Source organism: Brachybacterium sp. NBEC-018 (genome assembly GCF_024860185.1).
GTDB lineage: Bacteria > Actinomycetota > Actinomycetes > Actinomycetales > Dermabacteraceae > Brachybacterium > Brachybacterium rhamnosum.
The window spans coordinates 1,805,633-1,858,123 of the sequence record NZ_CP100650.1 but is presented as its reverse complement, the minus strand read 5'-3'; the positions used below and the strand labels follow the sequence as shown (position 1 = coordinate 1,858,123).

Annotated in this window: 60 protein-coding genes (2 of these 60 only partly in view); 36 read left to right on the top strand and 24 right to left on the bottom strand. The window is 72.8% G+C overall.

What is annotated here, in order from left to right; genetic code table 11:
* Positions 1-145, bottom strand: the beginning of a protein-coding gene (locus tag NLU66_RS08435; RefSeq protein WP_259362452.1) for an HNH endonuclease signature motif containing protein. The gene continues 1,553 nt to the left of window position 1, outside the view; 145 of the gene's 1,698 nt are visible here — the first part of the coding sequence; its start codon is at positions 143-145; the stop codon falls past the left edge of the window.
* A gap of 1,067 nt (positions 146-1,212) precedes the next feature.
* Here NLU66_RS08435 and NLU66_RS08430 point away from each other — a divergent pair.
* From NLU66_RS08430 to NLU66_RS08405, 6 genes are all read left to right on the top strand, one after another.
* Positions 1,213-2,394: a Gfo/Idh/MocA family protein gene (locus NLU66_RS08430; RefSeq protein ID WP_259362451.1), complete on the top strand. Its 1,182-nt coding sequence runs from the start codon at positions 1,213-1,215 to the stop codon at positions 2,392-2,394.
* A 46-nt stretch (positions 2,395-2,440) separates the two neighbouring features.
* Positions 2,441-3,289, top strand: coding sequence for a sugar phosphate isomerase/epimerase family protein (locus tag NLU66_RS08425; protein WP_259362450.1), 849 nt, complete (start codon positions 2,441-2,443; stop codon positions 3,287-3,289).
* 349 nt (positions 3,290-3,638) lie between these two features.
* A complete protein-coding gene (gene betT / locus NLU66_RS08420) occupies positions 3,639-5,846 on the top strand; it encodes a choline BCCT transporter BetT (RefSeq protein WP_259362449.1) in 2,208 nt (735 codons plus the stop codon).
* Positions 5,843-7,327 carry an aldehyde dehydrogenase family protein gene (locus NLU66_RS08415; protein ID WP_259362448.1) on the top strand — a complete coding sequence of 495 codons (1,485 nt, stop codon included), beginning with the start codon at positions 5,843-5,845 and terminating at the stop codon, positions 7,325-7,327. Before betT ends, NLU66_RS08415 begins: the two co-directional genes overlap by 4 nt.
* A gap of 29 nt (positions 7,328-7,356) precedes the next feature.
* Positions 7,357-8,949, top strand: a complete 1,593-nt coding sequence (locus NLU66_RS08410; protein WP_259362447.1) for a GMC family oxidoreductase — start codon at positions 7,357-7,359, stop codon at positions 8,947-8,949.
* A gap of 285 nt (positions 8,950-9,234) precedes the next feature.
* Entirely contained in the window at positions 9,235-10,077 is an 843-nt protein-coding gene (locus tag NLU66_RS08405; RefSeq protein ID WP_259362446.1) for a SurA N-terminal domain-containing protein, read from the top strand.
* Between the two features lie 49 nt (positions 10,078-10,126).
* Here the strand turns inward: NLU66_RS08405 and NLU66_RS08400 are convergent, their stop codons facing one another.
* Entirely contained in the window at positions 10,127-11,791 is a 1,665-nt protein-coding gene (locus NLU66_RS08400; protein ID WP_259362445.1) for an ABC-F family ATP-binding cassette domain-containing protein, read from the bottom strand.
* Positions 11,792-11,968: 177 nt separating this feature from the next.
* Here NLU66_RS08400 and NLU66_RS08395 point away from each other — a divergent pair, with 177 nt between their 5' ends.
* Entirely contained in the window at positions 11,969-12,562 is a 594-nt protein-coding gene (locus tag NLU66_RS08395) for a DinB family protein (protein ID WP_259362444.1), read from the top strand.
* 24 nt (positions 12,563-12,586) lie between these two features.
* Here NLU66_RS08395 and NLU66_RS08390 read toward each other — a convergent pair whose 3' ends face one another.
* Positions 12,587-13,264, bottom strand: a complete 678-nt coding sequence (locus tag NLU66_RS08390) for a dihydrofolate reductase family protein (protein ID WP_259362443.1) — start codon at positions 13,262-13,264, stop codon at positions 12,587-12,589.
* Positions 13,265-13,403: 139 nt separating this feature from the next.
* Here NLU66_RS08390 and NLU66_RS08385 point away from each other — a divergent pair, with 139 nt between their 5' ends.
* Positions 13,404-14,066, top strand: coding sequence for a hypothetical protein (locus tag NLU66_RS08385; RefSeq protein WP_259362442.1), 663 nt, complete (start codon positions 13,404-13,406; stop codon positions 14,064-14,066).
* Positions 14,067-14,090: 24 nt separating this feature from the next.
* On the opposite strand, the gene NLU66_RS08380 is transcribed toward NLU66_RS08385, so the two are convergent.
* Entirely contained in the window at positions 14,091-15,242 is a 1,152-nt protein-coding gene (locus NLU66_RS08380) for a DNA alkylation repair protein (protein ID WP_259362441.1), read from the bottom strand.
* Positions 15,243-15,319: 77 nt separating this feature from the next.
* Between NLU66_RS08380 and NLU66_RS08375 the strand changes: the two genes are divergently transcribed.
* From NLU66_RS08375 to arfB, 4 genes are all read left to right on the top strand, one after another.
* Complete coding sequence (locus tag NLU66_RS08375; RefSeq protein ID WP_259362440.1) at positions 15,320-16,228, top strand: DUF3152 domain-containing protein; 909 nt, start codon at positions 15,320-15,322, stop codon at positions 16,226-16,228.
* 73 nt (positions 16,229-16,301) lie between these two features.
* Complete coding sequence (locus NLU66_RS08370; protein WP_259362439.1) at positions 16,302-16,898, top strand: 1-acyl-sn-glycerol-3-phosphate acyltransferase; 597 nt, start codon at positions 16,302-16,304, stop codon at positions 16,896-16,898.
* 46 nt (positions 16,899-16,944) lie between these two features.
* Complete coding sequence (locus NLU66_RS08365) at positions 16,945-17,892, top strand: GNAT family N-acetyltransferase (RefSeq protein WP_259362438.1); 948 nt, start codon at positions 16,945-16,947, stop codon at positions 17,890-17,892.
* 4 nt (positions 17,893-17,896) lie between these two features.
* Complete coding sequence (gene arfB / locus NLU66_RS08360; protein WP_259362437.1) at positions 17,897-18,337, top strand: alternative ribosome rescue aminoacyl-tRNA hydrolase ArfB; 441 nt, start codon at positions 17,897-17,899, stop codon at positions 18,335-18,337.
* 13 nt (positions 18,338-18,350) lie between these two features.
* Here the strand turns inward: arfB and NLU66_RS08355 are convergent, their stop codons facing one another.
* Positions 18,351-19,148 (bottom strand): metallophosphoesterase family protein, encoded by a 798-nt coding sequence (locus NLU66_RS08355; protein ID WP_259362436.1) that lies wholly within the window; start codon positions 19,146-19,148, stop codon positions 18,351-18,353.
* Positions 19,149-19,215: 67 nt separating this feature from the next.
* Here NLU66_RS08355 and NLU66_RS08350 point away from each other — a divergent pair, with 67 nt between their 5' ends.
* The gene (locus tag NLU66_RS08350; protein WP_259362435.1) at positions 19,216-19,659 is read left to right on the top strand and encodes a VOC family protein; all 444 of its coding nucleotides are present in this window, start codon (positions 19,216-19,218) and stop codon (positions 19,657-19,659) included.
* A gap of 15 nt (positions 19,660-19,674) precedes the next feature.
* Here NLU66_RS08350 and NLU66_RS08345 read toward each other — a convergent pair whose 3' ends face one another.
* Together NLU66_RS08345 and NLU66_RS08340 are read right to left on the bottom strand one after the other, a co-directional pair.
* Entirely contained in the window at positions 19,675-20,034 is a 360-nt protein-coding gene (locus tag NLU66_RS08345; protein ID WP_259362434.1) for a VOC family protein, read from the bottom strand.
* Positions 20,035-20,117: 83 nt separating this feature from the next.
* Positions 20,118-23,153, bottom strand: a complete 3,036-nt coding sequence (locus NLU66_RS08340; protein ID WP_259362433.1) for a LamG-like jellyroll fold domain-containing protein — start codon at positions 23,151-23,153, stop codon at positions 20,118-20,120.
* A 621-nt stretch (positions 23,154-23,774) separates the two neighbouring features.
* Here NLU66_RS08340 and NLU66_RS08335 point away from each other — a divergent pair.
* Genes NLU66_RS08335 through NLU66_RS08325 form a run of 3 tightly spaced genes read left to right on the top strand, consistent with a single transcriptional unit; the run spans position 23,775 to position 25,533 of the window.
* A complete protein-coding gene (locus tag NLU66_RS08335; RefSeq protein WP_416232189.1) occupies positions 23,775-24,293 on the top strand; it encodes an RNA polymerase sigma factor in 519 nt (172 codons plus the stop codon).
* Positions 24,290-24,895, top strand: coding sequence for a methylated-DNA--[protein]-cysteine S-methyltransferase (locus NLU66_RS08330; RefSeq protein ID WP_259362432.1), 606 nt, complete (start codon positions 24,290-24,292; stop codon positions 24,893-24,895). Before NLU66_RS08335 ends, NLU66_RS08330 begins: the two co-directional genes overlap by 4 nt.
* On the top strand, positions 24,892-25,533 hold the full coding sequence (locus tag NLU66_RS08325) for a DNA-3-methyladenine glycosylase I (protein ID WP_259362431.1): 642 nt from the start codon (positions 24,892-24,894) through the stop codon (positions 25,531-25,533). Before NLU66_RS08330 ends, NLU66_RS08325 begins: the two co-directional genes overlap by 4 nt.
* 31 nt (positions 25,534-25,564) lie before the next feature.
* On the opposite strand, the gene NLU66_RS08320 is transcribed toward NLU66_RS08325, so the two are convergent.
* The 4 genes from NLU66_RS08320 to NLU66_RS08305 form a co-directional block, all read right to left on the bottom strand.
* Positions 25,565-26,758, bottom strand: a complete 1,194-nt coding sequence (locus tag NLU66_RS08320) for a low temperature requirement protein A (protein WP_259362430.1) — start codon at positions 26,756-26,758, stop codon at positions 25,565-25,567.
* A 70-nt stretch (positions 26,759-26,828) separates the two neighbouring features.
* Positions 26,829-27,008 (bottom strand): hypothetical protein, encoded by a 180-nt coding sequence (locus NLU66_RS08315; protein WP_137770213.1) that lies wholly within the window; start codon positions 27,006-27,008, stop codon positions 26,829-26,831.
* Positions 27,009-27,134: 126 nt separating this feature from the next.
* A complete protein-coding gene (locus NLU66_RS08310) occupies positions 27,135-27,632 on the bottom strand; it encodes a MarR family winged helix-turn-helix transcriptional regulator (RefSeq protein WP_416232188.1) in 498 nt (165 codons plus the stop codon).
* A 23-nt stretch (positions 27,633-27,655) separates the two neighbouring features.
* Positions 27,656-29,056 (bottom strand): GNAT family N-acetyltransferase, encoded by a 1,401-nt coding sequence (locus NLU66_RS08305; protein WP_259362429.1) that lies wholly within the window; start codon positions 29,054-29,056, stop codon positions 27,656-27,658.
* Positions 29,057-29,135: 79 nt separating this feature from the next.
* Here NLU66_RS08305 and NLU66_RS08300 point away from each other — a divergent pair, with 79 nt between their 5' ends.
* Together NLU66_RS08300 and NLU66_RS08295 are read left to right on the top strand one after the other, a co-directional pair.
* Complete coding sequence (locus NLU66_RS08300; RefSeq protein ID WP_259362428.1) at positions 29,136-29,618, top strand: phage tail protein; 483 nt, start codon at positions 29,136-29,138, stop codon at positions 29,616-29,618.
* A 90-nt stretch (positions 29,619-29,708) separates the two neighbouring features.
* Positions 29,709-29,954, top strand: a complete 246-nt coding sequence (locus NLU66_RS08295; RefSeq protein WP_259362427.1) for a PspC domain-containing protein — start codon at positions 29,709-29,711, stop codon at positions 29,952-29,954.
* Positions 29,955-29,975: 21 nt separating this feature from the next.
* On the opposite strand, the gene NLU66_RS08290 is transcribed toward NLU66_RS08295, so the two are convergent.
* Positions 29,976-30,944 carry an NADP-dependent oxidoreductase gene (locus NLU66_RS08290; protein WP_259362426.1) on the bottom strand — a complete coding sequence of 323 codons (969 nt, stop codon included), beginning with the start codon at positions 30,942-30,944 and terminating at the stop codon, positions 29,976-29,978.
* A gap of 231 nt (positions 30,945-31,175) precedes the next feature.
* Between NLU66_RS08290 and NLU66_RS08285 the strand changes: the two genes are divergently transcribed.
* The 3 genes from NLU66_RS08285 (at position 31,176) to NLU66_RS08275 (ending at position 34,353) form a co-directional block, all read left to right on the top strand.
* The gene (locus tag NLU66_RS08285) at positions 31,176-32,675 is read left to right on the top strand and encodes an FAD-dependent monooxygenase (RefSeq protein ID WP_259362425.1); all 1,500 of its coding nucleotides are present in this window, start codon (positions 31,176-31,178) and stop codon (positions 32,673-32,675) included.
* Positions 32,676-32,737: 62 nt separating this feature from the next.
* Positions 32,738-33,406: a TetR/AcrR family transcriptional regulator C-terminal domain-containing protein gene (locus tag NLU66_RS08280; protein WP_259362424.1), complete on the top strand. Its 669-nt coding sequence runs from the start codon at positions 32,738-32,740 to the stop codon at positions 33,404-33,406.
* Between the two features lie 8 nt (positions 33,407-33,414).
* Positions 33,415-34,353, top strand: a complete 939-nt coding sequence (locus NLU66_RS08275) for an arsenic resistance protein (RefSeq protein ID WP_259362562.1) — start codon at positions 33,415-33,417, stop codon at positions 34,351-34,353.
* A gap of 15 nt (positions 34,354-34,368) precedes the next feature.
* Here NLU66_RS08275 and NLU66_RS08270 read toward each other — a convergent pair whose 3' ends face one another.
* Positions 34,369-35,628 carry a glutaminase gene (locus NLU66_RS08270; RefSeq protein ID WP_259362423.1) on the bottom strand — a complete coding sequence of 420 codons (1,260 nt, stop codon included), beginning with the start codon at positions 35,626-35,628 and terminating at the stop codon, positions 34,369-34,371.
* Between the two features lie 236 nt (positions 35,629-35,864).
* On the opposite strand from NLU66_RS08270, the gene NLU66_RS08265 reads away from it, so the two are divergent.
* The 6 genes from NLU66_RS08265 to NLU66_RS08240 all read left to right on the top strand — a co-directional run bounded on the left by NLU66_RS08265 (position 35,865) and on the right by NLU66_RS08240 (position 39,804).
* Positions 35,865-36,290, top strand: coding sequence for a cupin domain-containing protein (locus tag NLU66_RS08265; RefSeq protein ID WP_259362422.1), 426 nt, complete (start codon positions 35,865-35,867; stop codon positions 36,288-36,290).
* Between the two features lie 41 nt (positions 36,291-36,331).
* Positions 36,332-36,655, top strand: coding sequence for a carboxymuconolactone decarboxylase family protein (locus NLU66_RS08260; protein WP_259362421.1), 324 nt, complete (start codon positions 36,332-36,334; stop codon positions 36,653-36,655).
* A 179-nt stretch (positions 36,656-36,834) separates the two neighbouring features.
* Positions 36,835-37,209: a VOC family protein gene (locus tag NLU66_RS08255; protein ID WP_259362419.1), complete on the top strand. Its 375-nt coding sequence runs from the start codon at positions 36,835-36,837 to the stop codon at positions 37,207-37,209.
* Between the two features lie 52 nt (positions 37,210-37,261).
* Positions 37,262-37,894 (top strand): aspartate/glutamate racemase family protein, encoded by a 633-nt coding sequence (locus NLU66_RS08250; RefSeq protein WP_259362418.1) that lies wholly within the window; start codon positions 37,262-37,264, stop codon positions 37,892-37,894.
* A gap of 23 nt (positions 37,895-37,917) precedes the next feature.
* Positions 37,918-39,060, top strand: coding sequence for a GNAT family N-acetyltransferase (locus NLU66_RS08245; protein WP_259362417.1), 1,143 nt, complete (start codon positions 37,918-37,920; stop codon positions 39,058-39,060).
* 39 nt (positions 39,061-39,099) lie between these two features.
* Positions 39,100-39,804, top strand: a complete 705-nt coding sequence (locus NLU66_RS08240) for a VOC family protein (protein ID WP_259362416.1) — start codon at positions 39,100-39,102, stop codon at positions 39,802-39,804.
* 23 nt (positions 39,805-39,827) lie between these two features.
* On the opposite strand, the gene NLU66_RS08235 is transcribed toward NLU66_RS08240, so the two are convergent.
* The 5 genes from NLU66_RS08235 to NLU66_RS08215 all read right to left on the bottom strand — a co-directional run bounded on the left by NLU66_RS08235 (position 39,828) and on the right by NLU66_RS08215 (position 42,424).
* Positions 39,828-40,280, bottom strand: a complete 453-nt coding sequence (locus NLU66_RS08235; RefSeq protein WP_259362415.1) for an NAD(+)--rifampin ADP-ribosyltransferase — start codon at positions 40,278-40,280, stop codon at positions 39,828-39,830.
* A gap of 53 nt (positions 40,281-40,333) precedes the next feature.
* A complete protein-coding gene (locus NLU66_RS08230; RefSeq protein WP_259362414.1) occupies positions 40,334-40,708 on the bottom strand; it encodes a zinc ribbon domain-containing protein YjdM in 375 nt (124 codons plus the stop codon).
* 134 nt (positions 40,709-40,842) lie between these two features.
* On the bottom strand, positions 40,843-41,382 hold the full coding sequence (locus NLU66_RS08225; protein ID WP_259362413.1) for an HAD family hydrolase: 540 nt from the start codon (positions 41,380-41,382) through the stop codon (positions 40,843-40,845).
* Positions 41,379-41,783 carry a hypothetical protein gene (locus NLU66_RS08220; protein WP_259362412.1) on the bottom strand — a complete coding sequence of 135 codons (405 nt, stop codon included), beginning with the start codon at positions 41,781-41,783 and terminating at the stop codon, positions 41,379-41,381. The genes NLU66_RS08225 and NLU66_RS08220 overlap by 4 nt, the downstream gene beginning before the upstream one ends.
* Complete coding sequence (locus tag NLU66_RS08215) at positions 41,780-42,424, bottom strand: NAD(P)-dependent oxidoreductase (RefSeq protein ID WP_259362411.1); 645 nt, start codon at positions 42,422-42,424, stop codon at positions 41,780-41,782. Before NLU66_RS08215 ends, NLU66_RS08220 begins: the two co-directional genes overlap by 4 nt.
* 69 nt (positions 42,425-42,493) lie before the next feature.
* Between NLU66_RS08215 and NLU66_RS08210 the strand changes: the two genes are divergently transcribed.
* From NLU66_RS08210 to NLU66_RS08200, 3 genes are all read left to right on the top strand, one after another.
* Positions 42,494-43,063 carry a PadR family transcriptional regulator gene (locus NLU66_RS08210; RefSeq protein WP_259362410.1) on the top strand — a complete coding sequence of 190 codons (570 nt, stop codon included), beginning with the start codon at positions 42,494-42,496 and terminating at the stop codon, positions 43,061-43,063.
* 84 nt (positions 43,064-43,147) lie between these two features.
* Positions 43,148-43,441, top strand: coding sequence for a DUF4287 domain-containing protein (locus NLU66_RS08205; protein WP_259362409.1), 294 nt, complete (start codon positions 43,148-43,150; stop codon positions 43,439-43,441).
* A gap of 108 nt (positions 43,442-43,549) precedes the next feature.
* Positions 43,550-44,095, top strand: a complete 546-nt coding sequence (locus tag NLU66_RS08200) for a dihydrofolate reductase family protein (RefSeq protein ID WP_259362408.1) — start codon at positions 43,550-43,552, stop codon at positions 44,093-44,095.
* A 24-nt stretch (positions 44,096-44,119) separates the two neighbouring features.
* On the opposite strand, the gene NLU66_RS08195 is transcribed toward NLU66_RS08200, so the two are convergent.
* The gene (locus NLU66_RS08195; protein ID WP_259362407.1) at positions 44,120-44,701 is read right to left on the bottom strand and encodes a TetR/AcrR family transcriptional regulator; all 582 of its coding nucleotides are present in this window, start codon (positions 44,699-44,701) and stop codon (positions 44,120-44,122) included.
* 143 nt (positions 44,702-44,844) lie between these two features.
* Between NLU66_RS08195 and NLU66_RS08190 the strand changes: the two genes are divergently transcribed.
* Positions 44,845-45,696: an NAD(P)H-binding protein gene (locus NLU66_RS08190; protein WP_259362406.1), complete on the top strand. Its 852-nt coding sequence runs from the start codon at positions 44,845-44,847 to the stop codon at positions 45,694-45,696.
* Between the two features lie 182 nt (positions 45,697-45,878).
* Positions 45,879-46,502 carry a glyoxalase superfamily protein gene (locus NLU66_RS08185; protein WP_259362405.1) on the top strand — a complete coding sequence of 208 codons (624 nt, stop codon included), beginning with the start codon at positions 45,879-45,881 and terminating at the stop codon, positions 46,500-46,502.
* A gap of 74 nt (positions 46,503-46,576) precedes the next feature.
* Here the strand turns inward: NLU66_RS08185 and NLU66_RS08180 are convergent, their stop codons facing one another.
* The gene (locus NLU66_RS08180; protein WP_259362404.1) at positions 46,577-46,966 is read right to left on the bottom strand and encodes a hypothetical protein; all 390 of its coding nucleotides are present in this window, start codon (positions 46,964-46,966) and stop codon (positions 46,577-46,579) included.
* 448 nt (positions 46,967-47,414) lie between these two features.
* The gene (locus NLU66_RS08175) at positions 47,415-47,951 is read right to left on the bottom strand and encodes a TetR/AcrR family transcriptional regulator (RefSeq protein ID WP_259362403.1); all 537 of its coding nucleotides are present in this window, start codon (positions 47,949-47,951) and stop codon (positions 47,415-47,417) included.
* 72 nt (positions 47,952-48,023) lie between these two features.
* Between NLU66_RS08175 and NLU66_RS08170 the strand changes: the two genes are divergently transcribed.
* Together NLU66_RS08170 and NLU66_RS08165 are read left to right on the top strand one after the other, a co-directional pair.
* Positions 48,024-49,067, top strand: a complete 1,044-nt coding sequence (locus tag NLU66_RS08170) for an aldo/keto reductase (protein WP_259362402.1) — start codon at positions 48,024-48,026, stop codon at positions 49,065-49,067.
* A 25-nt stretch (positions 49,068-49,092) separates the two neighbouring features.
* On the top strand, positions 49,093-49,449 hold the full coding sequence (locus NLU66_RS08165) for a VOC family protein (protein WP_259362401.1): 357 nt from the start codon (positions 49,093-49,095) through the stop codon (positions 49,447-49,449).
* A gap of 153 nt (positions 49,450-49,602) precedes the next feature.
* On the opposite strand, the gene NLU66_RS08160 is transcribed toward NLU66_RS08165, so the two are convergent.
* Positions 49,603-50,241: a TetR/AcrR family transcriptional regulator gene (locus tag NLU66_RS08160; protein WP_259362400.1), complete on the bottom strand. Its 639-nt coding sequence runs from the start codon at positions 50,239-50,241 to the stop codon at positions 49,603-49,605.
* Positions 50,242-50,349: 108 nt separating this feature from the next.
* Here NLU66_RS08160 and NLU66_RS08155 point away from each other — a divergent pair, with 108 nt between their 5' ends.
* Positions 50,350-50,892: a dihydrofolate reductase family protein gene (locus NLU66_RS08155; RefSeq protein ID WP_259362399.1), complete on the top strand. Its 543-nt coding sequence runs from the start codon at positions 50,350-50,352 to the stop codon at positions 50,890-50,892.
* 281 nt (positions 50,893-51,173) lie between these two features.
* The gene (locus NLU66_RS08150; protein WP_259362398.1) at positions 51,174-51,701 is read left to right on the top strand and encodes a hypothetical protein; all 528 of its coding nucleotides are present in this window, start codon (positions 51,174-51,176) and stop codon (positions 51,699-51,701) included.
* Between the two features lie 136 nt (positions 51,702-51,837).
* Here NLU66_RS08150 and NLU66_RS08145 read toward each other — a convergent pair whose 3' ends face one another.
* Both NLU66_RS08145 and NLU66_RS08140 read right to left on the bottom strand, forming a co-directional pair.
* A complete protein-coding gene (locus tag NLU66_RS08145; RefSeq protein ID WP_259362397.1) occupies positions 51,838-52,278 on the bottom strand; it encodes a hypothetical protein in 441 nt (146 codons plus the stop codon).
* Between the two features lie 161 nt (positions 52,279-52,439).
* Positions 52,440-52,491, bottom strand: the 3' portion of a protein-coding gene (locus NLU66_RS08140; protein ID WP_259362396.1) for a DUF4209 domain-containing protein. The gene runs 1,769 nt beyond the window's last position; the window shows 52 of its 1,821 coding nt (coding positions 1,770-1,821); the start codon falls outside the window, past its right edge; the stop codon is at positions 52,440-52,442.

Below are 52,491 nucleotides of genomic sequence, written 5' to 3'. Positions count from 1 at the left end.
CGCTGCGACCCCGCACCGGCCGGCGCAGCTCGCGCGGCAGCGCCGCGGCAGGACGGCGGGCCGGGACGGACGCAGAGCCATCCGGCCGCGGGCAGGCATCCGCCGTGCCTCGCAGCGGGGCACGACCGAGCTCCGTCGCCGTCATCGGCCCCACCTCCTCCCGCTCACGCTCCGGTATTCGCGCCACCATCCCCGGGAGACGCACGAGAAAGGTTCTGCGACGACACACTTGGATGCCATCGAAGAATCATTTCTCTTATGCCGCGATCCTATGCCTTCACCCCGCTCGACGCCAGGGTCGCGGGCAGATCGGTGGAAATTGTGGATAACCATGGAGTGGGGAGGAACGACCGTCGACGACCGGCGACCGGCGACCGGACGGACGGCATCGAACAGCGACCGGCAACGAGCCGCCAGCAACCAGCAACCAGCAACCAGCAACCAGCAACCAGCAACGATTCCCCACCAGCCACACTCCCACTGCCCGACAGCCCGGCGACCAGCACCGTGACCGCTCCCCGAGGGCCGAGCAGTCCAACGACACCGACACCGACACCGACACCGAGGAGACCACCGGCGATCACCTCCGAGTCACCCCTGGCCAACCCCATCGGCCCTTCCCGATCAGAGCGACCGAAGCTGCCCGATCGACCGATCCAGCATGCCCGATCCGCACGTCCGGAGACGAATGCGGGACAGGCCCGGAGTCGTTCGAGGAAAACACGCCATCATGCCCCATGACTGCACATCGGAATATCCGTCCGGCGCACCCGATGCTTTTCTCCTGGCGCGCCCGCCGATATCGGATCGTCGTGAGCGGATCGGCGTGCCCGCGGGGCGACCGCAACGGTCCCTGCACCCCGGGAGCACTCGACGGGGGCACCTCTCCGCGCCCGCCCGTGGGCCGGCGACGACGCCCCGCACCGCCGGGACCGGCGGCGACACGCCGACTGCAAACTCCGGCAACAAGCCCCGCCGTCCGCGCCGGACGGGAAGGATCGACCCATCAGCACCGACCCCTCAGCAGCGAGCGCACGTGCCGGAACGAGCCGGCACCGCGCACCCTCCCGGACCGCACCGGCGCGGCCGCCGGCCGGCCGCCCCGCGCCCGACCGCCCGGCGCCCGGACGGCGAGCAGCTCCGGTCCCGGCGGGACCACCGACCCCTGGGCCACCAGCGCCCATCGACGATGAAGCACGAGAAGGAGACACCATGACGGAGACCCAGGACAGGACGGTCCGGCTCGGCATCATCGGGCTCGGCGCGCAGGGCGGCATGTACGCCGGCCTCCTCCAGGAGGGCAAGGTGGCGGGCATGAGCCTCGGCGCGATCACCGACACCGATCCCGCCAAGCGCGAGCTCGCCGCCGAGAAGCACCCGGGCGTGCCGGTGTACGAGGACTACCAGGCAATGCTCGACTCCGGGGACGTCGACGCGATCGTCACCACGGTGCCGCACTTCCTCCATGCGGAGATCACGATCGCCGCGATCGGCAAGGGCATCCACGCCCTTACCGAGAAGCCGGCGGGCGTGTACACGAAGCAGGTCGAGGAGATGAACGCCTTCGCGGCGGCGCATCCGGAGACCACCTTCGCGATCATGTTCAACCAGCGCACGAACCCCGTGTACACGGATCTGAAGAAGCTCATCGACTCGGGCGAGCTCGGGAAGCTGCGCCACACCTCGTGGATCATCACGACCTGGTGGCGCCCCCAGGCGTACTACGACCAGTCGGCGTGGCGCGCGACCTGGGGCGGCGAGGGCGGCGGTGTGCTCGTCAACCAGGCGCCCCACCAGCTGGACCTGTGGCAGTGGCTCGCGGGCACCCCGAAGAAGGTCTTCGCGAAGCTCGCCTTCGGCTTCCAGCGCGACATCGCCACCGAGGACGAGGTCAACGCGGTCGTCGACTTCGGCGACGGCGCGACCGGCCACTTCATGACCTCGACGAACGACATCATCGGCACGGACCGCCTCGAGATGCTGTTCGACGCCGGCAAGATCGTCGTGGAGGGCTCGAAGAAGGTCACCATCACGCGGCTCACGAAGGACGAGCGCTCGCTCTCCGACGGCATGTCCGCGGAGGACGTGGGCCGCCTGTTCCGGGGCATGATCGACACCTCCGAGCTGTTCACCACCGAGGAGAAGGACTACGAGTCGCAGTGGGGGCACCAGCACGTCGCCGTGCTCGAGAACTTCGCCGCGCACGTGCTCGACGGGACGCCGCTCATCGCGGACGGCGCCGAGGGGATCAACGGCGTTCGGCTCGCCTCCGGCATGCAGCTGAGCGCGTGGACCGGCCGCGAGATCGACCTCGTGGACTACCCGGCGGAGGAGTACCTCGCCGAGCTCAACGCCCGCATCGAGGCCGAGGGCCAGTTCCCCACGCGGTCCTGACCACCGCCCCGCCATCGCTCCCCCACACCGCTCGAAGGAGAGAACCATGCCTGTGCTCGGACTGCAGCTGATGATGCTCAAGGACCGGATCAACGAGAAGGGGATGTTCGAGGTGCTGCGCCAGGTGCGTGACCTCGACATCACGGCCGTCGAGGTCTCGCAGGTCGCGATGACCGAGGAGCTCATCGCCGACCTCGTGCGCGGCAAGGAGGAGCTCGGCGTCGAGACCGCCGCCATGAGCGCCTCGATCGCGCCCGGCGGCAACGGCTTCGCGCTCGAGACCGAGTTCGACCGCGCCGTCGACGCCTGCCGCCGGACGGGATCGCGCTACCTGCGGATCGGCATGATGCCGTTCTCCGCGATGGTCTCGAAGGAGGCCTGCGAGGCGTGGGCCGCGGAGGTCGAGCCGTACGCGGCCCGGCTCGCGGAGCAGGGCGTGACGCTCTGCTACCACAACCACCACGTGGACCTCATCCAGTTCGACGGCGAGCGGATCTTCGACATCGTGCGCCGCGTCGCGCCGTCGCTGCTGTTCGAGGTGGACCTCCACTGGGTGCAGCGCGGCGGCATGGCACCGCTGGACATGCTCAAGGCCTACACCGGCGCCTGCAAGCTCATCCACGTCAAGGACTTCCGGATCGCCCCGCTGCCCGCGGAGACCTACGCGAAGTTCGAGGCGAAGGAGCTCGAGGGCAAGGACTTCTACGACGTCTTCCTCGGCCTCGCCCAGTTCGCGGAGGTGGGCCAGGGCAACATGAACTGGCCCGAGCTGCTGCCCGCCGCGGAGGCCGCCGGCGCGGAGTACTTCCTCATCGAGCAGGATGACACCTACGGCCGCGACCCGATCGACTGCATCCGCGAGTCCCGCGAGTACCTGCGCTCGATCGGCTACTGAGCCCGCGCGATCCCCGGGACCGCACCTCCTCGAGGCCCGTCGACCCCGCCCATGGCGGGGCCGACGGGCCTCGTCCGCGTCCTGCATGAGGCCGGTCACGTCGCGGTCCCGACCGGATCGCTCCCCACATCGCCGCCATGACCTGCGGCGATGCTGACGGAATGTCGTCGTCAGGCCACCGACCAGCCGGTTGACAGGCCGACGGAGCACCCGCCTATGGTCGAAGCGCCGCGACGCCGCGCCCTCGCGATCCGCTGGAGGGCGGACCGCCGTCGGCCCCGTCCCCGCGTGCGGACCCGGGAGGTCCTGCCTCCCGAGCCGCCGCGCGCCCGCCGACCGAGAGGACCCCATGGCCGACGCCGTCGAGGCAGCCGCCGCAGTCGAGGAGGGCGGGAGCGCCCCGCCCGCGTCGACACGAGCATCCGGCGGCGGAGGCGCCGAGCCCACCGCCACCCGCTCCCCCGTCAACTGGCCCGTGTTCCTCGGGACCTCGGTCATCATCGTCGCGTTCGTCGCCTGGGCGGCGCTGCAGCCCGACGCCGCGGCGACCGCCATCTTCGGGGCGATGGGCTGGATCGCGACGCACTTCGGCTGGTACTACGTGCTCACCGCCGCGGTGGTCGTCGTGTTCGTGCTCGTCGTCGCGTTCTCGAGGGTCGGCGAGACCCGCATGGGCCCCGACCACTCGCGCCCGCGGTTCAACATGTTCACCTGGGCGGCGATGCTCTTCGCCGCCGGCATCGGCGTGGACCTCATGTTCTTCGGGATCTCCGGCCCGGCCACGAACGTGCTCACCCCGCCGGAGGCCCCCGTCGGCTCCGACGAGGCCGCGCGGATGGCGCCGATCTGGACGATCTTCCACTACGGCATCCCCGGGTGGGCGATGTACGCGCTCATGGGCATGGCCTTCGGCCTCTTCGCCTACCGCTACCACCTGCCGCTCAGCATCCGCTCGGCGCTCGCGCCGATCTTCGGCCGCCGCATCCACGGCGCCGTCGGCCACACCGCGGAGATCGGCGCGACGATCGGCACGATCTTCGGCATCTCCGTCTCGCTCGGCATCGGCGTCGTCTTCCTCAACTCCGGCCTCACCGCGCTGTTCGGGATCCCCAGCTCGCTCGCCGTGCAGATCGCGCTCATGGCGCTCGCCGTGTTCATCACGATCGCCTCGACCGTGACCGGCGTGGACAAGGGCATCCGGCGGCTCTCCGAGCTCAACGTGCTGCTCGCGATCGTGCTCATGCTGTGGGTGCTGATCTCCGGGAACACGCACCGCCTGCTCGACGCGCTCGTGCAGAACATCGGCGACTTCTTCTCCCGCTTCCCCGGCATGCTCATGAACACGATGGCGTACACGGACGGTGCCGCCGCCGAGGGCTATCCCGCGGACCAGTGGATGGCGGACTGGACCCTGTTCTTCTGGGCCTGGTGGATCGCCTGGGCGCCCTTCGTGAGCCTGTTCCTCGCGCGCATCTCCCGCGGCCGCACCCTGCGCCAGTTCGTGGTCGGGGTCCTGCTGATCCCGTTCTCGTTCATCCTCATGTGGGTCTCGATCTTCGGGAACGCGGCGATGAGCTTCTTCGACGACCCGACGTTCCTGGACACCGCGGCGAACCAGCCGGAGGCCGGGTTCTTCCTGCTGCTCGAGCAGTACCCGGGGGCGATCTTCACGATGTCCCTCGCACTGCTCACCGGCCTGTTCTTCTACGTCACCTCCGCGGACTCCGGCTCGCTCGTGATGGCGAACATGACCTCGAAGGCGTCGGTCACCGACGCCGACGGCCCGCCGTGGCTGCGGGTCGTCTGGGCGGTCATCACGGGCGCGCTCACGGTCGTGATGCTGTTCATCAACGGCGTCTACACGCTGCAGGCGGCGACGGTCGTCGTGGGGCTGCCGCTCTCCGTGCTGATCTACCTCGTCATGTTCAGCCTCTGGAAGGTGCTGCGCACCGAGCGGGCGAACCTCGACTCGCGCCGCGCGGCGCTGCCCTCGCTGCTCACCAGCCGGGTCCGCGAGGGCGGGGAGAAGGTCTCCTGGCGCCAGCGCCTGCGCCACCGCATGAGCTATGCGGACGCCGCCCAGGCGACCACCTTCGTCGACGAGGTCGCCGCTCCCGCCGTGGAGGAGGTCGCCTCCGAGCTGCGGGACCTGGGCGCGGAGGTCGCCTGCCACCGCGGGGTCCACCCCGACAGCGGCATCCCGTACGTGGACCTCGTGGTCTCCTTCCCGGAGGGCGAGGACTTCAAGTACCAGGCCTACCCCGTCGCCTACGCGGTCCCGAGCTTCGCGGCGAACATCTCCGCGGTGCGGGACACCTTCTACCGGATCGAGATCTTCTCGATCCTCGGCTCCCGCGGCCGCGACATCATGGGCACCACGAAGGATCAGGTCATCGCCGACGTCCTCGACTCCTACGACGCCCACCTCACCTATCTGACGATGAGCGGGGACCTCGGCACCGCGACCGGCGCGGTCGCCGCCGTCGTCCCCGAGGAATGGGACGACGCCGGCGTCCCGCTCCCCGCAGAGACCACCCCGACCCGAGGAGAGTCATGAGCACCGACATCACCACCCTGTACATCGACGGCGCCTGGACCGCCGCCGCGGCGGGCGGCACCCGCACCATCACCTGCCCGGCCGACGGCGCCGAGGTGGGCGTGGTCTCCGAGGCGACCGCCGCGGACACCGAGCGGGCGATCGCCGCCGCCAAGCGCTCCTTCGAGTCCCGGGTCTGGGCCGACGTCCCCGCCGCCGAGCGCGGCGACCTCCTGCTCGCCGTCGCGGCCGCGCTCGTGGAGCGCAAGGAGGAGTTCGCCCGCGCGGAGGCCCTGGACACGGGCAAGCGCCTGGTCGAGGCCCGCATCGACATGGACGACATCGCCGCGTGCTTCCGCTACTTCGGGAAGAACGCGGACCAGCACCCGGGCCGGCTCGTCGACGCGGGCGACCCGACGGTGCTCTCCCGCGTGGTGCGCGAGCCCGTGGGCGTGTGCGGGATGATCACGCCCTGGAACTTCCCGCTGCTGCAGGCCGCGTGGAAGGTCGCGCCGGCCCTCGCGACCGGCAACTCCTTCGTCCTCAAGCCCGCGGAGCTGACCCCGCACACCTCGATCCTGCTCCTGGACGTGCTCGACGGCCTCGGCCTCCCCGCCGGCGTCGGCAACCTCGTCCTCGGCGACGGGGCCGAGGTGGGTGCGCCGCTCTCCTCCCACCCCGACGTCGACCTCGTCTCCTTCACCGGCGGTCTCGTCACGGGACGTCGGATCGCGGAGACCGCGGCGACCGGCATCAAGAAGGTGGCCCTCGAGCTGGGCGGCAAGAACCCCAACGTCATCTTCGCCGACGCCGACTACGAGGCCGCCCTGGACAACGCCCTGAACGCGGGCTTCCTCGACTCGGGGCTCGTGTGCTCCGCGGGGGCCCGCCTGATCGTGCAGGACTCGATCGCGGAGCGCTTCGTCGACGACCTCGTGGCCCGCGCCGAGGGGATCGTCATGGGCGGCCCCTTCGACGAGGCCGCGCAGACCGGTCCGCTGATCTCCGCCGCGCACCTCGAGAAGGTCACCGAGCACGTGCGCCGCGGCGTCGAGGCCGGTGCCCGGCTGCGCACGGGCGGTCATCGCGGCGGCCCCGAGCACGAGGCGGGCTTCTTCTTCGCCCCGACCGTGCTGGATCGCTGCACCGCCGAGAACCCGGCCGTGATCGAGGAGGGCTTCGGCCCCGTCATCACGGTCGAGACCTTCTCCACCGAGGAGGAGGCGATCGCGATCGCGAACCACACCGAGTACGGGCTCGCCGGCGCCGTGTGGACCTCCGACCGCGGCACCGCGCACCGCGTCTCCCGGCGCCTGCGCCACGGCACCGTCTGGATCAACGACTACCACCCCTACCTCCCGCAGGCGGAATGGGGCGGCTTCAAGATGTCCGGCGTGGGGCGCGAGCTCGGCGCGAGCGGCCTCGAGGAGTACACCGAGGCCAAGCACATCTACGAGAACACGGAGCCCGCCGTCTCCGGCTGGTTCCCCCGCACGCACTGACCCGACCCTCCCGACAGGAAGCAGGACACATGACCGATCAGCACCTGACGTCCGAGAACCCGATCGCCGAGTACGACTACATCATCGTGGGCGGCGGCTCCGCCGGCGCCGTCGTCGCCTCCCGCCTGAGCGAGGACCCGCAGCTCCAGGTGGCGCTGCTCGAGGCCGGCCCCGACGACCGTGAGCACGACGAGGTCCTCCAGCTCAAGCGCTGGCCGGAGCTGCTCGAGTCCGGCCTCGACTGGGACTACCCGATCGAGGAGCAGGAGAACGGCAACTCCTTCATGCGCCATGCGCGCGCGAAGGTCCTCGGCGGCTGCTCCTCCCACAACTCGTGCATCGCCTTCCATCCGCCGGCGGAGGACATGGACCTCTGGGAGAGCCTCGGCGCCGAGGGCTGGAGCGCCGCGACGATCCATCCCCTCATCGAGCGGCTCGAGACGAACAAGGACCGCACCGGCCCCGGCCACGGCACCGACGGCCCCGTGCACCTCATGGACGCCCCGGCGGAGGACCCGGTCGGGATCGCCCTGCTCGAGGCGTGCGAGCAGGCGGGCATCCCCCGGGCCCGCTTCAACGACTTCGAGACGGTCGTCGACGGGGCCGGCTGGTTCCAGGTGAATCGTCGCGAGGACGGCACCCGCTCCTCCTCCTCGGTCTCCTACCTGCACCCCGTGCTCGAGCGCGAGAACCTCCACGTGCTCACCGGCCACCAGGTGATGCGGGTGCTCTTCGACGAGTCCCAGCGGGCGACCGGCGTGGAGTACATCGACAACGCCTTCGACCGCTCCTCGGTGCTGCGGGCCCGCCGCGAGGTGATCCTCTCCGCCGGGGCGATCGACTCGCCGAAGCTGCTCATGCTCTCCGGCATCGGCCCCGCCGACCACCTGCGCGAGGTGGGGATCGACGTGCGCGTCGACTCCCCCGGCGTCGGCTCCCACCTCCAGGACCACCCCGAGGCCGTCATCTCGTGGGAGTCCACGCAGCCCATGACCCGCGAGTCCACGCAGTGGTGGGAGATCGGCATCTTCGCCGCCACCGAGGAGGGCCTGGACCTGCCGGACCTGATGATGCACTACGGCTCGGTGCCCTTCGACATGCACACCCGCCGTCAGGGCTACCCCACCTCGCCGGAGTCCTTCGCGCTCACCCCGAACATCACCCACGCCCGCTCGCGGGGCACGGTGCGGCTGCGCACGATCGACTACCGCGACAAGCCGAAGGTGGATCCGCGCTACTTCACCGACGAGGACGGCCACGACATGCGGGTCGCCGTCGCCGGGATCCGCCGGGCCAGGGAGATCGTCGCCCAGGGCGCGATGGACGCCTTCCGCGGCCGGGAGCTGTTCCCCGGGGAGGACGTGCAGACGGACGAGGAGATCGCCGACTACGTCTCCCGGACCCACAACACCGTCTACCACCCCGCGGGCACCGTGCGGATGGGCGCGGTCGACGACCCGGACTCGCCGCTGGACCCGCAGCTGCGCGTCAAGGGCGTGCAGGGCCTGCGCGTGGTCGACGGCTCGGTCATGCCGCAGCTGGTCGCCGTGAACCCCAACATCACCACGATGCTCATCGGCGAGCGCGCGGCGGACCTGCTGCGCGCCGACCTCGACGCCTGAGCCGACCGACGAGGACGCCCGGCACCCCCGCGAGGGGTGCCGGGCGTCTCGCGTCCGTGCGGGGAGACGTGATTCACTCCGGCCGGCATCCACCCGCTCGGCACTCCCCTGCCCAGCACCGCAGCGGCCCCCGGGGCATCCGGACAGGTGTCCGTCATCGGCCGTCGCACACCGGAATGCCCGGCCTGACCGGAGCCTGGACGCTTCCTCACCACCGTGGTGAGACCCCTGCGGTAGCGTCGCCCGCCGCATCCCCGCCGACTCCCCTCCCAGGAGGCCAGCACCATGAAGACCCGCACCACCCCGAAGCTCCCCCGCACCGTCGCCCTGCGACGGACCCTCGCCGCCGTCTCCCTCGCCGCCGCGGTGGCGATCACCGGCTGCACCCAGCAGTCCGACTCCTCCGGCGCCTCCGACGCCGGGGGCGCGAGCGACGCCGGCGGCCAGCAGCAGAGCCAGCAGCAGGCGTCCGACGGCGGCGGCGCCCAGGCCGCCGCGCCGGACCTCTCCGACGTCCCCGACCCGGTCGCCGAGGTCAACGGCGAGAAGATCTCCAAGGAGGACTTCTCCACCTCCTACGAGCAGCAGTACCAGCAGGCCGCGATGCAGCAGCAGAGCACGGGCCAGGCCGTGGACGAGGACCAGCTGAAGCAGCAGGTCGCCCAGCAGCTCGTGGACAACCTCCTGCTGCAGCAGGGGGCGAAGGACGCCGGCATCGAGGCGAGCGACGAGGACATCGACGCGACGCTGAAGCAGATCGGCGCGCAGAACGGCATGACCTCCGCCGACGAGGTCGTGAAGGCGCTCGAGCAGCAGGGCATGGACGAGGAGCAGATCCGCAGCGAGGCCGCGAAGCAGTTCACGATCACGACCTTCATCGACAAGAAGGCCGGGATCGGTGATCCGACGGACGAGGAGCTGAAGACCGCCTACGACCAGATGGTGCAGCAGCAGGAGCAGGCCGCGGGCCAGACGGGCCAGACGGGCGGCGAGCAGGCGCAGACCCCGGCCTTCGAGGACGTCGAGGACCAGCTCGCGCAGCAGGTGAAGGCCCAGAAGGAGGGCGAGGCCGCGCAGAGCATCGCGGACGAGCTCGAGAAGAGCGGGGACGTGACGATCAACCTCTGACGGGGCCTCCCGCCGGAGGCAGGGGCAGGCGCAGGAGGGAGCGCGCGGCTCAGCGCTCGGTGACCCGCCCGCCCTCGACCTGCCAGCGGCGGTCGATCCGGACCGCCTCGATCATCCGGCGGTCATGGGTGACGAGCACGAGTGTGCCGTCGTAGGCGGCGATCGCCTGCTCGAGCTGCTCGATGGCCGGGAGGTCCAGGTGGTTCGTCGGCTCGTCGAGCACGAGCAGGTTCACGCCGCGCGCCTGCAGCAGGGCGAGGCCCGCGCGGGTGCGCTCCCCCGGGGAGAGCTCGTCCATGCCGCGGCCCACGTGGTCCGCGCGCAGGCCGAACTTCGCGAGCAGGGTGCGCACCTCCGCCGGGGTCATCTCGGGGACCTGCGCGCCGAAGGCCTCCGCGAGCGGCACCGCGCCCGCGAGCAGCGATCGGGCCTGGTCGATCTCGCCGATCTGCACGCTCGAGCCGAGGCTCGCGCTGCCCTCGTCGGGGGTGCGGCGGCCCAGCAGCAGGCGCAGCAGGGTCGACTTCCCGGCGCCGTTGGGGCCGGTGATCCCGATCCGCTCCCCCGCGTTCACCTGCAGGGAGACAGGCCCCAGGGTGAAGTCGCCCTGGCGCAGGACGGCCCCGGAGAGCGTCGCGACGACGGTGCTCGAGCGGGGCGCGGCGCCGATGCTCATCTCGAGCCGCCATTCCTTGCGCGGCTCCTCGACCTCCTCGAGGCGGCTGATGCGGCTCTCCATCTGGCGCACCTTCTGGGCCTGCTTCTCGCTCGACTCGGACTGCGCGCGGCGGCGGACCTTGTCGTTGTCCGGGGACTTCCGCATCGCGTTGCGCACGCCCTGGCTGGACCATTCGCGCTGGGTGCGGGCACGGGAGACGAGATCGGCCTTGGTCGCGGCGTACTCTTCGTACTTCTCGCGGGCGTGGCGGCGCACGGTCGCCCGCTCCTCGAGGAAGGCGTCGTAGCCGCCGCCGTAGACGCGGTTGCTGTGCTGGGCGAGGTCGAGCTCGAGCACGGTGGTCACGCAGCGGGAGAGGAACTCGCGGTCGTGGCTCACGAGCACGGCGCCGCCGCGCAGGCCCTGGACGAAGCTCTCGAGCCGGGCGAGGCCGTCGAGGTCGAGGTCGTTCGTCGGCTCGTCGAGCAGCACGAGGTCGAAGCGGGAGAGCAGCAGCGCCGCGAGGCCCACGCGGGCGGCCTGCCCGCCGGAGAGGGACGTCATCATCGTCCGCCGGGCGTCCTCAGGGCCGAGCGCGAGGCCGAGCTCCGCGAGCATCGGCGGGATGCGCTCCTCGAGGTCCGCGGCGCCGGTCGCGAGCCAGTGGTCCAGGGCCGCGGCGTACACGTCGGCCGGGTCCGGGCCTCCCCGCGCGGGGGCGGGCTCGGCGAGCGCCGCGGCGGCCGCGTCGTGACGGGCGGTCGCCTCGGCGCAGCCGGTGCGGCGCGCGATGTAGGCGGCGATGCTCTCGCCCTCGACGCGCTCGTGCTCCTGGGGGAGGTGGCCGACGAAGGCGTCGCCGGGGTTGAGGGTCACGCGGCCGGCCATCGGCGCGGTCTCCCCGGCGAGCAGGCGCAGCAGGGTGGACTTGCCGGCCCCGTTCGCGCCGACCACCCCGATCACATCGCCCGGGGCGACGGTGAGGTCGAGGTCCTCGAACAGGACCCGGTGGCCGTGGCCGCCGGAGAGGCCGTGGGCGACGAGGGTGGCGGTCATGGGGAGCATCCTCCCACTGCACGGGCGCCCGCCCGTCCTGCGGCGTCGACTCTTCGCGGACAGATCCTGTCCGCCCGGAGGAGCAGAGTGTGCCTGTGCGGCGATCGGACCCGGCACCCGGGCCGGGATCACCTCGCGGCACGAACCCCGGACCGCTCCGAGTGAGACGAGAACCCCATGTTCCTCCCCGCTGTCGCCACCGAATCCGCCACCCTCGCCGGCTACGCCGACCAGCAGATCGAGGCGCTGCGCGCCGCCCCGCTCGGCCTCACCGAGGAGCAGTCGCGCGAGACCCCCTGCCGCAGCGCCCTCTCCGTGGGCGGGATCCTCAAGCACATCGTGTACGGGATCCGCGGGACGCTGCGCGACCTCGGCCCGGAGGGCGCGCGGATGCAGCTCGACGAGGCGGACTTCGCCGCGCACGCGCAGAGCTTCGCCCTGGTCGAGGGCGAGACCACGGCCGGTGTGCTCGCCGAGCTCGACGAGCTGCGCCCGCAGCTGCTCGCCGCCCTCGAGGGTGCGGATCCGGGCGCCGAGGTGCTCGCCCCGCCGGCCCCGTGGCTCGGGCAGGACCAGCCGACGCCCACGAGCCAGAGGTACGCGCTCGTGCACGTGGTGGAGGAGCTGGCCCGGCACGCGGGCCACATCGACATCATCCGCGAGCAGATCGACGGGCTCACCGTGCCGACCCTCGTGCTCACGCGGGCCGGGGTGCCCGCGAACCCGTTCTTCGAGCCCTATGTCCCCGCGCCCGGCACGATCGACGCGTGAACGGGAGGTGCGCGGGAGGGGCGCTCAGCGCTCCCAGCCGGTGCCGGGCGGCGCCTCGAGCACGGTGGGACGGTACTCGAGCAGCTGCAGCCCGCCCTCGAAGGTGCGCGCCTCGAGCAGCTCGAGGGAGAGGTCGCCGAACTGCTCCCAGATCCGCTCGAGGCCCGTGCGGCCCGTGACGACGGGGAAGAGCACCACCCGGAAGCGGTCCACGAGGCCCGCCTCGATCAGCGCGAGGGACAGGCGGATGCTGCCCACCGTGGTGAGGGGCTTCGTCGCGGTGCGCTTGAGCTCGCGGACGGCCGCGATCGCGTCGGTGCGCACGAGGCTCGTGTTCGACCAGGCGAGGGGCTCCTCGAGGGTCGCGGAGAAGACGATCTGCTCTGCGGAGTCGAGCTGCGCGAAGCTCGCCTTCTCCTCCTCGGAGACGTCGAGCCCGGGTGCCTTGCCGGCCATGTCCGCCATGAGCCGGTAGGTGTTCGCACCCATCAGGCCGATCCGCTCGGGCTCCGCGGCGAGCCACTCGAGGTACTCGGGGGACTCGAGGCCCCACCAGCCGGGCCAGCCCTCCCCCGCGGCGCAGCCGTCGAGGGAGAGGATGACGTCGACCAGCAGCTCCTGACCGGCGTCCCCGCCGTCCGGGGCGTCGGTCGCAGCGGCGGATGCGGTCGAGCGGGTCGTGTCGGGCGTCGTGGTGGCCATCGGGGGCTCCTCGGATCGGCGCGCGGGCGGGCGCCCTCGCCTGGGCACGAGACTACGCCGCCCCACCGGCACGCCGCCCTGCTTCTCCTGCTAGGTTCGCGGCAGCAGCGGACAGCGGAGTCCGCGGAAGGTGGCAGTCATGACGCGGATGATCGATACGGCCGAGCACACCGACGCCGAGGGCCGCCTGCGCGTGGTCCACGGCGTGGACATCGAGGCGGAGGGCGCCGGCGGCACAGCCCCCGTGACCGCCCAGGACCTGCGACAGCTGGCGGAGCTCGGCCTCGACGCCGTGCGCGTCGTCGGCGCGGGCTCGGCGGAGCAGGCGCGCGAGCTGCTCGACCTCGCCGAGGCCGAGGGGCTCTCCGTGATCCTCGCCGACGCCCCCGAGGCGGGAGCGGGCCACCCGGCGCTGCTCGACGTCTCCGGCCTCGCCCTGCGCGAGCTGAGCGGCGAGGAGCCCCTGGACGAGGAGCTCCTGGACGCCCTGGACCAGGACGTCACCGGATGGATCTACCACCGGTGGGAGCCGGGCTTCGCGACCTCCGAGGTCGCCCGCACCCTGCGCCGGCCCCGGCCCGTCGCGGTCGCCGGGACCTCCCTGCGCAGCGGGCGCTCCGCGGGCGGCAGCTGGAAGGCCGCCTGGGACGGCGCGGAGGCCTCCGCGCCGAGCGAGTTCTGGGTACCCGAGGAGCTCGACGTCGAGGTCGTCGTCGACGGCGCCCGCACCTCCCTCACCCGTGAGGGCGCGCGCGTGCTCGTCCCGGCCGGACCCGGGGAGCACCGCCTGCGGGTGAGCTGAGGCGGCGGCCCCGGCACCGGCCGCTCAGGGCGCGGCCGGTCCCGGGGCGGCCATGAGCTCGAAGGGCACGGTCGCCGTCGGCCGTCCGTTGACCTGGAGGCCCAGCGCATGGCCGCCCGCGTGGTAGCGGCGCGTGGTGAGCGGGCGGAAGGAGTGGCGCCGCCGCAGGCGCCGCGTCTCCCCCGGGCCGAGGGTCAGCGTGGTCAGGGAGAAGGTCTTCGCCGTGAGCGCGCCGGAGGCCTTGCGGTGGTGGACCACGTAGTCCACGACGAGCCGCAGCTCCTGCGCGGAGGTGTTGCGCAGCTCCGCGGTGAGCTCGAGCTCCTCGCCGATCGCGAGCTGCTCCCGGTCCAGGTGGGGACCGCTGATCTCGAGCGCCTCCCCGGGGTCGCCGTAGCCGCGCAGGGCGAGGGCGGAGGCGTCGCCGCGCTTGACGAGGGTCCGCAGCGCGTGGCGCACCAGGCGCTCGGTGTACTCGTCCGGGGCGTCGAGCCAGCGGCCCGCCGTCGCGATGACGAGGTCGCCGTGCTCGCGGCTGAGGTCGTTGAGGTGGTTCGCGACCGAGCGGCGCACGTATTCCGAGGGGTCCCGGTATAACCGGTCGAGGATCGGCAGGGTCGCCTCGGGTCGCGCGAGCAGGGAGGGCACCCGCACGGCCCACGGGAGGTAGGGCCGGGTGCCCTCGGAGGCGAGGCGGCGCACGTGCTCGTCCGGGTGGTCCGTCCAGACGAGCGCCGCGGCGAGGGTGCGCTCCGGGGCGTGGATCAGCAGCGGGCGCAGCGCGAACTCGGCGGTGAGCAGGCCGGTGAGCTCCGCGAGCAGGGCGAGGGCGTCCTCGACCGCGCCGGGCTCCTGCTCCTCGGCGGCCGGCCGGTCGCCGTCCCGCGCGATCGCTCGCTCGGCGACGGCCGTGGTCACGGGCCACAGCATCCAGCCCCGCAGGGCGCCCGCGTCCCGCGCCCGTCGGACCACGGTCGCGAGATCCGCGGAGCTCCCGGGCAGATCCTCGAGCAGGGCGTCCCGGAGGAGGTCGGACCGCTCGCGCAGGGAGAGCGGGTCCAGGCTCCCGGGCGCGGCTCGCAGGGACGGCAGCGCGGCGCCGGGCGCGGCGGCGGCGATCGCCTCCGCGAGCTCCTGGGCGGTGCGCGGGCTGATCATCTCGTCGGCGAAGGGCATGGCACCATTCTTCCCGAGCCCGGTGACATCGGGCGTGGCGCCGAGCAGGCAGACCTCGGACCTCCTACGGTGTCCTGGTGACCGACGCCACCCCGCCGCCCCCTGACCGCTCGCGTCTTGTCCTCACGCGCCGGGGACGCCTCGCCCGCACGATCGTGGTGGCCCTGCTCGCCGTGCTGCTGATCCTTGTCGTGGTGCTCGGGGTGCGCGCCCTCGCGAGCCCCGCGGAGCCCGCGGGCGACCCCTCCTCCCCCGCGACCCCGTCGCCTGCCCCGGCGCCGAGCGACGGCGGCGGGGCGACGGGCGGCGGTGGGTCCGACGGCGGCGGCGCCTCCGACGGCAGCCCGGTCGCCGCGGCGGCGACGGGCGGGGTCACGGCCGAGATCACGGCGGCGAGCACGGAGATCCCCCGCTCGGGCATGACCGGCGAGGGCACCTGGACCGTGGCCGAGCCCGCGACCGACGACGGCGCCGCATCGGAGGGCAGTGCGTCGGAGGGCAGCGCGTCGGAAGGGAACGTGCGCTCCTACCTCCTGCGCGTCGAGGACGGCATCGACCTGGAGGCCGGTGAGGTCGCCGGCGTCGTCGCCGAGGTCCTCGCCGACGAGCGCGGCTGGCAGCCTCTCGAGCACGTCGCCTTCCGCCAGGTCACGGAGCCCGCGGAGGCGGACTTCACGATCTCCCTCGCCTCCCCGCCCACCGTGGACGAGCTCTGCGCACCGGCCCACACGAACGGCCTGTGGAGCTGCCGGATCGGCGAGGAGGTGGTGCTCAACGCGGACCGCTGGACGCTCATGACGCCCACCTTCGACGACCTCGGCGAGTACCGCGCCTACATGGTCAACCACGAGGTGGGCCACTTCCTGGGCCATGGCCACGAGACCTGCGGCAGGGAGGGCGAGGCCGCGCCGGTCATGCTCCAGCAGTCGATGAACCTCGGCGGCTGCCGGGCGAACCCCTGGCCCTCCGCGGACGGCGCGGCCTGATCCGGCACCGAGGCGGCGTGCCGGGATACGGCGCCTGGGAGTGCCCCGGCCCGCCGTGCTCTACGGTTCACCCATGATCCGACGCCTGATCGCCGGAGCGTTCTGGCGTCTGAGCCGGTGGCGCCTCGTCACCGAGCCCGCCTCCCCGCGGCCCACGGTGCTCGTGGGCGCGCCCCACACCTCCAACTGGGACTTCGTGCTCATGCTCTCGATCGCGTGGGAGCTCGGGATCCGCATCCACTGGCTCGGCAAGAGCAGCCTGTTCACGGGGTGGAAGGGGCCGATCATGCGGCGCCTGGGCGGGATCCCCGTGGACCGCTCCGATCCGGGCCGGGTCGTCGAGGAGGTCGTCGCCCGCGTGGACTCGGGCGAGGTCTTCAGCCTCGTCGTCACGCCCGACGGCACCCGCGGCGACCACGACCTGTGGAAGTCCGGCTTCCACCGGATCGCCCGCCGCACGGGCCTGCCCGTGACGCTCGGATACGTGGACCGCACGACGATGACGACGGGCCTGGGCCCGACCCTCGCGATGACGGATGACCTGCGCGGCGACATGGACACGATCCGTGCGTTCTACGCGGACAAGGCCGGCTGGCATCCCGAGCAGCGGGTCGAGCCGCGTCTGCGCGAGGAGGACGAGCCCCGCGCCGAGGGAGCCGCCGGCGCCTGAGCGGGGCCGATCCGGTGTCCGCGCCCACCGCGGAAAACTCCTCGCGGTGACCGGCACGCCGACGCAGACTGTCACCGTGCTCACCCTCGACCCGGTCGTCCCCGCGGCGCTCGATGACGTCCTCGCCCGCCTCGCCGCCTGGCAGCGCGACGAGCTGCCCGTCCCCCTGCACCCGGGGGACCTCGCCTGGGCGCTCCGCCGGGGCGAGCAGCAGCTCGCCTCCGCGCTGCGCACCTGGTCCCGGGACGGGGAGGTGCTCGCGGTCGGCTTCCTCGACGGGCCGGACGTCCTGCGCCTGGGCATCGATCCCGCCGCGGCGGAGGACGAGGAGCTCGCCGCCCGCCTCCGCGACGACCTCGCCGTCGGCCCCGGCGCCCCGTTCCCCGCGGAGCAGCTCGCCGTCGAGCTGCGCCACGGGCCGGCCCTGGACCGGGTGATCCGCGCCGCCGGATGGACGGAGGGCGAGCCGTGGACCCCGCTGCGCCGCCCGATCGCGTCCGCCGGGTCCGTCTCGGGCGACGAGGCCATCGACGGCACCGACCTCGTCGTGAGCACCGTCGGAGCGGATCGGCCCGGCGCGGAGGACTGGGCGGCCGTGATCCGCTCGGGCTTCCCGGGCTCGACCCTGACCGGTGCGCACTGGCGGGACCTCGCCGCGCACCCGCTGTATGCCCGGTACGGCCGCACCCTGCTGGGCCGTGACCGAGAGGGGACGGCGGCGGCCGCCGCGGTCGTGTGGTCCGCCGGGCCCGGCCGGCCGGGCCTGCTCGAGCCGATCGCCGTCGCCGCGACGCATCGCCGGCGCGGGTACGGGCGGGTGATCAGCCTCGCCGCCGTCGCCGCCCTCGGGGAGCTCGGCGCATCGAGCGCCATGGTCGCGACGCCGAGCGCCCAGCCCGGCGCCGTCCGCACCTACCGGGCCGCGGGATTCGTCACCGGGGGTCCCGTGCAGGACCTCGTCCGGCCCCTCTCAGCGCGTCCTGAGGCATCCTGAACTCATGGATGACCTGCACGTGCCCCCGGGGCCCGGTGCCCCGCGCGGCCTGCGGATCCCCGCGGCGGAGCTCACCGAGCAGTTCTCCCATGCCTCCGGCCCGGGCGGACAGGGCGTCAACACGGCCGATTCGCGCGTCCAGCTGCGCTGGGACCTCGGTGCCTCGGCCGCGCTGACCCCGGCGCAGCGGGAGCGGGCCCTCACCGTGCTCGGCCCGCGGCTCGTGGGCACGGTGCTCACCGTCGCCGCCGCGGAGCACCGCAGCCAGCGACGCAACCGCACGGCGGCCCGCGAGCGGCTCGCGGGCCTGCTGCGCGAGGCGATCGCCCCTCCGGTGCCGCGCCGCGCCACGAAGCCCACGCGCGGCTCCCAGCGGCGGCGTCTCGAGGGCAAGCGGCAGCGCTCCCTCACCAAGCAGCAGCGCCGTCGGCCCGGCGGGGACTGAGCCTGCCCGGGTCTCAGTCGGGGAGCGGGAAGACCAGCAGGTTCTCCTCCATCGTCTCCCCGTCCAGGCCGAGCCCGAGGCTCAGCGCGTCCCGCTCCCGCCCCGCCCGGGTTGCCGTGACGAGCCGGTGGTGGTGCCCGTGGAGGATCAGCCGCGGGGAGAGGGCGTCCGCGACGCGGCCCAGGCGCTCGCGATGCTCCTCGCACCACGCGAGCACCCCCTCGTCGCGGGCGGCGAACCAGGCACCGAAGGACGGATCGAGGTCGAGCTCGACGCCCGCCGGGGCGTCGTGGCAGAGCAGGACGTCCGCCCCGCGGGACCCGACGCCCTCCTCGAGGATCTCCTCGACGAGGGCCTCGTCGATCCGCTCGTCCGGCCACCACTCGGCACCGGGCAGCCGGGAGCCGCGGTCGATCGAGCCGGCCCCGCCGAGCACGAGCGCCGTCTCCTCACCGATCGCGAGGCGCATGCCGTCGGGCAGGTAGGAGATCCGCCCGTCCTCGGTGAGCGGCCAGGGCTCCTCCCCCGCGGCGTCCTCGAGGCGGTGCTCGCGGCGCGGGTCCAGGCCGCGCAGCACGGGCGTCGCGTCGTGGTTGCCGCGCAGGAACAGCAGCTCCACGCCGCTCTCGCGGAGCTGGGCGTGGAGGTCGTGGACGAAGTCCGGCGCGAAGAGATAGGCGAAGTCCCCCAGGTGCACGAGGGTGCGCGCGCCGAGCTGCTCGTGGGCGTGCCGCACGGCGGCGACGGCATGGCGGGTGTTGCCGTGCCAGTCCCCGGCGACGACGGTCGTGGCGGGGTCGAGCGTGAGCATCGGTCCTCCTCGGGAGCACGTGGGGCGGGCCTGTCCCCCACGGCAGGACGACCCTAGTCTGAGCGCCATGAGCATGCTGCGGATGGACCATGTGGGACTCATCGTCGAGGACCTCGAGGCGGCGATCTCCTTCTTCGAGACGCTCGGCCTGCAGGTCGAGGGCCGCGCGGAGGTGGGCGGCGAGTGGGCCGAGCGCGTCACCGCCCTGCCCGGGATGCGCACGCGCATCGCCATGCTCGCCGCACCGGACGGCAGCGGACGCATCGAGGTGGGCGCCTTCGACTCCCCCGCCGCCGTCGGCCGTGACCGTCCCCGGGACGAGCCCCACGCCCTCGGGTACCGCTCGGTCATGTTCGAGGTGGACGACGTCGACGCCACCGTCGAGCGGCTCGCTGCGCACGGCGCGACCCTCATCGGCGAGGCCGCGACCTACGAGGACTCCTACCGGATGTGCTACCTGCGCGGGCCCGAGGGGATCATCGTCGCGCTCGCGGAGTCCGTCCGCTCCTGAGGCGGCGCGGGGCGCTCAGGAGTCCGCGAAGACGCCCAGGCGGTTGCCGCTCGGGTCCGTGAACTCGAAGCGCCGCCCGCCGGGGAAGGCGTAGGGGCCGGCGACGACCTCGCCGCCCGCGGCCCGCACCGCCTCGACGGTCGCGTCGAGGTCGTCGGAGAACAGCAGCACGAGCGGGCCGCCGCCGGTGGGCTCGGCGCCCGGGTTCAGGCCGCCGATCTCGCCCTCGCCGTCCGCGGCGACGATGCCGCTGTACTCCGGGCCGTAGTCGGTGAAGCTCCAGGAGAAGGCCGCCTCGTAGAAGGCCTTCGTCGCGGCGAGGTCCCTCGCCGGGAGCTCGATGTAGCTGATCGCGTGATGGACGGGTGCGGCCATGGCGTCTCCTCCGTCGGATGACTGCTGCGGGTGCCGGACACGGGCAGTCTCGCAGAGGGGGCCGACGGAGGAGACGCGCCTGCTCACTCGGTCCCGGCCGACCCCTCCTCCGACGACGTCACGCCGGAGGCCTTGTCCTTGAGCGGCTTCTTGAACGCCGTGAACGCGCTGACCTGCACGATGCCGCCGTCCTTCGTGGGATCCAGGGCGAGGGAGCGGGCCTCCTCGCTCAGGGTCTCCTCGTCACCCGAGACCTCGGCGGCGTCGCGGCTCACCGCGAACCAGCCGTAGACCTTCTTGTTCTTCAGGCCCTTCCAGGTGACGCTCGCGTCCTCGCCGGAGGCGTGGGTGACCTCGCCGATCACGTCGTCCGTCGGCGTGATGCCGACGAGGGCGTCGGTCGTGAACGCGGTCGTGCGGCCCTGGAACTGCACGGGGAGGCGGAAGTCGTCCTCGCGGCCGTCGTAGCGGTCCTTCGTGTCGTACTCGGTGGCGCCGAACTCGTCCATGTACGGCGAGTAGGTGTCCACGGAGACCTCGCCGCGGTCCAGGTCGAACTGGAGCAGGCGGAAGAACGCCGCGCCGAAGCGCAGGCCCGTGTCCTTCCCGTAGCCGCCCTCCTCGGTCAGGCCCAGCTGGTCGGAGCCCACCTCGTAGAACTGGTAGTCGGCGAGCAGCTCGACGACGTCGTTGCCCGCCTCGCCGACGTCGGTGCGCACGCCGATCGAGACGCCGTGCTCGTGGCCGGAGAGCACGAGCGCGACGTTCGGGTGCTTCTCGAGGATCTGCTCGCGGATGATCTGGCCGTCCTGGGAGAAGGTCCCGCCGCGGCCGTCGGGCTCGGAGCTCGGCTTGTTGTACGCGTGGGTGAGCAGGATGGCGTCGCGGCCCGCGTACTGGTCGAGCACGTCGCTCGCCCAGGCGGCCTCCTCGTCGGTGACGATGTAGCCGAGGCTCAGGGCGATGAAGTCCTGGCCGCCGGCGCTGAAGAGGGTGTAGCTGTTGTCGTTGTCCCCCTCCTTCCACGGGTGGTACTCGGCGCCCGCCTCCTTCCAGGAGTCCTGCTGGGCGAGGGCCTCGTAGCGCTCGGCGCCGAAGTACTGGTTGTAGAGGCTGTCGGTGCCGGTGTCCCCGCCGCCGAGGTTGTCGTGGTTGCCGGGGAGCACGGAGTGGGGCACACCCGTGTCCTCGAGGATCTTCTGGGTCTCGGAGGCGAACTGCATCTCCTCCTCCGCCTTGCCGCGGTCCGTGGCGCCGGTGTTCCAGTCCTCGATGATGTCGCCGGTGTGGGCGACGTAGGCGAGCTTGTGCTCCTCGCCGTGCTCGGCGACCCAGCGGTAGGAGTCCTCGTAGGCGCTCGCCCACTCCTCGCGCTCCGCCGCGGTCGCCTTCTGGGTGGCGCCCTGGCTGAGGTACTGGGTGTCGGTGATGTGCATGAGGGAGAAGTCGACGTCGTCGGGGTCCTCGAAGCCGTCCTTGACGGGCTCGTCGAGGTCGTCGGCGAAGGGGTCGGTGCCGATGACGAGGGCGCGCAGCGTGCCGCCGGCGCCCTGGGCGGCGGTGGCCGAGGCGAGCAGCTCGGTGTCGCCCTCGGAGCTGCCGCGGGCGGTGTCGGCCACCTCGTAGCGGCCGGTCCCCGGGTTCAGCAGCAGCAGGCTCACGGAGCGGGCCGGGTCCACCTGGCCGCTCCAGGCGACCTGCTGGCCGGCCTCGGTGAAGGGGATCTCGGTGCGCAGCGCGGGCACCTTCGCGGTGACCGGCGAGTCGAGGTCCTTGCCGTCGCCCGGGGCGAGCTTCTCACCGGTCCTCTTCGCGTCCTGGAGGGTGACGTCACCGGCGACCGAGCCGTCCTCGGCGACGTCGGCCGCCTCGATGACGCCCTGCCGGGTGCCCGTCGCGGAGGAGATCTCCCCGGCGAGGAAGGTGGTGCGGAGGTCCTCGCCGGTAGGGCTCGTGGCGCGCGCGGTGAGCTGGGCGCTGCCCTTGCCGCTGGACTGCTCGGTGCCGCCAGCGGTGGGGATGCTGGTGGAGGTGAAGGTCTCCTGCCCGGAGACGTCCTCGCCGAACTGGTCGAGGCCGGTCCAGGCGAGGGTGTGCTCGCCGGCGGCGAGGCCGGGGCCCACCTCGTCGCCGAGGGAGACGGGCTCCCCGTCGAGGGTGTAGGCGAGGGGCTGGGCGAGCAGCTGCTCGTGCTCGAGGGTCCCCTCGAGGGTGGTCGGCGCGGTGAGGCGGGAGCCGGGGGCGGGGCTCGTGAGGGCGAAGGAGGCCTGGTCCTCGGTGCGGCCGGCGAAGGTGCTCGCGTAGCGGGCAGTGATCTCCTCGCCGCTGAGGGCGCGGGAGTAGATGCCGGCGCCGGCGAGGGAGACGGTGCCGTGGAACTGGGGGTTGCCGGAGCCGTTGGTGTCCGCGCCGAGGAAGAACTGGTGGGCGGCGGTCTTCGGCGGGGCGCTGATGGCGGAGCCGGTGGTGGGGGTCTCGGCGACCTTCGTGCCGTCGAGGTAGAGGGAGACGGCCTTCCCGTCCCAGACGCCGGTCGCGTGGTACCAGACGCCCTGCTCGATGGGCACGCCGGCGCCGTAGTACTTCCCGTCGACGTTGACCATCATCTTCAGGGTCGAGCCGTAGACGGTGAGCGAGTAGCCGCCGCCCTCCTTGGCGCCGCAGAAGTTGCCGCGGGACTCGTCGTCGCCGTCGGAGAGGCCGTCGTCGAAGCGGACGGTGCATTCGAGGGTGAGGGCCTTCGCGGTCTTCTCGAAGCCGTCCGCGAAGTCGTAGCGGGTGGCGCCGGTGCCGCCGTAGGAGGCGATCTGGCGGCCGAGCGCGGCGTCCTCGCCGACGGTCGGGGCGGTGCCGAAGGGGGTCTGCGTGCGCTGCTGGGCCTGCTCGTCGAGGCCGGTCGCGTCGATGTCGACGTCGAGGACGTCCGGGGTGGGCGCCTCGACCGCAGGGGTGGGCAGCGGGTCGCGCTGGGCGGGGGCGGCCGGGGCCGACGGGGACGCCGGGGCGGTGACCGGGGCGGCCTGCGCCGGGGTCGGCCCGAGGGCGAGGGCGGGGGTGAGTCCGAGGGCGACGGTGACGGCGAGGGCGAGCGAGGAGAAGCGCCGGGGACGGGGCGACATGGGGGCTCCAGGGGTCGAGGAGGAGGACAGGGCCGGGCTCGACGCTAGGGAGCGAGGAGGACGGGGGCGTGCCGCGCAGGCGAAGCTTCGGGGTGCGACAGATGGACGGAAGGTGACGTGCGCCTCACATGCCCGGATTGCCTGGTCGTGGACGGGATGGCAGGTCAGGGCGGGGTGGGCGCGCTCCCATGGCACGGTGGGCGCGCTCCCGCCCGGATGGCCGCGGGATGAACGCGGCGGGCCGTCGGGCCGGCGCGGCCGGGCAGGCCTGCGGGGCCCCATGTCCGATTGCGCGCTCCAGTTCCTTCGATGGAACCCCAGCGCGCAAACGGGCAGCGCGCCTGAACTGGGACAGGCACCCCCATGTCCGATTGCGCGCTCCAGTTCCTTCGATGGAACCCCAGCGCGCAAACGGGCAGCCGCCCGGCGCGGGGCGCCGCATGCCGGGGCATGGCGCGACGGGACCGGGCGGGGAACGTCGGGACGGGACCGGGCACGGCGTGGCGCGACGGGACCGGGCACGGCGTGGCAGGACGGGTCGGGGCCGGCCGGGTAGCGTTCGGCGGGTGACGCCCCCGGATCCGCACCTCACACCTCGCCGCCGGGGGACGACTGCGAGGCATGAGCATGCGTGAGCCCTTCGAGCAGGCCGTCGCCCGGCACGGCCCGGCCGTGATGCGGGTGTGCCGCGCCGTGCTGCGCGATCCGACGGACGCCGAGGACGCCTGGTCGGAGACCTTCCTCTCCGCGCTGCGCGCCTGGCCGGACCTCCCCGCGTCGACGAACGTCGAGGCATGGCTGGTGCGGGTCGCACAGCGGCGCTGCGTGGACCTCATCCGCCGCCGCTCGCGCACGCCGCTGCCCGTCGAGGAGCTGCCGGAGCGCCCCTCCGCGAGCGGGCTCCCCGGAGCGGCCGACGGCCTCTGGGACGAGGTCGCCGCGCTCCCGGAGAAGCAGCGCCTCGCCGTCGCCTACCACTACCTGGGCGGACTCCCCCATGCGGAGACCGCGGAGCTCACCGGCAGCACACCCGCGGCCGTGCGGCGCGCCGCCGCGGACGGCGTGGCCGCCCTGCGCCGCGGCCGTATCGAGCGCCCCGCCCCCACCCGCATCCCCTCCCCCGAAGGAGCAGACCGATGACCACCGCCGACCCCGGCCTCACCGCCGCGCTCCCCGTGGAGCCCGCGACCCTCGAGCGCCTGAGCGCCCGGCTCGCCGCGAGCGCCGAGCAGGAGCAGCTACTCGACGTCGCCACCCGCACCGTCGACTCGCCCGTCGGCCCCCTGCTGCTCGCCGCGACCGAGCGGGGCCTGGTGCGCGTCGCCTTCGAGCGCGAGGGCTTCGACGGCGTGCTCGAGACGGTCGCGTCGAAGGTCAGCCCCCGGATCCTGCGGGCGCCCGCACGGCTGGACGGCGCGGCCCGGGAGCTCGAGGAGTACTTCGTCGGCCAACGCCGCGGCTTCGACCTGCCGCTGGACCATGCGCTGTCCCGGGGCTTCCGCCTCGAGGTCCAGCAGTTCCTGCCGAGCATCGGCTACGGCAGCACGCTCTCCTACGGGCAGGTCGCCGCGCAGGTGGGGAACCCGCGGGCCTCCCGCGCGGTGGGCACCGCCTGCGCGACGAACCCGCTGCCGATCGTCGTCCCGTGCCATCGTGTGCTGCGCGGCGACGGCTCCCCCGGCGGCTACGTGGGCGGCCCCGACGCGAAGACCACCCTGCTCACCCTCGAGAGGACCGCATGAGCACTCCCGATCCCACCACCGTCCTTGACGCCGACACCGCCCTTGACGCCGGGACGATCCTCGGCGAGGACGGCCTGGCACGCCCCGCCTGGGCCGCGACCGATCCCCTGCTGCAGGCGTACTACGACACCGAGTGGGGCATGCCCGTGCGGGACGAGCAGGGCCTGTACGAGCGGATCAGCCTCGAGGCGTTCCAGGCGGGGCTCTCGTGGGCGACGATCCTCCGCAAGCGCCCTTCCTTCCGCGAGGCCTTCGCGGGATTCGATCCCGAGGTGGTGGCGCGCTTCGACGAGGCCGACGAGCAGCGTCTGCTGGCCGACGCCGGGATCGTGCGCAATCGCGCGAAGATCGCGGCGACGATCACGAACGCCCGCGCCACGCTCGACCTGCGCGAGCGGGGCGGCCTCGTGGATCTCGTGTGGTCCTATCGACCGGAGGCCACGCCGCGACCGCGCACCGCGGCGGAGGTCCCGACCCGCTCCCCGGAGTCCGTGGCGCTGTCGAAGCGGCTGCGGAAGGAGGGCTTCGCCTTCGTCGGCCCCACGACGATGTTCGCGCTCATGGAGGCCGTGGGCATCGTGGACACGCATCTGCTGGGCTCGCACCGCCGGGGCAGCTCCGGCGTGTGGGACGACTGATCGGGATGGATCTCGCACCGGCGCCCTGGGCTCAGGGTGCGCGCAGCGTCTCCGGTTCGGCGCGGGCCGCGCGCTCACCGTCGCCCCCGCGCCACTCGAGCACGGCGACCGCGACCGCGAGGATGAGCGCGGTCAGCGCGAAGGGCACCGGGATGATCGGGTCCACGAGCACGAGCAGCCCGGCGAGCGGGATCGCGATGTTGACGACGCGATCGGCGCGGGGGCGGATCGCGACGGCCCACACCCCGAGCACGAACAGGGCCAGCGGGATCGTGAAGGCGAAGGAGGCCCACGGAGCCGCCAGCTCGCTGTGACCGGCGATGACGTCGATCTCGACCTCGATGCCGGCGGAGAAGGCGCCGGCAGCGGCGAAGATGACGTAGTGCGAGTAGCCGTAGCGCAGGGAGCTGCGCAGGTCGCGGATCGCGTGGTGATGGGAGGGCCAGAAGTAGATCCACCACAGGGAGGCGGTCGCGACGAGGGTGAGCACTGCGACGGCGATCAGCTCACCCACCTCCTCCCCCTGCCCGAGGGCCTCGATGACGGCGTTGGCGGAGGCGAGCAGGCTCTCGCCGAGCAGGATGAGGGTGAACAGGCCGAAGCGCTCGGTGATGTGGTGCGGGTGCCAGGGGGTCGCGCCGCGGCGCTCGGCGAGGACCGGCACGGAGATCTCCGCCAGCACGAGCAGGACGAAGACGACGGGGAAGGCGACGGCGGGCATCAGGAGGGCGAGCAGCCACAGCACCTGGACCGCCGCGATGCCTGCGGCATAGGTCAGCGCGGCGGGGCGCGCGTCACCGGCGCCGCGGGCGGCGCGCAGCCATTGGGTGACCATGGCCAGGCGCATGACCACGTACCCCAGGGTGACGATCGTGAAGTCGTGGTGCTCGAAGGCGGGGGCCACGCCGGCGGCGAGCACGAGCACCCCACCCATCTGCACGATCGTCATGACCCGGTAGAGCCAGTCGTCGGTGTCGAAGGACGTCGCGAACCAGGTGAAGTTCATCCATGCCCACCACACGGCGAAGAACACCGCGGCGTAGCTGAGGATCCCGCCGATGACGTGGCCGGCGCTGAGCGCGTGGTGCAGCTGCACGGCGGCGACGCTCACGGCGATGACGAAGACCAGGTCGAAGAACAGCTCGAGGCTCGAGGCGACACGACCGCTCTCCCCGGGGTCGCGGGGGCGCATCGGGATCAGGCGCAGGCGGGGTTCAGCGGTCATGCGAGGCTCCTCGAGGCGATGGGCGACGAAGGAGAAACCTACGCCTGCACGAGCGCCCGGGACGCGCCGGTCAGCCCAGCAGGAGGAAGACGCCGACGGTGCCGAGCACGACGCCGACGGAGACCATGGCGATCGCGGCCCTCGAGGCGCGGCTGCGGCCGAAGGTCATGGTGGTGGAGTAGATCCACACGGAGCCCAGGAACAGCAGGATGCCGGAGACGATGGTCATGACGAGGCCGGGGATGCTCACGGTGCGTTCTCCTGGGTCGGCGGGACTCGTGGTGGCGGCCGTCGGCCGACCTCAGGAACTGTACGCGAACGATTAGTGCACTAACTACATTGCGCGAGGTGATCCGCATCCCGTCGGCGACGTCGGTCAGGCCCCGGGCACCTCGTCCTCGAGCGCGACGGTGATCAGCTTCATCATGCTCGCGTGCAGGGCCGTGAGCTCCTGCTCGTCCATGCGCAGCCGCCGCATCATCGCGGCGGGGATCTTCTCCGCCTCCGCCCGCAGCGCGGCACCCTCGTCGGTGAGCACGATCGCGAGGGAGCGCTCGTCCGCGCTGTCACGGGTGCGCAGCACGTAGCCGAGGGCCTCGAGCCGCTTGATGAGCGGCGAGAGCGTCGCGGGCTCGAGGTGCAGGAGGCCGCTCAGCCCCTTGACCGAGAGCGGCGCCCGTTCCCACAGCGCGAGCATCACGAGGTACTGCGGGTGCGTGAGGTGCAGCGGCTCGAGCACGGGCCGGTAGGCGGCGATCACGCTGCGCGAGGCGAGGGACAGCGCGAAGCACACCTGGCTCTCGAGGGCCAGCGGGTCCTTCAGGGCCTCACCCTCCGCGCCCACCGCCATCACGCCCTCCGCTCCCGTCGCCATGCTCCGTCCCTCGATCCTACGAGTCACCGCTCGGGCCCGGGGTCCAGGGGCAGCGGCTCGACGGCGGGCCAGGGGTCGCTGCGCAGACGGCCGTAGGTGCGCACGTCGACCCGCACGCCGTCGATGAGGAACTTCCCGCGCTCGGTCCCCTCCGGGACGAAGCCGGCGGCGCGGGCCACCGCCCCCGAGGCGGGATTGTTCGCGCGATGCCCGAGCTCGAGCCGCTCGAGACCCCGTGCGGTGAGCGCCCACTGCGCGACCGTGGCGGCCGCGCGGGCCATGAGCCCGCGGCCGCGGGCCTCCGCGTGCAGCCAGTACCAGAACCATCCGCTGCGCTCGGCCTCGTCGACCGTGACGCCGACGAGGCCGACGGCCCTCCCCTCCTCGGCGAGCACCCACGCCTCGTGCGGGGAGGGGCGCCCGTCGACCCCGGCGTCGAGGAGCCGGGCCACGTACCGCTCCGCCTCCTCCGGGCTGCGCACCGTGCCCTGCCGGGCCATGTCGGGGTGCGAGGCGAAGGCGGCGAGGACGTCCGGGGCGTCGCCGCGGCGCAGGCGGCGGAGCGTCGCGGGCGCCGAGGTCGCCGCGCGGACGGACGCCGTGCCGACGGTCGTCGCAGGCCGGGGCGGCTCGCCGACGGCCGCGAGCCAGTGGCGCAGCAGGTCCCGCACCGCGACCGGCTGGTCGAGGTGGAGGTTGTGCCCGGCGCGGTCGAGCACCGCGGTCGTGGCGCGCGGGAGGCGTCGTGCGAGCGCGAGCTGGTCCTCGTAGCCGACGACGGCGTCCTGGCGCCCCATGGCCAGGAGCACCGGGGCATCGAGCTCCTCGAGCGCGGCGTCGGGGAGGCGCGGGAGCGTGTAGTCCGCGGCGAGGCGCGCGACGGCTCCACGATCCGCGGCGCGCAGTCCCGGCAGGGCCGTGGCCCGGAACCGCTCCCAGTTCTCCTGCGACGGCACGACGGCGAGCTCGGCGTAGAGGGCGGCGTCCTCGGGGTCGAGGGAGGCGAGCAGCGCGTCATCCGGCTCGAGCACCTCGGCCGGCGGCAGGGTGCGGTGGGCGCGCACAGGGTCCACCACGGGCGCAAGCAGGGCGATGCCGAGGCAGCGCTCCGGTCGGCGCGCGACGAGGTCCCGGGCGAGCAGTCCGCCGAGCGAGGAGCCGATCACCGCGAAGGGTCGCCCGTCGAGGAGCTCGCCGGCCACGCGGCCCAGCCAGTCGGCGAGCTGCGGCAGCCCGCCGGGCGCGGGCAGCGCCGGGGTCGCGCCGAAGCCCGCGAGGTCGAGGTGCAGCCGCTCCCACGGGGAGTGCTCGCCGAAGAGGTCCTCGAGGTCGAGCAGGAAGCGGTGGTCCACCTCGTTGCCGTGCAGGAGCAGCAGCGGCGCCCCCTGCCCGCGGCGGACGACGTGCGGCACGGGATCGGTCATCGCGGCGGGCTCCTCGGGGGCTGGCAGAAGGACGGGCGGCGCTCAGCGTACGCTTCCCCCATCACCCCAAGGAGGTCCCATGCCTGGTCAGGCCGTCTCGTTCACCGAGGTCTCCACGGAGGGCCTCGAGTCCTCCCCCGTCGCCGAGGCCCTCGCCGGCCTGCGCGCCAACGAGGCCCGCTACTTCCGCACGAAGTACAAGCACACGTTCACCGTGGTGCCCGCCGCGGAGGCGCCGGAGACCCTCGCCTGGGTCCAGGAGATCCTGCGCAGCGAGCGGGACATGGTCATCGCCTCTCCGGCGCTCGAGGTCAGCATCAACGACGTCGAGGGGATTCTCTGGGTGCACCTCTTCCACGAGTCCGGCCTCGCACTGAACGTGCTGTGGACGCGCGAGGAGGGCGGCAAGCGCGCCGTGGGCCTCAAGCTCTCCGAGGGCATGGAGGTCCCCGAGGAGCTCGGCGCCTTCAGGTTCGCCCGGCAGAAGTCGAAGCTCGCGGGCACGATCCGCGGCTCCTTCTTCGTCATCAAGGGCGAGCACCCGCTGCCCGAGGGCCTCTGACCGGGACGGCAGACCCTGCGGCTCTCCCCCACCCACCTTCGGGGGCCGACCCCGGTGCGCGGGACGCGCGGCGCGCGTAGCGTCGACCGCATGAACGGGATCTTCGACTCCATCCGCCGCCTCGACTACCGCCGCGGGCCGCGCCGACTCGTGGGCGGCATCGCCGGGGGCATCGCACAGAGGACAGGGCTGGACGTGTGGCTCGTGCGCCTGCTCGTGCTCGCGTCCTTCCTCCTGCCCGTGCTGGGACCGGGCGCCTACCTCGTGGCGTGGCTGCTCACCCCGTGGCAGGACGACCGGATCCCGCTCGAGCGGGTTCTCGCCGGCCGCGCCTGAGGCGCGGCCAGCCGCCCCGGCTCAGCTCTCGGGGGCCGGTGCCACGCGGAGGACGATCTTCCCGGTGCTGTGACCGCCCTCGAGGAGCCGGTGCGCCTGCGCGGCCTCGGCGAGGTCGAGCACCTCGGAGACCGTCGGGGCGATGACGCCGCGCGCGGCGAGGTCCGTGACGGCGAGCAGCCATTCCCGCTGCGTGTGCACGTGGGTCGTGGCGAGCTCCACGCCGGCGGCGGCCGCCTCCTCGGCGAGGCCGTCGGCCCCGCCGCCGAGGGCGATCACGGTCCCGCCCCTCCGGACGGCGTCGAGGGCGAGCCGGCGCGAGCCCTCGGCGAGGCTGAGCGCCGCGTCGCAGGTCCCGGCGAGCGCGGCCACGGCGGCGGCGTCGCGGTAGTCGACGGTCTCGTCGGCGCCGAGCTCGCGCAGCCACTCGTGCTTGCCGGCGCTCGCGACGGCGAGGACATGCGCGCCGAGGTGGTGGGCGATCTGCACGGCGAGGTGCCCCACGCCGCCGCCGGCCCCGGTGATGAGCACACGCTGCCCGGGCCGCACGGGGGCAGTCTCCGCGAAGGCCTGCCAGGCGGTCATGGCGGCCATGGGCAGCGCGGCGGCGTGCACGTCGTCGAGACTCTCGGGGACGGGGACGAGATCCTCCGCGGGCACCGCGGCGAGCTCGGCGTAGGCCCCGCCGGGGTGCGGGAAGCGGGCGAGCCCGAGCACCCGATCACCGGGCGCGAGGTCCTGGACGACCTCCGCGACGGCCTCGACGACGCCCGCGAGGTCCCAGCCGGGCACGGCGGGCAGCGTGACGAGCCCGGCGGCGGCCATGCCCCCGCCGGCGCGGGTCATGGCGTCGATCGGGTTCACGCCGGCGGCGCGGACGCGGACGAGCACCTCCCCCGCGGCCAGGTCCTGGGCGGTGAGCGGGGCGACCTCGGCGGCCTCGAGCACCTCGGGACCGCCGAATTCCTGCTGGACGATGGCGATGGGCATGGTTCTCCTCGATCTGCGACGGCACGGCACCGCCCTCCGCGGTGCCACGCCCCCATGCTCCACCCGGGATGACAGCGGTGACAGGCACTGCGGGTGACCCCCGGGCTGACATCGATCAACCTGTCCCAGCGGTGCACCCCACCGCCCTCTCGACCACCATCCCATTAATGGCTACAGTGTAGTCATTAATCGATCGATGCCGCCCTCGAGGGTGGGGAGGGACGGTGCACCATGAGCCACGACACCGAGGTGCTGATCGCAGGAGCCGGACCGGTGGGCCTCGTGCTCGCCCTGGACCTGCAGCGACGAGGGGTGTCCCACCGTCTCGTCGACGCCGCGGAGCACGGCTTCGAGGGATCACGGGCCAAGGGCGTGCAGCCGCGCACGCAGGAGGTCCTCGAGGACCTCGGGGTGCTCGAGGCGCTCGCCCGGCGCGGGAGCGCCTACCCGCCGATGGGCATCCACCTCGGTCCGGTGACGCTCACCCGCGCCATGGGGAGGACGCTCCAGGCGACCGCGAGCGTCCCCCACCCGAACCCCCTCCTCGTCCCGCAGCACGCGACGGACCTCAGCCTGCGCGAGCGCTACCTCGGGCTCGGCGGGAGCATCGAGTACGGGACGCGCCTCACCGGCCACGCGCAGGACGCCGACGTCGTCACCGCGACCCTCGAGACCGCGGAGGGGACCACCGAGGTGCGCGCCGCCTACCTCGTGGGGGCCGACGGCGGTCGGAGCACCGTGCGCCGCGGCGCCGGCATCCCCTTCACCGGGACCACCGACGAGGCCGACAGGATGATCGTCGCCGACGTCACCGTCACCGGCCTCTCCCGGGACCGGTGGCACATCTGGCCGCGCACCGGCGGCCGCTTCCTGGGTCTCTGCCCGCTGCCGGACGGCCGCTTCCAGCTCATGCTGAAGCTGCGCCCCGAGGATCCCGCCGAGCTCGAGCGCGAGGCGGTCGACGCGCTCGTCCACCGGTACGTGAACGGCTCCCCCTTCACGCTGCAGGAGATCCACTGGGCCTCCGTGTGGCGCCCGAACATCCGCCTCGCCGAGCACTATCGCTCCGGGCGGGTGCTGCTCGCGGGCGATGCGGCGCACGTGCACCCGCCCACGGGCGGCCAGGGTCTGAACACGGGCGTGCAGGACGCCTACAACCTCGGCTGGAAGCTCGGCCAGGTGCTGCGCGGCGCCCCCGAGGAGCTGCTGGACACCTACGAGGCGGAGCGCCGACCGGTCGCCGCACGCGTGCTCGGCCTCTCGAGCGCGATCTACGCGCAGACCAAGCGCCGGCCGCTCGCGGCCACGAAGCGCGGCGAGGAGGAGCGGCAGCTCGGCATCACCTACCGCGGCGGTCCGCTCGCCCGCTCCGCCGAGGCGGGCACCCCGGGCCTCACCACCGGCGACCGCGCCCCCGACTCGCCCGTGACCGGCGCCGACGGCGAGCGCACCCGGCTCTTCGAGATCCTGCGCGGCCCGCAGTTCACCCTGCTCACCCTCGGCCAGGACGCCGCTGATCTCGCGGATCCCTGGCCCGACGGGGGCGCGGCGCTGCAGGTGCTCGACCTCGACCCGGCGCGGAACCCCGAGCTCCTGCGGATCTACGGGATCGAGGCCGGAGCGCAGGTGCTCGTGCGGCCCGACGGGTACGTGGGCGGCATCGCCCGCCCCGACGGGCGCGGCGTCCTCGATGCCGCCACGCGTCGCCTCCTGGTGCCCGCGAGCGCCTGAGGTCCCGCCGGCACGGTGCGAGGATGGGCGGTGACCAGCCGATCGACGGAAAGAGACCCCGCATGGGCGAGTCCGCACCCGCACCGCGTCGGGGCCGACCCCCGATCCCGCTCGAGCGGATCGTCGAGGCCGCCCTCGAGATCGTGGCCGAGGAGGGCGCCGGCGCGCTGAGCCTGCGCCACCTCGCACGGCGCCTCTCCTCGAGCACCTCGACCCTCTACCGGCACGTCGAGAACCGCAGCGCCCTGCTGGGCCTCGTCGTCGACGCCCTGCTCGCCGAGGCGCTCCCCGCGGATCGCCGCACGGACCTGCCCTGGGACGAGGAGTGCCGCGACATCGCCGAGCGGCTCTTCGCGACCCTCGTCGGCCATCGCGGCGCCGCCGCGCTCCTCGCGGAGACGGTGCCGACGGGCCCCCATGCCCTCGCGATCCGGGAGCACCAGCTCGCGGTGCTCACCGGCGCGGGAGTGCCCCTGCCCGACGCGGCGCGGGCGGTCGCGACCCTCGCGCACACGGTGCTCGGCTTCGCGATGCAGGCCGCGGTGCCGGCGGACCAGCAGCCCGCCCCCGCCGCCCTCGCGGGCGTGGACGCGGGGCGCTTCCCGCTCACCCGCGAGATCGCCGCGGAGCTCCCGATCCCGATCGAGGAGGAGTTCGCCTTCGGGCTCGACCTGATCCTCGAGGGTCTGCGACGGCAGGTCGAGGGCGTGACCTCCCCGAGCGCGCCGTGACCTCGTGGATGGAGCGGCGCCAGGTGCCGCTGTACCTCGCGGCGCTCGCGATCGGCGCCGCCGTCGGCCTGCTGGTCCCCGCCCTCGCGCACCCCGCGGAGCTCGCGATCCAGCCGGTGCTCGCGCTGCTGCTGTACGCGACCTTCCTCGGCGTGCCCTTCGCCCGGATCGGCCGGGCGGTGCGTGACGTGCGCTTCCTCGCGGCGGCGCTCGGTGTGAACGTGCTGCTCGTGCCCCTCGTGGTGTGGGCGCTCTCGCGGATGGTCGCGCATGATCCCGCCCTGCTTGTCGGGGTGCTGTTCGTGCTGCTCACCCCGTGCATCGACTACGTGATCGTCTTCGCGGGCCTCGCGGGCGGGGACCGGGAGCGGCTGCTCGCCGTCTCCCCCGTGCTCATGGTCGCGCAGATGCTCCTGCTCCCCCCGCTGCTGTGGCTGTTCGCGGGCGGCGAGCTCGCCCGCTCGATCGAGCCCGGGCCGTTCCTCGAGGCCTTCGCCCTGCTCATCGTCGCGCCGCTGCTCGCGGCGGGACTGACCCAGCTCGCCGCGGCGAGGACCCGGATCGGCGCGCAGGTCGAGGCGGGCGTGAGCACGTCGATGGTGCCGCTCATGATGGCGACCCTCGCCGTGGTCGTCGCCTCGCAGATCGCCGGGGTCGCGGGGCGGATCGGCGCGCTGCTGCTCGCCGTCCCCGTGCTCGTGCTGTTCGTCGTGGCGATGGTGCCGATCGGCATGGCCGCGGGCCGGGCGGCGGGGCTCGACGTGCCCGGGCGACGGGCGGTCGTGTTCAGCGGCGTCACCCGGAACTCGCTCGTGGTGCTGCCGCTCGTGCTCGCCCTGCCGGCGGCCTACGACCTCGCCCCGCTGGTCGTCGTCACCCAGACCCTCGTCGAGCTGATCGCGATGGTCGTGCTCGTGCGGCTCGTCCCCCGCCTGGTGCCCGCCTGATCCCGCGGCCCGGGATCAGGAGGCGGTGAGGCCCTCCCAGCGGTCGACCGGACGGCCCCGGCTGTCCTGGAAGCGGGGCACGGTGCTCTCCGGGTCGATGATCGCGATGCGGTGCCCCTCGTCGATCAGACGGGCGGCGGTCTCCGCCGCGGTGCGCCGTGCGACGGGGAGCACCTCGTCCACCCGGCTCATGTCGAAGACGACCTGCGCGGTGGGCGGCGGGCTCTCGACGAGCGCGCGCACGAGGGACTCGATGCTGCTGAGCACGAGGTCACCCTGGAGGACGTACACGGTGGCCGTCCCGGCGCGGGTCTGCTCGGTGCGGACCTCACGCAGGGAGGAGCGGGCGGGCCGGCTCGCCTCCATGAGGTGCAGGCCGAGGTCCTCGGAGAGGCGCCTCATCATCTCGACGCCGCGCGCGCTGTTCCCGTGCGCATCCAGCCGCGGGGAGAGCACCGCGACGCCGACCTGACCGGGCAGCACGCCGATGATCCCGCCGGCGACGCCGCTCTTCGCGGGAATGCCGACGCTCGTCAGCCAGTCCCCCGCCGCGTCGTACATGCCGCACGACGTCATCACGCTCAGCACATGGCGGGTCGTCCCGCGGCCGAACACCCGCTCCCCCGTCTCCGGCTGGACGCCGCCGTTGGCGAGCGTCGCCGCCATGAGAGCGAGGTCCCGCACCGTGACGGCGACGGCGCACTGGCGGATGTAGCCGGTGACCGCACGGCGGGGCTCCACCTCGAGCGCCTGCGCCGCGTGCAGGAGATAGGCGAGGCCCAGGTTGCGGTCGGCGGTCGCCAGCTCGGAGGCGGCGACGGCCTCGTCCACCTCGAGCGGATGCCCGGCCAGGCGGGAGAACAGGTCGAGCATCCGCCCCGCGCCCTCACCGCCGCCGTCGTCGACGAGCGCATGCGCGACGATCGCGCCCGCGTTGATCATCGGGTTCCGCGGCCGGCCGGTCACCGGGTCGAGGGAGAGCTCGTTGAAGGCCTCGCCGCTCGGCTCGACCCCGATCCGCTCGAGCACCGCCTCGAGGCCGTGCGCCTCGATCGCGGCCGCGTAGGCGAAGGGCTTGGACATCGACTGGATGCTGAACCCGTGATCGGCGTCGCCGCTCGCGTAGACGGTCCCGTTCACGGTGCAGAGCGCGACGGCGGCGCGGGAGGGGTCCGCCGCGGCGAGCTCGGGGATGTACTGCGCCGTCTCCCCGCTCGAGATCCCGCTCGTCGCGGTGAGGATCGAGTCGAGGTAGTCGAGGATCGGGGAGCGCATGCACGCCTCTCGTGAGCGCGCCGCGCGGAGGCCGCGGCGCGGGCCGTCGGCCGAGGTCCCCGGCCGCACGTCCATCCTCGGGGACGGCGCCGGCGATGTCGACGACCGTCCGACGGGACGAGGGCGAGCAGCCGACGGAGGCGCTGATGGGGGTGCTGTCGGGGACTCCCACGAGGACGGGTCCGCGCATACCGTCGGATCCGGACCACCTCACATCCCCACCTCAGGAGGCATCGATGACCGATCAGGACTTCGAGCAGATCTTCCCGACGGGCGCGCCGAACGACGCCTTCGCCCAGTACTTCACCGGGCAGAGCTTCCTCGCCCCGCTCGTCACCGAGGGGAGCGTCGCCGTCAGCAACGTGACCTTCGAGCCCGGCTGCCGCAACAACTGGCACATCCACCACGCCGCCAGGGGCGGCGGCGACCAGATCCTGATCTGCACCGCGGGCAGCGGCTGGTACCAGGCCGAGGGCGAGGAGCCCGTGAGCCTCGAGCCCGGCTCCGTGGTGCGCGTCCCCGAGGGGACGAAGCACTGGCACGGCGCGAAGGCCGGGTCGTGGTTCAGCCACCTCGCCTTCCTCACTCCGGGAGCGGACGCGAGCAACGAATGGCTCGAGCCCGTCACGGACGAGGCCTACGGCGCCCTGCCCGCCACCTGAGGCCACGTCGGACCATCCACCACCACAGCAAGGAGAGACCCATGACGGAGAAGGTCACCGCAGGTCGCGACGCGCTCGGGGAGTTCGCCCCCACGTTCGCGGAGCTCAACGACGACGTCCTGTTCGGACAGGTCTGGGCGCGCGAGGAGCAGCTGCCCCTGCGCGAGCGCAGCATCGTCACCGTCACCGCGCTCATGGCGAGCGGGGTGCTGGACAGCTCCCTCGAGCACCACATCGCGCGGGCGAAGGCCAACGGCGTCACCGCGGAGGAGATGGCGGAGGTGCTCACCCACGCCGCGTTCTACGCCGGCTGGCCCAAGGCCTGGGCCGCGTTCCGCCTCGCGAAGACGGTCTACGAGGGCTGATCCCGTGCCGGGCGCCCCGGGTCTCGACACCCGGGTCACCCGGCGCCTAGAGTCTCCGATCGTGATGACCAGTCAGGCCCCCTGCGGCCGCTCCCGGGACGGCGACCTGGTCGCTCCCTGATCCGCGCTCCTCCTGCGCCGCGTGTGCCCCACCACCCGCAGCCACCACCAGGAGAGACATGACAGCGCACTTCAACCACACGATCATCGCATCCGCCGATCCCGACGAGTCCTCACGCTTCTACCGCGACCTGCTCGAGGCCGAGGAGGCCCCGTCCTGGGGCCCGTTCCGGAACCTCACGATCGGCGGCGGCGTCCTGCTGCAGTTCGCGACCCCGCCGATCGAGTTCCCGCCGCAGCACTACGCCTACCTGCTCGACGACGCCCACTTCGACCGGGCGCACGCCGCGCTGCGCGCGAGCGGTCGGGAGCACTGGGCGGATCCACAGCGCTCCCGACCGGGCGAGATCAACCACGAGCACGACGGGCGGGGCGTCTACCTGCTCGACCCGTCGGGCCACTACCTCGAGCTGCTCACCCGGCCGTACCTCTGAGGGCCGGCGGACGACGCGGTGGGCCGTGCCGAGGGCGTGCCATGATCCGCGGGTGACGCGCCCCGGCTTCCTGCACACCTCCCCCGTCCACGTGCCGACCTTCGACACGCTCCTGGCCGAGCTCGACCCGGCGACGACCCCGGTCCACCTCGTCGACGAGAGCCTGCTCGCCGACGCCCGCTCCAGCGGCGCGGCGTCGGTCGCGGACCGCGTCGCCGCGCGGATCGCGGAGCTGCGCGACCAGGGTGCGGGGACGATCTGCTGCACCTGCTCGAGCATCGGCGACGTGGCCGAGAGCCTCGGCGTGGACCTGGGCGTGCCCGTGTTCCGCGTGGACCGACCGATGGCCGCACTCGCCGTCGGGACCGGCCGACGGATCGGCGTGGTCGCCGCGCTCGCCTCGACCCTCGCGCCCACGCGGGCGCTGCTGCTCGAGGAGGCGGAGCGCGCCGGAGCGGAGGTCGAGGTGGAGCTCGTGCTCGCCGAGGACGCCTGGCCCCTTTTCGAGCAGGGCGACCAGGAGGGCTACCTCGCCGCGATCGCCGCCGCCGCGCGCGGCCTCGCCGCGGGAGCCGACGTCCTCGTTCTCGCACAGGCGAGCATGGCCGGAGCGGAGCCGCTGCTCGCCGATCTCGACCTGCCGGTGCTCAGCTCACCCCGGATCGCGGCGGAGCACCTGCGGTGATGAACGGGCGGGACAATGCCCCCATGGCAGCTGATCGGATCCGGCCCGTCGTCCGCGAGGCGCTCCCCGCCGACCTCCCCGCGATCGGGGAGGCGCTGCGGGCGTACCTCTCCGGCACCGAGGAGGAGAAGCGCGCGCACGGCGTGAGCCCCTCGACGGGGACGGAAGGCGAGCTGCCCGAGCGGTACCGCGCCGAGGTCGAGGACCCGGCGCGGGCGCTCGCCGGCTGCCGGGTGCTCGTCGCCGAGCTCGAGTCGGCGGTGGATCTCGACGGGACGACGGCGGCCGACGGGGGCGAGGCGCTTCCCGGGGCGCTCGCGGGGATCGCCGTGCTCGCCCCGCGGGAGGGGTCGCTCGAGATCAAGCGCCTGTGGGCCTCCCCCGCCGTGCGGGGCCGCGGTGTGGGCTCCGCCCTGCTCGACGCCGCGGTCGAGGCCGCCGGGCCGCGCCCCGTCACGCTCACCGTCTGGGACTGGCGGGAGCGCGCGATCGGTCTGTACCGCTCCCGCGGCTTCGCCGTGGTGCCGGCATGGGACGAGCGGCCGCGGCTGCTGTGCCTGCGCCGCTCCCCCGCCGTCGGCGATCCGTCCCTCCGCGCCGACTCCCCGTCGGCCGGTTCCGCATCGGCCTCCTCCACGCCGAACGTGACGGCACTCCCGCCGATCCGGCCCGCGCGCCCCGAGGACGCCGCCGCCCTGACGGGCCTCCACCTCGACGCCTGGGACGAGGCGTACACGGGACTCATCGCTTCCGAGGTGCTCGCCGCGCGACGCGCGGACCCGGAGTCCCGGGCACGGCGCTGGCGCGAGAACATCGCGACCACCCCCAACACCGTGCTGGTCGCAGAAGGCACGGGCGAGCGTCTGCTCGGCTTCGCCATCGCCGGCGCCGGTCGGGACGAGCCCGCCGATGGTCTCCCGGAGCGGGAGCTTATGGCGCTCTACGTGCGTGCGGAGGTGTACGGCACCGGGCTCGGCCATGCGCTGCTTCGCGCCGCGATCGGCGACGGTCCCGCCTCCCTGTGGGTGCTCGAGGGGAACGCGCGGGCGATCCGCTTCTACGAGCGGCAGGGCTTCCGCTTCGACGGCGCCCGCAAGGAGGATCCGGTGGGCACGGAGCTGCGGATGGTGCGCGGAACGGGAGAGGACGCCATCGGCTCCGCCTGATCCCTTCCGCCGGCGCGGGGCGCGGCCTACTGTTCGGGCATGGCCCTTCGACTGGATGCCGTGAGCTTCGACGTCGCCGATCCCGCCCCGGCCGCCGCCTTCTGGGCCGGCCTGCTGGACCGGGAGGTCGTCACCGAGCCGGGCGGCGCCCTCGTGCCGGGCACGGACACGCAGGTGGGGCTGCGCTTCGTCGCCTCCGGCGCCGAGGCGGACGGCCCGGCCCTCCTGCACCTCCACCTGACGAGCGCGACCCCGGAGGACCAGCAGGCGATCGTCGAGGAGGCGCTGCGCCGCGGGGGCAGCCACCTCGACGTGGGCCAGTCCCCCGAGGAGCCCTTCGTCGTCCTCGCCGACCCCGGCGGCAACGCCCTGTGCGTCATCGAGGCCGGCAACCGGTACCTCGCGGGCACGGGGCCGCTCGGCGAGGTCACCTGCGACGGCACACCGGCGGTCGGGCGGTTCTGGAGCGCGGCGCTGGCCTGGCCGCTCGTGCTCGACCAGGACGGGCAGACGGCCGTCCAGTCCCCCGGCGGCGGCACCAAGATCTCGTGGGACGCCTGGGAGGATCCGTCGGCCCCGCCGCCCGCCACCCATGACCGGCAGCGCTTCGACCTCGTCGCCGCCGACCCCGCCGCGGAGGCGGAACGGCTCGTCGAGCTCGGCGCGCGACGCGCCGCGGAGGCCGACGGGCGCCTCGACCTGGCCGACCCCGACGGCCACCCCTTCACCCTCCGGGCGGGTTGAGCGCTCGGAGCGTCAGGGCGTCGTCAGTTGATGATCGCGGCGTCCGAGGCCGCGATCGCCGCGAGCCGCTCGCGCCACATGTCGGTCTCCTCGGGCGTCAGGCGCGTCCAGTCCGTGACCTCCTCGAGGACCCGCAGCGGCGCCGCGCTGCGGAAGGACCGGGTGGGATTGCCGGGGAACTTCTTGTCGGTGACGTTCGGGTCGTCCTCGAAGGGGCCTGTCGGCTCGACCCGGTAGACGTGCGGGGCGGAGCCCTCGGGCCCCAGCAGCACCGCGATCTCCGCGGCGAGGCCGCCGCCGTCGCGCCGCTCGGTGAAGTAGACGTGGTTCATCGTCACCTCGGGCCGGTAGTTGGAGCGGTGGCCCGCGGCGATGAGGTCGCCCGGCGCGAGCACCGCCCGGGTTCCGTGGAAGTACTCGACCTGGTCCTGGCTCGCCGACCGCTCCGGCTGCTGCGTCTGCTCCGTGTTGTCCACGAGCGGAGTGTCCCACGCCACCGGCCCTGTGCGGGGTCCCCGGCGGGACGGGATCAGCTGCTCTTCTTCACCACGCTCGACTTCAGCTGCATCGGGCCGAACCCGGGGACCTTCGCGTCGATGTCGTGATCGCCCACGCCGTCGCTGATCAGGCGGATGCCGCGCACCTTGGTGCCGGACTTCAGGGTTCCGCCGCCGGCGCCCTTGACCTTGAGGTCCTTGACGACGGTGACGTTGTCGCCGTCGGCGAGGACGTTGCCGACGGCGTCCTTGACGACCTGCTCTGCCTGCTCGGCGTGCTCGTCAGTGCCCTCGGCGGTCGCCTCGGCGCTCCACTCGTGGCCGCACATGGGGCACACGAGGAGCGCGCCGGACTCGTAGGCGAACTCGCTCGCGCACTCGGGGCACGGGGGCAGCTGGTCGGTCATGCGGCGGTCCTCCGTCAGGTTCTGGCAGGGACCTGCCTCGCGGATGTCGCTCAGGTCCGTGGCGACCGTGGGAGCGTAGCAGTCGCCCACCGGATTACCCGTCCCACCTGCGCAGAGCCTGCCGGGGAGCGGGTTCAGCGGGTGTTCTCGAGCTCCTCGTCGAGCCGGAGCAGCAGATCCAGCAGCTCCGACGGGGTCGCGATCGTGTGGTCGGCGACCTCGTCGGGCACCGCCGGCTCGCGGGGGTACCGGGGCGTCCAGGCGAGGTGGATGCTCATCATGCCCATCCGGTTCGCGCCGGCGACGTCGCGCGAGAGGTTGTTGCCGACCATCACGCAGCGGGCGGCGTCGGCCGGGTCGAGGTCGAGCGACCCCAGCGCCGCCTTGAACATGCGCGCACTCGGCTTCTCGTGGCGCACGGCCTCGGAGCAGATCAGCGTCTCGAAGCAGTCGAGCAGCCCGTGCTGGCCGAGCAGGTTCTCGAAGGAGACGTAGCGGCCGTCGGCCACGAGCGCGATCCGGAAGCCGGCCGCGACGAGGTCCTGGACCATCCGGCCGGCGCCGGGCAGCAGCTCCCCGGCGAGGACGATGCCCGAGGGGTCGAAGACCTGGGTGCTCTCGTCGATGACGGTGTCGCCGCAGTCCAGCAGCACGATGAGGCGTCTCGGGGTCATGGGGTCCTGTCCTGATCGAGGGGCGGGGCGGGCCGTTTCCGGCAGGCGAGGGCGAACAGGGTGCCGACGACGATTGCGACGACGAGCTGATAGCCGAGCCACAGCGTCCATGCGGGGCCGGCCGGCGTCCTCGCCAGCAGCAGCGCGACCACCGAGACGAGCACCCAGCCGGAGTCGTAGGCGATGAGGAGGGGGACGCGCGAGCCGGCGCCGTCCCTCACCGCGTAGAGCACCTCGGCGAGGCCGCAGGCCATGACGACGACCGCGGTCACCACGAGCAGCGCGGACGGGGCGTCGTACCGCTCCACGAGGAGCGCCCGCAGCGCGAGCATCGCGATCCCGACGAGGATCTTCCATGCCCCGTCGGCCAGGAACCCGGCGCGGAGGAGGCCGGCGCTCATGCCGCCTCCGCCCTGCCGGCCCGGCCCCGGCGCAGCCCGTAGCCGTGCCCGACGGCGGCGTCGTCCTCGGCGAGCGCGAGCAGCGCATGCGCGAGATCCGCCCGGTGGGCGGGCGTGGTGGCGTTGCGATCGGGCAGCAGCCGGTAGTCGGTGAGCGCTCCGTCCGTGAGGTAGCCGGGCCGGAGGATCGTCCATCGGAGCCTGCTGGATCGCAGCACGCCCTCCATGGCGGCGATGTCCGTGTAGACGGCGGGCATGGCCCGACGCACGAGCGTCCTCACGATGCAGAACCACCAGGGCTCGCCGCCTCCCGAGGTGAACGCCGGCACGGCGGAGACCACGACGATCCGGCTCAGGCCGGCGCGCCGCATCGCGGTGATCAGGGAGGTCGTCCCGGGGGCGCTGACCGGCTGCTCGTCGCCCGGTCTCATGCCGAGTGCGGAGACGACGGCGTCCGCGTCGCGGGGCAGGTCGAGTCCCGCCCCGGAGAGGACGTCCGCGCGGAGGATCTCTGCTCCGGGCCCGACGGCGGCCTCGCTGCCGGGGCGGACGATCGCCGTGACCCGGTGCCCGGAGGCGAGGGCGCGCTCCACGACGAGCCGACCGGTCCGGCCGGATGCTCCTGCCACGACGATGTGCATGACGCCTCCCTGGTCTAGTCAAGCTGTACTAGAGTGACAGAGCCGAGGCGGACGATCAAGGAGTGAGGGATGTCAACGGTCAGACTGCTGGTGCTGGGCGCGGTGATCGGCCGCGGCACCGCGCACGGGTACCAGGTCCGCAAGGACCTCGAGTCCTGGCGGATCGACCTGTGGGGCGGCATCGGCCAGGGGTCGATCTACCACGCGCTGCGCCGGCTCGAGGCCGAGGGGCAGCTCGACGTGGTCGAGGACGACTCCCCGTCGGCCGGCCCCTCGCGCACGCGCTACCGGGCGACCGAGGCCGGGCGACGCACGTTCCGTGACCTCCTCGAGCACACCCTGGCCTCCGATGAGAGCACGCCGGAGCAGACGGTCGCGGCGATCGGCCTCCTCCCCGAGCTCACGCGGGACCGCGCGATCGAGCTCCTGGAGCGACGGCTCACGGCCTTCCGCAGCAGGCGGGACCGCATGGTGAGAGAGCACGAGCAGAACCCCGAGGAGGACTGGGCCCACCACGTCGAGGCCATCAGCTACTGGAACCGGGCCGCCACCGCGGAGATCGAGTGGACGGCCGCCCTCATCGCGTCCCTCCGCGCCGGCGCCTACGTCCTGCGCGGCGAGCACGATGGAGGCACATGACCGCACCTCTTGCCACCGTCCACCCCCAGCCCTAGGTTCATCACCGGGCGCCGATCGGCGCCCACCACCACGGAGGAGACACCGATGTCGTTCCAGGCCTACCTCGACACCATCGAGAAGAAGACCGGGCTCACACCCCGGCAGCTCGTCGACATCGCCCACGAGAAGCAGCTCGACAAGCCCGGCACCAAGGCCGGGGAGATCCTCGCCTGGCTCAAGGAGGACTACAACCTGGGGCGCGGTCACGGCATGGCGCTCGTCCACGTGATCCAGAAGGGGCCGACGATCAGCACCGAGCACGTGGGCTCCGACGGCGTCCACCGCGACGAGTCGGAGACGCTGTGGCTCGACGGCGCGGCGACCAGACCCGGGAGCTGACCCGGCCCCGGGCGACCTGGCCCGGCAGCGGCGCAGGTCCCAGGCGGGCGAGTACCGTCACGCACAGCGCCCTCCACGAGATGGCGCGATCCGATCGAAGGAGCCGCGATGCGCCCGCTGATCCTCCGCCACAGCCTGTCCCTCGACGGCTACGCCGCAGCGCCCCCGGGCGGCCGTGACGACCTCGTCGCCGAGCACGACGAGGACGAGGAGTTCATCGCCCACATGTCAGCCCTGCTCGGCTCGGCCGGGGTCCACGCCATGGGCTCCCGCACCTATCGCGACATGGCAGGGTTCTGGCCCTTCCAGTCCGGTCCCGAGGCCGACGCGATGAACGCGATCCCCAAGGTCGTCTTCTCCCGCTCACCGATCGACACCCCCTGGGCGACGACGACGGTGCACTCCGGGGACCTCGCCGAGGAGGTCGCCGCGCTGAAGGCACAGGACGGAGGCCCGATCCTCGCGCACGGGGGCGTCCGCCTGGCGCAGGCGCTGGTCCGCGAGGACCTCGTCGACGAGTACCACCTGCTCATCGGTCCCTTCGCCCACGGCGGCGGCAGCCCGCTGTTCACCGAGCTCACCCGGTTGAGGCTGATCGACGTCCGATCCTTCCCGCGGGGGAACCTCGCCGTCCGTTACGCACGCGCGGGCTGAGGGGCAGGGGGCGACGCCGCCGCGTCAGCGGGGACGACAGATCCCGTCGAGGACGAACGCGGTCCGGCGGTCGTAGTCGGCCCGGGCCGGCCGGCCGCCGTGCTCGAGCGCGAGGGCGTTGTCCAGGGTCAGCGCATGGAGGTCGCGGGCCTCGAATCCGGCGGCGAGGATTCCGGCCGCATGACCCTCCGCGACGACCTCGTCATGGAAGGACTCCCCCGCGTGGCACAGCTCCATCAGGGGCGCGGACTCGGGGAACTGCTGCAGCAGGACCCCGTTCACCGCCGGCAGGCGGTACTGGAGATCACGCAGTGCGCCGACGTAGGCACGGATCCTGTCGCCGACATCGGGGACCTCCCGCGCCGTGCCGATGACGTCCAGCAGTTCGTTCGCGACGAGCTCGTCGATGACCGCATCGATCAGGCCGATCCGCCCGCCGAACCGGTTGAAGATCGTCGCCTTGCTCACCCCGGCCGCCGCCGCCACCTCGTCGAGCGGCACGGCCAGGCCGCGCTCGCCGAAGAGCGTCACGGCCGCCGCGCGGATCCTGTCGAGGTTGCGACGCGCATCCGCCCTCAAGGCGTGAGGCGCCCCCGCATCAGCCATCTCTTCCTCCGCACCACAGAAACTTGACCATCAAGGTCAACTTGGCGCACGATGCTACCCGAACAGAAGTTGACCACGAGAGTCAAGTTAATGCGCGGGGCGCGGACCGGACCGTCGAGCGCCCCCGCCGGGAGGAGAGCACCATGATCATCGCGACCGGAGCGACCGGGACGCTCAACGGACTCACCGTCGAGCACCTGCTGGAGCGGATCCCTGCCGAGCAGATCGGCGTCAGCGTCCGTGATCCCTCGCGGGCCGGCCACCTCGCGCGCCGCGGCGTCCGCGTGCGGCAGGGAAGCTACGACGACCCCGACGCCCTGCGACGCTCGTTCGAGGGCGCCGACCAGGTGCTGCTGGTCTCCTCCAGCGACCTCACGGCCGACGTCGTCTCCCAGCACCGCGCGGCGATCGACGCCGCCGTCGCCGCCGGCGCCCGGCGGATCCTGTACACCAGCACCCACGGGACCGCCGTCGACTCGCCGTACCCGCCGCTCGCCATCCACGCCGCGACCGAGCAGCACCTCGCGGAGTCCGGGGTCGCCTGGACCGCCCTGCGCAACGGCTTCTACGGCGACCCCCGTCAGCTCCTGGGGGCATGGCGCGAGACCGGCGTGATCGCCATGCCGGCGGACGGCCCGTTCTCCTGGGTTGATCGGCGCGACGCCGCCGAGGCCGCCGCCGCGATCCTCACCTCCGAGGACGCCGTCGACGGCCCGGTCGACCTGACGCTGCCCGAGCCGATCACCCTCACGGACTTCGCCTCCTCCCTCACCGTGATCACGGGACGCCGGATCTCGCGCACCGTCGTCGACGACGAGCGATGGGTGTCCGAGATGACGGCGGGCGGCACCCCCGAAGGCGTCGCACGCTTCACCCTGTCGATGCTCCGCGCCACCCGGGACGGGCACTTCTCCCGCGCGGATCCGACGCTCACGCAGCTCCTGGGCCGCCGCCCTCGCGGACTCACCGAGCAGCTGAGGGACCTGGACCTCTGACGCGAGCGACGGCCCGATCCTCGCGAGTGGAAGGCCCACCCGGATCGGGGCCCGCCCGCGAGGGCCTCGTCGACGCGTGCTATCTTCGTGCGCCATGGCGCGGGTCACTCCCGGTCGTCGGGCGCAACGGCAGCAGCCGGAAGGGCAAGGCCCACCGACGTCTCTTCGGACGAAGGAGCGTCATGCCCACGATCGACACGTACAGGAAACAGGCCAAGCTGCTGGTCCGCTGGCACCGCGAGGGCAACCACTCGATCGGCGGCCGCATCCGACAGCTGGACCGCTATCGCGCGCTCTCCGACCGTGATGCGCTCACCCTGCCGTTCTCTCTCCACGAGGCGCAGGAGATCATCGCCCTCGAGGCCGGGCACGCCAGCTGGACCGATCTGAAGTCGAGCGCGGACACCGTGCCGTCCCCCGGGGAGGAGTCCCGGCAGGCCGGGGCCCTCACGAGCACGCCGGTGCTGCACGTCGCCGACGTCGACGCCGCGGCCGCGTTCTACCGGGACATGCTCGGCTTCCGGATCGACTTCCTCCACGGGAGCCCGCCGTTCTACGGGGCGGTCGCACGGGACGGCGCCCGACTGCACCTGAAGCTCGTGCACGAGCCGGCCCTCGACGCCGAGGTCGCGCGCCGGATGGAGTTGATCATGGCGTACATCGAGGCGCCCACCGTGCGCGAGCTCTACGCCGAGTTCCGGGCGGCCGGCGTCGAGATCGCACAGAAGCTGACCAAGCAGGCCTGGGGCGGCACCGACTTCATCATCCGGGACCCGGACGGCAACGGGATCGCCTTCGTGGGGTGATTGATCTGCGACGGACGTCGCCGACAGCGATTCGCCGTGCCGGGGCGGCGGTCAGGTCGCGACGGCGGTCACGCCTAGAGACCGTCGACCGGCAGGAAGGGCCGCCACTCGTCCGGGATGCCGTCGTCGATGTCTGACAGCTCCGAGATCTCGACCTTTCCGACCCAGAATCCATCGCCCGCACGCTCAGGCATGCCCCACCTGCTCAGGGGAACGTCCGCCGGCCACCGGCGCGGATACGTCGACAGCCCGAAGTCCACCCTGCCGTCGTCGAGGACCACCAGCGCTTCCGCTCTCTCGCCATGGATCGTCGCCGTCGGTTCGATCAACTCGGTCCTGTTCTCGCCGATGGGTATTTCACGCGTGACCTTGTGGCCGATTCGATCGACCGAGATCAGCACCACGTTCCCCTTGCCCTTCGGAGTGATGGTGGAGCTCTGATAGATCACGCCATCGAGGAGCATGTAACTGTCCCAATCAAGAGGGATCAGCTTCCGCGCTTCACCTCGACCACCGCTCATCCCACAGCCCCCTCACGTCGCGAGCCCTGCTGGCCCACGAGAATCCATCGCCGCCGACCGGCGATTCCTCAGGCACAGGATCACACACCTGGCGCACTCGAATGTCGACGCACCGGCGGTCGGCGGAAGAAGGCGGCACCCGCAGGGCGCCGCCGATCACTGTCCGGACTCCACTGCGCAGCAACCGGAGATGATCCCCAGCGCGGGGACACAGAGACGGGCCCACGGCCGGCCGCATCCAGGCACGAGCAGGAGCACGGACGCAAGCCCCGCGCACCACTCCCCCGAGGCCCTCATCACGACGACTCCCGCCCGCCATCAATGGACCGATGCGGCTTGCACGCTTTTGGGGCCATCCGACACGCCGCGACAACGCATCGGGACGGTGACATCACGAAGCGGTGAGTGCGGCCAGAGCGTCCACGAACGGGGCAGGGTCGACGTCGCCGCGGACGGCCAGCTGGCCGACGTAGCCCTGCGACAGCGCCACGAAGGTCTCCGCGATCTCCTGGCGCCCCCCTGCGTCTCGCCCCGGGAGACGCGACTCCACCGAGGCGCGCAGCTCGTCGAGCTGCCCCGAGACCAGCTGCCGAAGAGTCGGGTTGACCGCCGCCTCGGCGTAGATCTGCATGATGAGGGCGGCATGCCCGTCGTCCCGGGCCTGCGCGCGCACGCTCTCCAGGAAGTGGCCGATGCCCGCCCGTGTGAGCTCGTCGGGAAGCGCCTGGCTCGACTGCTCGCAGATGGCGATGACGATCTCGTCCTTGCTCCTGAAGTAGCGGTAGATCGATCCGACGGAGAGCCCGAGCGCCTCGACGATGTCCGTCATCGAGGTGCGGGCGAAGCCGCGGGAGGCGAACTGCTCCCGCGCGGCGTCCAGGATCTGCTGTCGTCGGGCGTCGAGGTGCGACTGGCTGACCTTCGGCATAATGAATGAGTCCTCATTTTCTGTGTTAGCGTCGCCAGCATAGTCGCGACCACGCCCCGGGAGGCCCTCCAGATGCGCTATCAGACCTTCGGTCGTCGGACCGGGCTGCGGATGTCCGAGTACGTCCTCGGCACGGCCAACTTCGGCACGGCCCCCACCGCCGCGGGCGTCGAGGGCTCGCGGGCGATCTTCGATCGATTCGTCGACGCCGGCGGCACGACGATCGACACGTCGAACATCTACCAGGGCGGCGAGGCCGAGTCGATCCTCGGGAAGCTGCTGGACGGCCGCCGGGACGACCTCGTGGTGATCACCAAGTACAGCGGCAGCCGAAGCGCCACGGTGCCGCCGGGGACCACGGGCAACAGCCGCAGGAGCATGGTCCGCTCGGTCGAGGAGAGCCTGCGTCGACTGCGCACCGACCGCATCGACGTGCTCATGCCCCACTTCCCCGACGGGCTGACGCCGATGCCGGAGATCCTGGCCGGGCTCGACGACCTGATCCGCACCGGGAAGATCCTCCACGGCGGGCTCTCGAACTTCCCCGCCTGGCGCGCCGCAGGGGCAGCGGTGCGCACCGAGGCGCACGATCCGTCCCTGCTGGCCGGCATCCAGACCGAGTACAGCCTCGCCGAACGCTCCGCCGAGCGGGAGACCCTCCCCATGGCCGAGGCGCACGGACTCGGAGTCCTGCTCTACTCCCCTCTCGCCGGCGGGCTGCTGACCGGGAAGTACCGCCGCGGCGAGAGCGGGAGGCTCACCGCCCGCGGCGCGTCCGCGGAGGACGGACGGCGTGAGGCCGTCCTCGACGCCGTCCTGTCCGTCGCGAGCGAGACGGGGCTCAGCCCTGTCCAGATCGCCCTGTCGTGGCTGCGGCGGCGTTCCATCCAGGCGACGACCTCGCTACTGCCCGTCGTGGGCCCACGCACCGTCGAGCACCTCGAGAGCTACCTCAGTGCGATGACCACGGAGCTCAGCACCGAGCACCACCGGCTGCTCGACGCCGCCGGAGCACCCGCCCTGGGCACGCCCCACGAGGACGTCTCCGCGGCATGGGCCTCCGGCACCGACGGGGACCGGTCCCTCGTCGGTGCCCCGCTCATCCCCGTCGCCTGATCACCCGACCCCCAGGAGAAGAACCATGACCACTGCATCCATCGCCGCCATCAACCTCGACTCCGCCGACCCGCGAGCCCTGGCGACCTTCTGGGCCGGCCTCCTGGACGGCGAGATCGCGTTCGAGACCCCTGACTACTGCGCCGTCAGGGCCGGGAGTCTGATCCTCGGCGCGGTCCGGATCGAGGGCTTCGAGCCCGCCACGGGATCGTCGTTCGGGGGATCCCGGCAGATGCACCTCGACATCACCGTCGACGACCTCGACAGCGCGGAGGTGGAGGCCCTCGCGCTCGGGGCGACCAAGGACCCGCACCAGCCGGCTCCCGAGAGCCATCGCGTGATGCGCGATCCCGCAGGACACCCGTTCTGCATCCGCCGGTGAACCGTGCGATTCCTGCGGGTCTCCCCGACGTCACCGCAACCCTTCTGAGATCGGAAGGCCGACCCGACCGTCCGAACACCTTCGCCGCACATCCGTTCGTGCAGCTGACCCGACGCCGACGGTGCACCACGACGTCATCTCACTGAGCACCCTCTACTGGCGACCACGCCCAGCAGTGGAGAAGCGTGCGGAGATCGTGCGTGCCGCCTCCTCGACGACGCGCGACTGCTCCTCCTCGGTGATCGACCACGTCCCGTGCATGAAGCGCGGCCAGAAGACGGCGGACGCGATCATGCCCAGGAACTGTGCGGAGACCAGATCCGGATCGTCGATCTCGGCCGTTCCCGCCGCGTGCGCGTCTCGCAGATAGCGCCCCAGCGCCTCGAGCACCGGCAGCGTGCCGAAGTCGAAGGTGCGCTCGCGAAGCTCGGGGAGCCTCGGCGACTCGGCGATCACCGTCCGCATCAGGGCGATCATCTCGGGACGGACCAGCAGATCCACGTAGGCGGCACCGAGCACGATCAGCCCGTCGGCGAGGTCGCCGTTCGGGATGTCGACGGGCTCCGGAGCCGGAGACGTCCCTGCCGTGAGCACCGTCGCCTCGAACAGCTCCGCCTTGGTCGGGAACTGCTTGAAGAGGGTCGCCGTGGACACCCCCGCTCGCTCGGCGACCCGTGCCAGCGCCGTGCGGTCGTACCCGTTCTCCGTGAACAGCAGCGCGGCCGCAGCGAGGATCGATGCGCGATTGGCCGCGGCGATATCTCGATGGTAGGAGGAGTGCCCGCGCGCCATCGTCCCAGTGTCGCATAGAGGCAAGCCGGTTGACTCACCTCCGTTCGTGCCCCACACTTCTCACCACGGTGAGTCCGCCGACTCACCTCTCTATCGGAGGAGCGCACCATGGCCACAGTGATCGTCCACGCCACCATCACCCTCGACGGATTCATGGCTGCGCCGGACGGCGGTGTCGACTGGATGTTCGGCCGCCCGTCCGCTCCCGAGGACGATGCCGTCGTCAAGAGGGTCATGAGCAGGATCGGCGCGGTGGTCGGCGGGGCGAACAGGACCCGGACGATCGAGGACGGCGAGATCCCCTACGGCGGCATGGTGAAGGTGCCGATGTACCTCATGACCCACAGCGCCCACGAGCCGATCGAGCACGACGGCATCACCTACACCTTCGTGGTCGACGACATCGCCGAGGCCGTCAGGCTGGCCACCAGGGATGCCGGCGACGGCTGGGTCAGCCTGCTGGGTGGGAGCATCGCGCGGCAGTGCCTCCGGCTCGGGCTCGTCGACGAGCTGCACCTCGACGTCGCGCCTGTCCTCCTCGGCGACGGCATCTCGCTGTTCGCCGGCCTCGGCCAGCACGTCGAGCTCGAACGCCTCGAGACATCGGCCTTCGCGAGCGAGACCCACCTGCGCTACCGGGTCCTCCGCTAGCACGGACGTCCCAGGACGGGGTCAGTCGTCGAAGCGGAACTCCACCGCGCTCCGGCACGGACAGCCATGCGGGCTGATGACGTCGACGCCGCCGCGGACCGGCCACCGACTCCTGCACCGTGAGTCGGTCTCGAAGCTCCCTCCGTAGGATGGCTCTTCCACCGCACCGACCAGAAGGATCTCGACGGATGAAGCGAAGCGGAGCGCGGCGTCCCCCGACGCGGAGCTTCACGAGCAGGAGCGAGCACCACCGGCCGAGGATCCGGCGAAGCCTGGTCCTGGTGCTCCTGGGCGCGCCGCTGTTCGTGCTGGGGCTGTACCTGGTGGCGAACGTCATGCCCGAGATGTCGGTGCGCAGGGCCGCGATCGGGCTCTGCGGAGGGCCGCTGGCGCTCGGGGCCGTGGGTCTGGCCTTCGGCTTGTACGGCCTGATGTCGGGGGTCCGAGGCGCGATGCGCACCGGCGACGACGCGATCGATCTGGAGCTCGGCGACGCCGGCGTCGTCGTCCGCGGTGGCCACGTGGTCCCCTGGGGTTCGATCACGGGAGCGACCGCGGTCCAGCACATGAACCAGGCCAAGGTCCCGCTCCTGTGGAGCAGGAATGATCTGAACCGGGATCTGGTGCTGCGAGTGAAGCAACCACTGGACGTCCCCGGGGCCGCGTCCAGAAAAGGCGAGCACACGGTGCGGGTCAGGCTGTTGCGCTACCCCGCCGCCGAGTACCGCAAGCCCTTCGCGGAGGTCGTCGCGACGCTCAGGGCACGGCGGATCCAGGTCGTGAAGACCACGAAGCACAAGCAGACCTGAACACCGCGGGGTCGCACGTCGAGGCGGAGCTCCACCGGTTCCGGCACGGAGCGACCTCCGGGGAGAGACCACCGCCTCGGGCGGTCGACCCGCGGACTCGACGGACAGCCCACCCCGGACCGCGCGCCTATCGAGGTCACGGCTCCCGTCGAGCACGACGGATGCGAGGGATGATCTCGAGGGCGGGGACTGCCACCGTGCCGAAGAGCCCCGAGATGAGAATGAGCCAGCCGATCAACCAAGCGTCGTCCTCGTCCTCCACGCGCCCACCGACGCCGCTCTTCCCTGGGAACACCCAGCCGATGGCGTACTCCGGGTCCAGGAGCATGACCAGCCCCCATCCGATGAGCATGAGCCACACCGCGCAGGACGTCACCTGCACGACCAGCATCGGCGTCACCGCGGACCGCGGCAGAAGGAGCAGAGCCGGGGCCACCGAACCCACCAGCATCAGAGCAGCACAGGCGACGAACACGCCCCAGGCACCCCAGGACCAGACCAACGCGCACCCGCCGACCGCCAGCGCCGCCGTGGCAGCGACGATCGCCCAGTGCTTCCTGGCGAGACGCAGCTGCATCCGCCTCGATCGCCCGGGGACCACTCACGCACCGCCGTTCATCGAAGGGTCAGACTTTGAAACGGACCTCCACCGCATTCAGGCACCTAGAGACATCTGGGTCACGAGACACCTGCGCCCGACGGAACGAGGTCGCCGCCAGTGCCCTTCGCCATCGGGTCTCAGCCAGACTCTGCTGACTGGGTCCGAGCGCGGCTAATCATCTCGATGACC

What these genes read in the sequence shown, in the direction of transcription:
- NLU66_RS08430 (WP_259362451.1), top strand. Translation starts at nt 1,213, where the DNA reads ATGACGGAGACCCAGGACAGGACGGTCCGGCTCGGCATCATCGGGCTC.
- NLU66_RS08425 (WP_259362450.1), top strand. Translation starts at nt 2,441, where the DNA reads ATGCCTGTGCTCGGACTGCAGCTGATGATGCTCAAGGACCGGATCAAC.
- betT (WP_259362449.1), top strand. Translation starts at nt 3,639, where the DNA reads ATGGCCGACGCCGTCGAGGCAGCCGCCGCAGTCGAGGAGGGCGGGAGC.
- NLU66_RS08415 (WP_259362448.1), top strand. Translation starts at nt 5,843, where the DNA reads ATGAGCACCGACATCACCACCCTGTACATCGACGGCGCCTGGACCGCC.
- NLU66_RS08410 (WP_259362447.1), top strand. Translation starts at nt 7,357, where the DNA reads ATGACCGATCAGCACCTGACGTCCGAGAACCCGATCGCCGAGTACGAC.
- NLU66_RS08405 (WP_259362446.1), top strand. Translation starts at nt 9,235, where the DNA reads ATGAAGACCCGCACCACCCCGAAGCTCCCCCGCACCGTCGCCCTGCGA.
- NLU66_RS08400 (WP_259362445.1), bottom strand. Translation starts at nt 11,791, where the DNA reads ATGACCGCCACCCTCGTCGCCCACGGCCTCTCCGGCGGCCACGGCCAC.
- NLU66_RS08395 (WP_259362444.1), top strand. Translation starts at nt 11,969, where the DNA reads ATGTTCCTCCCCGCTGTCGCCACCGAATCCGCCACCCTCGCCGGCTAC.
- NLU66_RS08390 (WP_259362443.1), bottom strand. Translation starts at nt 13,264, where the DNA reads ATGGCCACCACGACGCCCGACACGACCCGCTCGACCGCATCCGCCGCT.
- NLU66_RS08385 (WP_259362442.1), top strand. Translation starts at nt 13,404, where the DNA reads ATGACGCGGATGATCGATACGGCCGAGCACACCGACGCCGAGGGCCGC.
- NLU66_RS08380 (WP_259362441.1), bottom strand. Translation starts at nt 15,242, where the DNA reads ATGCCCTTCGCCGACGAGATGATCAGCCCGCGCACCGCCCAGGAGCTC.
- NLU66_RS08370 (WP_259362439.1), top strand. Translation starts at nt 16,302, where the DNA reads ATGATCCGACGCCTGATCGCCGGAGCGTTCTGGCGTCTGAGCCGGTGG.
- arfB (WP_259362437.1), top strand. Translation starts at nt 17,897, where the DNA reads ATGGATGACCTGCACGTGCCCCCGGGGCCCGGTGCCCCGCGCGGCCTG.
- NLU66_RS08355 (WP_259362436.1), bottom strand. Translation starts at nt 19,148, where the DNA reads ATGCTCACGCTCGACCCCGCCACGACCGTCGTCGCCGGGGACTGGCAC.
- NLU66_RS08350 (WP_259362435.1), top strand. Translation starts at nt 19,216, where the DNA reads ATGAGCATGCTGCGGATGGACCATGTGGGACTCATCGTCGAGGACCTC.
- NLU66_RS08345 (WP_259362434.1), bottom strand. Translation starts at nt 20,034, where the DNA reads ATGGCCGCACCCGTCCATCACGCGATCAGCTACATCGAGCTCCCGGCG.
- NLU66_RS08340 (WP_259362433.1), bottom strand. Translation starts at nt 23,153, where the DNA reads ATGTCGCCCCGTCCCCGGCGCTTCTCCTCGCTCGCCCTCGCCGTCACC.
- NLU66_RS08335 (WP_416232189.1), top strand. Translation starts at nt 23,775, where the DNA reads ATGAGCATGCGTGAGCCCTTCGAGCAGGCCGTCGCCCGGCACGGCCCG.
- NLU66_RS08330 (WP_259362432.1), top strand. Translation starts at nt 24,290, where the DNA reads ATGACCACCGCCGACCCCGGCCTCACCGCCGCGCTCCCCGTGGAGCCC.
- NLU66_RS08325 (WP_259362431.1), top strand. Translation starts at nt 24,892, where the DNA reads ATGAGCACTCCCGATCCCACCACCGTCCTTGACGCCGACACCGCCCTT.
- NLU66_RS08320 (WP_259362430.1), bottom strand. Translation starts at nt 26,758, where the DNA reads ATGACCGCTGAACCCCGCCTGCGCCTGATCCCGATGCGCCCCCGCGAC.
- NLU66_RS08310 (WP_416232188.1), bottom strand. Translation starts at nt 27,632, where the DNA reads ATGGCGACGGGAGCGGAGGGCGTGATGGCGGTGGGCGCGGAGGGTGAG.
- NLU66_RS08305 (WP_259362429.1), bottom strand. Translation starts at nt 29,056, where the DNA reads ATGACCGATCCCGTGCCGCACGTCGTCCGCCGCGGGCAGGGGGCGCCG.
- NLU66_RS08300 (WP_259362428.1), top strand. Translation starts at nt 29,136, where the DNA reads ATGCCTGGTCAGGCCGTCTCGTTCACCGAGGTCTCCACGGAGGGCCTC.
- NLU66_RS08295 (WP_259362427.1), top strand. Translation starts at nt 29,709, where the DNA reads ATGAACGGGATCTTCGACTCCATCCGCCGCCTCGACTACCGCCGCGGG.
- NLU66_RS08290 (WP_259362426.1), bottom strand. Translation starts at nt 30,944, where the DNA reads ATGCCCATCGCCATCGTCCAGCAGGAATTCGGCGGTCCCGAGGTGCTC.
- NLU66_RS08285 (WP_259362425.1), top strand. Translation starts at nt 31,176, where the DNA reads ATGAGCCACGACACCGAGGTGCTGATCGCAGGAGCCGGACCGGTGGGC.
- NLU66_RS08280 (WP_259362424.1), top strand. Translation starts at nt 32,738, where the DNA reads ATGGGCGAGTCCGCACCCGCACCGCGTCGGGGCCGACCCCCGATCCCG.
- NLU66_RS08275 (WP_259362562.1), top strand. Translation starts at nt 33,415, where the DNA reads ATGGAGCGGCGCCAGGTGCCGCTGTACCTCGCGGCGCTCGCGATCGGC.
- NLU66_RS08270 (WP_259362423.1), bottom strand. Translation starts at nt 35,628, where the DNA reads ATGCGCTCCCCGATCCTCGACTACCTCGACTCGATCCTCACCGCGACG.
- NLU66_RS08265 (WP_259362422.1), top strand. Translation starts at nt 35,865, where the DNA reads ATGACCGATCAGGACTTCGAGCAGATCTTCCCGACGGGCGCGCCGAAC.
- NLU66_RS08260 (WP_259362421.1), top strand. Translation starts at nt 36,332, where the DNA reads ATGACGGAGAAGGTCACCGCAGGTCGCGACGCGCTCGGGGAGTTCGCC.
- NLU66_RS08255 (WP_259362419.1), top strand. Translation starts at nt 36,835, where the DNA reads ATGACAGCGCACTTCAACCACACGATCATCGCATCCGCCGATCCCGAC.
- NLU66_RS08245 (WP_259362417.1), top strand. Translation starts at nt 37,918, where the DNA reads ATGGCAGCTGATCGGATCCGGCCCGTCGTCCGCGAGGCGCTCCCCGCC.
- NLU66_RS08240 (WP_259362416.1), top strand. Translation starts at nt 39,100, where the DNA reads ATGGCCCTTCGACTGGATGCCGTGAGCTTCGACGTCGCCGATCCCGCC.
- NLU66_RS08230 (WP_259362414.1), bottom strand. Translation starts at nt 40,708, where the DNA reads ATGACCGACCAGCTGCCCCCGTGCCCCGAGTGCGCGAGCGAGTTCGCC.
- NLU66_RS08225 (WP_259362413.1), bottom strand. Translation starts at nt 41,382, where the DNA reads ATGACCCCGAGACGCCTCATCGTGCTGCTGGACTGCGGCGACACCGTC.
- NLU66_RS08220 (WP_259362412.1), bottom strand. Translation starts at nt 41,783, where the DNA reads ATGAGCGCCGGCCTCCTCCGCGCCGGGTTCCTGGCCGACGGGGCATGG.
- NLU66_RS08215 (WP_259362411.1), bottom strand. Translation starts at nt 42,424, where the DNA reads ATGCACATCGTCGTGGCAGGAGCATCCGGCCGGACCGGTCGGCTCGTC.
- NLU66_RS08210 (WP_259362410.1), top strand. Translation starts at nt 42,494, where the DNA reads ATGTCAACGGTCAGACTGCTGGTGCTGGGCGCGGTGATCGGCCGCGGC.
- NLU66_RS08205 (WP_259362409.1), top strand. Translation starts at nt 43,148, where the DNA reads ATGTCGTTCCAGGCCTACCTCGACACCATCGAGAAGAAGACCGGGCTC.
- NLU66_RS08200 (WP_259362408.1), top strand. Translation starts at nt 43,550, where the DNA reads ATGCGCCCGCTGATCCTCCGCCACAGCCTGTCCCTCGACGGCTACGCC.
- NLU66_RS08195 (WP_259362407.1), bottom strand. Translation starts at nt 44,701, where the DNA reads ATGGCTGATGCGGGGGCGCCTCACGCCTTGAGGGCGGATGCGCGTCGC.
- NLU66_RS08190 (WP_259362406.1), top strand. Translation starts at nt 44,845, where the DNA reads ATGATCATCGCGACCGGAGCGACCGGGACGCTCAACGGACTCACCGTC.
- NLU66_RS08185 (WP_259362405.1), top strand. Translation starts at nt 45,879, where the DNA reads ATGCCCACGATCGACACGTACAGGAAACAGGCCAAGCTGCTGGTCCGC.
- NLU66_RS08180 (WP_259362404.1), bottom strand. Translation starts at nt 46,966, where the DNA reads ATGCTCCTCGATGGCGTGATCTATCAGAGCTCCACCATCACTCCGAAG.
- NLU66_RS08175 (WP_259362403.1), bottom strand. Translation starts at nt 47,951, where the DNA reads ATGCCGAAGGTCAGCCAGTCGCACCTCGACGCCCGACGACAGCAGATC.
- NLU66_RS08170 (WP_259362402.1), top strand. Translation starts at nt 48,024, where the DNA reads ATGCGCTATCAGACCTTCGGTCGTCGGACCGGGCTGCGGATGTCCGAG.
- NLU66_RS08165 (WP_259362401.1), top strand. Translation starts at nt 49,093, where the DNA reads ATGACCACTGCATCCATCGCCGCCATCAACCTCGACTCCGCCGACCCG.
- NLU66_RS08160 (WP_259362400.1), bottom strand. Translation starts at nt 50,241, where the DNA reads ATGGCGCGCGGGCACTCCTCCTACCATCGAGATATCGCCGCGGCCAAT.
- NLU66_RS08155 (WP_259362399.1), top strand. Translation starts at nt 50,350, where the DNA reads ATGGCCACAGTGATCGTCCACGCCACCATCACCCTCGACGGATTCATG.
- NLU66_RS08145 (WP_259362397.1), bottom strand. Translation starts at nt 52,278, where the DNA reads ATGCAGCTGCGTCTCGCCAGGAAGCACTGGGCGATCGTCGCTGCCACG.